Genomic DNA, 56,454 nt, shown 5'->3' with positions numbered 1-56,454 from the left:
GACGAAAGGCCTCAAACTGAAAACCCTGCTTCTCCCAGAACGCCTGCCCCGGCAGTCGGGCGGGGACATCCCCCGGATAGACCGTTAGCGGTTTGCCATCGCTAAGGCGATCCCCGCGCAATGCCGGGATTTTATCACCGTTGACGTCCACCAGGCCGCTCTCCGTAGCCTGCACCGCCGCCAGACCAAGGCAGTCGATATCGATCCCCTCAAAGGCAGCGTTTTGCCAGGCGTCGGTGACCAGCTGCTGGAGCAGAGAGACCATATTGGCATGCTGATCGACAGTGACGTGATCCGCTTTAGTGGCGGCAAACAGCAGCTTGTCGATAACCGGCGAGAAGAGGCGGCGAAACAGCGTCCGCTGCCCGTAGTGAAAGCTCTGCATTAGCTGGGTCAGCGCGAGGCGCATATCGTTAAACGCCTGCGGCCCGCTGTTGAGCGGTTGCAGACAGTCCACCAGCACGATCTGGCGATCGAAACGCAGGAAGTAGTTTTTATAGAAACCTTTAACCACGGTTTCGCAGTAGTAGTTGAAGCGCTCGCGCAGCATCCCCGCGTTGCTGCTCTTATCCGCCTGGGCTAGCTTTGCTTCACCGGTTTCATCAACGTCCGGCCAAGGGAAGAATTGTAGCGCAGGCGCGCCGGCCATCTCGCCGGGCAGGATGAAGCGCCCAGGCTGGATAAAGTGCAGCCCCTCGGTCTTGCACTGGTGAAGATACTCCGTCCAGGCGTCGGCAATCTCTGCCAGCCGGTTCTCATCGGCCGGAGCCAGCGGATCCAGTCCTTCGCAGAGCTGACGCCAGCGGGCAGACCACTCTTTTCGGTGACCCTGTAACATACCGGTCATCTGTCGGGACCAGGTGGTATAGTCCTGCGCCAGCATGGGCAGATCCAGCAGCCACTCGCCGGGATAGTCAACAATCTCTACGTAGAGGGTAGCGCTGTCGGTAAAATGGCGCAGCAGGGAGTCGTTCGAGCGGTAGCGCAGAGCCAGACGCATCTCGCTGACGCCGCGCGTCGGCGTTGGCCACGTCGGTGGCGTACCATAGAGCTGGGCAATGCCCTCATCCCAGGTAAAGCGCGGGGTACCGAAATCGCGCTGTGGCACCCGCTTCACCCCCAGCAGGCGCTCCTCGCGAACCGCACTAAAGAGCGGCAGGCGTGCGCCGTTATGAATATTAAGGAGCTGATGGACCATCGCGGTGATAAACGCCGTTTTGCCGCTGCGGCTCAGGCCGGTGACGGCCAGGCGCAGATGCCGGTCGACGCCACGGTTAACGAGGGCGTTAAGCTCAGATTTAAATCGCTTCATAGCCATCCTGTTTTGCCCTGAAGTGAAGGTATCAATAAGAGAAGGAGTATAAGGCGGCAGGCGCAGTGGGATCTATGCCCAACAAAAGCAAGCGGCGCAAAGGTTGCGCCGCCAGAGAACTATTTCATGTTGCGCGAGACGCGCGTCGCGAGGCGTTTAAGCATCGGCTCCAGCGCCAGCGCCAGCAGCATTTTCACCGGACGGCGCGCCACGGATTTGATTGCCCAGCCCGCTACGCCCGCCGGGCCGTAGCGCAGCGCGGTCAGCAGCACCAGCTTGCCTGCGATTTTCAGTGCCGGTTTGGCTTTTTTGCCGGTCTGTTGCCATTTGCTATTCATCATCTACCTCGTTAGGTCATTAAATCAGAGCTGACGGAAACGGCTGCGCAGCGAGAAGGTATCGGAGGTGACGTAGCGCTCCATCTCGCGTAAACGCTTCTCGCCTGATGCCAGCTCCTCATCTACTGCATTAAGGAGTTCGCTGCTGGTCGGCACAGCTTCGCCGTCAATTTCTCCCTCCGGCATCGGATCGAGCATGAAGGTGAGAATGATATAGGCGAGCACCACAAAGAAGAACAGACCAAAAAGCATCGCCAAAACCGTAATCAGACGCACCAGCTTCACCGGGACATCAAGATAGTGAGCAATCCCGGCGCAGACGCCTTTCACCATTCCCCGCTGGGGAATTCGCCACAGTTTTTTATTGAAAAATTCATTCATTAGCGATCCCTCCAGTTCGGGTGCTCTGCATCAAGAATAGCTTCCAGAGAGGCTATCCGCTCGCGCATCCGTTTTGCCTCGTCATTGAGCTGGGCCAGACGCTGCTGCTCGCTTTGCGAAAGCGCATCGCGACCGCTGCGGTTGTTGTAGTGCAGCCACAGCCAGACCGGCAGGACAAACAGTACAAACAGGGTCAGAGGAATAGCCAAAAATAGCGCGCTCATGTGTACTCCTTACAGATGAGGGGCGGCGTAAACCCACACCGCCCGTTAGTATTCATCGTTTGTTATTATTGGATATCTTGTTTCATTTTGGCTTTAAGCTGCGCCAGCTGCTCGCTGATTTCATCGTTCGCTTTCAGCTCGGCAAACTCCTGATCCAGCGATTTCTGCTTACCAAAACCGTGGCTCTCCGCTTCGGCTTCCATCTGATCGATACGACGCTCGAAAGATTCAAAACGCGCCATCGCTTCGTCCAGCTTGCCGCTGTCCAGCTGACGACGCACGTCGCGAGAAGAGCTGGCCGCCTGGTGACGCAGGGTCAACGCCTGCTGACGGGCACGGGTCTCGCTGAGTTTGTTCTCCAGCTCGCCAATCTCTTTTTTCATGCGTACCAGCGTCTCATCAACCAGGACGACTTCCTGCTCAAGCGTCGTGATGATGTCGGTCAGCTTCTGTTTTTCAATCAGCGCAGCACGGGCCAGATCGTCTTTCTCTTTACGCAGCGCCAGCTCGGCTTTCTCCTGCCACTCACTCTGCTGGGCAGTGGCTTGCTCAATACGACGTGACAGCTGTTTCTTTTCGGCCAGCGCACGTGCAGAGGTGGAGCGCACCTCAACCAGCGTATCTTCCATCTCCTGAATCATCAGGCGTACCAGTTTCTGCGGATCTTCCGCCTTCTCCAGCAGAGAGTTGATGTTGGCGTTCACGATGTCGGCAAAACGAGAAAAAATACCCATAATGTAATCCTCATATTTTATGTAATCGGGCTAAGCCCTGCTGCTAAGTTAATACAAGACCCGTGCCAACTTTTTATCTCATTGATTCATAGAGAGTTGATTAATTTTACCGCTGCGGCAATTTGGACTACAGTGGTGAATAACACTAACTAATAGCGAATTTCATCATGGCGGAATACAAGGATAATCTTCTCGGCGAGGCCAATAGCTTTCTCGAGGTGCTGGAGCAGGTTTCACGTCTTGCCCCGCTGGATAAGCCGGTGCTGATTATCGGCGAACGCGGAACGGGCAAGGAGCTGATCGCCAACCGCCTGCACTTTCTCTCCGGACGCTGGGACGGGCCGTTTATCTCGCTGAACTGTGCCGCACTTAATGAGAACCTGCTGGACACCGAGCTTTTCGGTCACGAAGCCGGGGCCTTTACCGGTGCACAAAAACGCCACCCTGGCCGCTTCGAGCGCGCTGACGGCGGGACGCTGTTTCTCGACGAGCTGGCCACCGCACCCATGCTGGTTCAGGAGAAGCTGCTGCGGGTGATTGAGTACGGCGAGCTGGAGCGCGTCGGCGGCAGCCAGCCGTTACAGGTTAACGTCCGACTGGTGTGCGCCACTAATGCCGATCTGCCTGGGATGGTGCGCGACGGCACGTTCCGCGCCGACCTTCTCGATCGACTGGCTTTTGATGTGGTACAGCTTCCGCCCCTGCGCGAGCGGCAGAGCGATATTATGCTGATGGCGGAACACTTCGCGATCCAGATGTGCCGCGAGCTGCGGCTGCCGCTGTTTCCGGGCTTTACCGAACGTGCCCGCGAGACGCTGCTCCACTACCGTTGGCCGGGTAATATTCGTGAGCTAAAAAACGTAGTGGAGCGCTCGGTCTACCGCCACGGCACCAGCGAGGTGGCGCTGGATGAGATTATTATCGATCCTTTCCAGCGTACTGCCTCTCCCGAGCCGGTGACAGAAACGTTGCCTGGCGCGCCAGGCCTGCCGCTGGATCTGCGCCAGTTCCAGACCCAGCAGGAGAAGTCTCTGCTGGAGGCCGCGCTACAGCAGGCAAAATTTAACCAGAAGCGTGCGGCGGAGCTGCTCGGCCTGACCTACCATCAGCTCAGGGCGCTGTTGAAAAAGCATGGGCTGTAGGAACAGTGTCAGTTGGCGCTGAGACTTAACGCCCCATATAAAAATCCTTCTTCTATACTCAGTTACGTTTAGTGGACTATGCCGCTTTTATTCTTTTGCGTGGAACATTTTCCTGCGCGTTTATCACCGGCCTACGTCCACCATTACGGCATATTCATCATTGTTCATTTTTTTGATAGGGGGATCTCCTGGTATGTTGCAAACTCAACCCTCACGCTTCGGCAGTATACTGCTGCTGCTGTCAGCCGTGATTGGCTTCGCGGTAGCTTTATACGCGTGGCTGACCCCACTGACCGGTGTCACCGGCACTATTGGTGCCCTGGGTGTGGCCATCGCCAGCGTGTTACTGGCGCTGCTGGCCCTTATACTGCGTGGCGCATCCCTCCGTGGTACACGCATTTTTCTGATTATTGTCACTCTTGTGCTGTTGTTCGGTATTGGTTTTGCAGCCGCGCTGCTGCACCAATACATCATTACCGCAGCAATGGTGGTCGGCCTGATTGGTCTGATTGCGCTGAGCAGCAATTCCGTTCGTCCCAATCATCGCGCCAGAGCCTGAGGAGCCGCCCGTGCATAACGAAAAACACTCGCCATTACTGAAAGTCAGCATGACGGCGCTGGCATTGCTGGTTACCCCCCTGACGCTGCAGGCGCAGGATAAAGCCGCAGAGGCATCGCAGGGAACCCAGGAAGAGCTCAACGTGGATGCAGCCGATCAACAGGCACCCGGAACCACGAAAACCACTGACGATGCCTCAACGGGCAAAAATGATGGACAGAAAGTAGAATCTGCCGCGCAGCCAGCGACACCACTGGTTCCTTCTTCGGCCACCTGGGACAGTTTTCATGGTCAGCTTAACGCCCAGAAATACAGTCCGCTGAAGCAAATCACGGCGGATAATGTCAATAAATTAACCAAAGTCTGGGAGTTTCATACCGGTGACGTTTCGGACGGTAAAGGTGATACCCCTGCCACCGTCTGGTCAGCGACCCCTGTTTTTGCCAACGAGACAATTTACATTGGTACGCCTTTCGATCGCCTGATTGCGCTCGATCCCGGCACGGGTAAAGAGAAGTGGCATTACGACACCAAATCATCGCGCAAAGCGCTGACCCAGCCGGTACTAAAAAACCGTGGCGTCTCCTACTGGCAGGCTAAAAATCCGGTCGCTGGTCAAGCGTGCCAGAAGATCGTTTATATGGGCACCGTGGATGGCAACCTCTATGCGCTGGATGCCGATTCAGGTAAACCGTGCAGCGACTTTGCTGATAATGGCGTACTGAATATCAATCAGTGGAACACGGTTAACGCTAAATACCCACTATCTATCCTGCAACCGCCCACCGTAGTCGGCAACCACCTGCTTGTTGGCTGGGCTGGCAAGGACTGGGCCTATGCCGAAGCGCCTCCGGGGGCGGTGTTCTCAATCAATGCGCAAACCGGCGAGCGTGAGTGGACCTTCGAAGCGATTCCGGCAGAGATCCGTAAAAGCACCGGGACAGCCAACGTCTGGACCCACATGTCTGCCGATGAGGCTAATGGTCTGGTCTATCTGCCAGTTTCATCACCCTCCCCTAACTACTGGGGCGGCAACCGAGTTAAGCCTATTCCGCTTGGCACCTCCACTACCGCACTGGATATCAACACCGGCAAAGTGGTCTGGTCTCGTCAGTGGGTGCATCACGACGTGTGGGATTACGATATCAACTCTGCACCGACCCTGATGGATATTACGGTCGACGGTAAGCAGATCCCGGCGTTAATTCAGGCTACCAAGCAGGGCTTTTTATTTGTGGTGAACCGCCTGACAGGCGAGGATGTCTGGCCTATCGAGGAGCGTCCTGTTCCGCAGGGCGATGGTTCAGTACAGGGCGAGGTGCTTTCGCCAACCCAGCCCTTCCCGACTAAGCCTGCACCGCTGCTCGACCAATCGAAGAAGCCAGAGATATGGAAACTGGCAGATATGGTGGGTGCCGGCCAGTGTTCCCGCCTGTGGGATAACCTGACCTATGAGGGTATGTATACGCCACCAACCACGAAGGGTGAAGGTACGCTGACCTACCCAGACAGTGCGGGTGGCGTCCAGTGGGGCGGCGTAGCGTTCGATCCACAAAAACAGATTGCCATCGTTAATACCTCACACATTGTGCAGTATGTGAAGCTCTACAGCCGCGAAGATTATGACAACGCGGATAAAGATTCCGGCAACGAGAGCGGCTTTGCTCCTCAGGAGGGTGCCCCTTACGGCATGCGTCTGTTAGTCGCTAATAACTGGCTGGGTATGCCGTGCTGGCAGCCGCCGTTTGGTGAAATCGTGGCGCTGGATATGCATACGGGTGATGTGAAGTGGCGTCGCCCGGTTGGCGCGTCGCAGCAGTATGGCTTCTTTATGCCAGAAAGCTGGGGCTCGCCTACCATCGGTGGCCCTGCCGTTACGGCAGGAGGCGTGGTCTTTATCGGTGCGTCAATGGATGCCAAAGTGCGCGCCTACTCTGTGGATAGTGGTGAAGAGCTGTGGTCCGATCAGGTGGAAGCCCCTGCGGTAGCGAATCCGTCGATCTACGAGTACAAAGGCCGTCAGTATGTCGCGTTCGTCGCCGGGGGGAACACTATCCTGAAGGATCAGGTGGGCGATCAGGTCGTGGTTTACGCGCTACCTGAATAGCAGTTCGACATTGTATCAATGCTAATAGCGTGGGGCCTCAGTGCCCCACTTTTTTATGCGGAGTGGAAACGCATTATTTCTTGTTGAGCATCGCTTTCAGGTCAGCAAACGGATTATAGGTTGCTGCTCCCACGTCCTTCTGTGCATCCTCTCCGGCCACGACGGTTGTGCCGTACTGATCGGCTTCGGTGTATTTTGAGTGCTCGTGATCGTGGCAGTAGAGGCAAAGCAGCTCCCAGTTGCTGCCGTCCGGCGGATTATTGGTGTGATCGTGATCGATATGGTGCACCGTTAACTCCCGCAGGTTCGAGTAGACAAACTCACGCGAGCAGCGCCCGCAGACCCACGGATAAATCTTCAGCGCCCTTTCCCGGTAGTCTGACTCCAGACGCGCATAGTTCTTAGGGATGATAGCCATAGCAGGCAATCCTTACGGTAACGAAAGTATCCCCCTATAGTATGCCAATGCTCGACGCTCGCCAATCACTGTTGAGGGGCCGGAGCGTGCTGACGGCAGACCTCCAGCACAAACTGGCGTAGCCAGCGGTGCGCCGGATCGGCCTCGGCGCGCGGGTGCCACATCTGGGAGAGCGTAATGCCACGCACCTTTACCGGCAGTTCAAACATGCAATACGCCGCGGCAGGCTGATGGATAAGAAACGAGGCGGGGATCAGCCCCACCAGATCGGACGCCTGCGCCACCGCCAGCGCAGCGGGAAAACCCGGTACAACGGCAGCAATATTCCGCTCAAGGCCCAGCTCAGCCAGCGCCTCATCCACCGGCCCGGCGGTGTGCCCCCGACGGGAGGCAACTACGTGGGCATGGGCGAGGTAGTCGCTGACGCCTACCCCGGACAGCGCTGATAGCGGATGCCCTGGTCTCACTACCCCAACAAAGCGATCGCGAAACAGCGCCTGAATGCGGATCTCCGGTCCCATCTCCCCCAGCACGCCAATCTCAAGATCGACCTGCCCTTCACGCAGCGCCTTCGCGCTCTTTTCCGCCCTGGCGACAAAACGTAGACGCACATGTGGGGCACACTTCGCGGCCGCTACAATCAGCGTCGGGCCAAAGGCTTCGATGAAACCATCGTTGGTACGCAGCACGAAAGTACGATCGAGCGTCGACAGATCTACCCCAGCTGGGGAGGGCCGCAGCAGCACCAGCGCCTCAAACAGCGTGCGCTGCGCACCTTCACGCATAGCCTCAGCCCGGGGCGTCAATACCATGCTGCGTCCAGCGCGCACCAGCAGCGGATCGCCGGTTACCGCACGCAGGCGGCTAAGCGTCCGGCTCATCGCCGATGCGCTCAGCCCCAGACGACGCGCAGCGCCCGCCACGCTAGCTTCAGCCAGTAGCGCATCGAGGGCAATAAGCAGGTTCAGATCGGGAGCATTCATCCTCACATCTTACCTTGCCCGTTTGGTTTGAGGGAAGGCGTCTGGTGCAGGTTATAACTGCAAATGCTGCGTCTTCCGCCCTGCCATGTTGCTCATTAGGCTTTATACATCGAATGCATGAACATAATAGAGGTGAATAAAGTGGAGCTTTTTTCTGCAAGGCCGGGGGATGAGGGTTTAGCGGGACGCGAACGCGCGCTGGCTATGGCTGCCGTCATGACCAGTACTACAATGGCCGTATTTGATGGCGTCATCGTCAACGTTGCGCTGCCCCCTATTGCCCACGCGCTGGCGGTGCCTGCCCAGTCCGCCGTGTGGGTCGCCAATGGCTATCTGCTGTCCGCTGCCATGACGCTGGCTATTTTTGCCGCGCTTGCCCGCCGCCTTGGCTTTCGCGCCCTGTTTGCCTTTGGTCTGGGCCTCTTTACGCTGGCCTCGCTGGGCTGCGTCCTCTCCTCTTCGCTTACCATGCTGACTGGCTGGCGCATCGTGCAGGGTGTAGGCGGAGCCGCTACCCTGAGCATTGCCCCGGCGATCCTGCGCTCTGTTTTCCCCAACCGCCTGTTGGGACGTATTCTGGGCCTTCATGCCCTGCTGATCGCCGCCAGCACGGCCATCGCGCCGGTGCTGGGCGGTACGCTGCTCTCTCTCCTGAGCTGGCAGTGGCTATTTGCTATCAATATCCCGCTGGGAATTATTGCGTTAACCCTGACGCTTCAGGCGATCCCTGATAACCGCGCGCCCGGCCGCGAATCCTTTGATACGGCTGGCGCGGTACTGTCAGCGCTGATGCTGGGTGGGCTGATTATGGCGGCAAACGTCTTCTCTCGTCCTGGTCAGGCAGAAACTCAACTATGGACGGCAGCAGGATATGGTAGCGTCGCAATAGCCGCAGGGCTGACATTTATTTGGCACCAGCGACGTACGTCACAGCCGCTCATGCCGCTGGAGCTCTTTGCCTCGCCGCGCTTTTCACTGGCGGCGCTCACCTCGCTGGCCTCATTCGTTAGCCAGGGAGTGACCTTTATTGCTCTGCCGTTCCTGTTTCAAAGCGTCTACGGGTATAGCGTCTTTGCCTCAGCGCTGCTCTTCACTCCCTGGCCGCTGGGTATTATGCTGGCCGCTCCCCACGCAGGACGGCTGGCCGATCGCTATCCCGCAGCGATAATCTCCACGGTTGGTTTAGCCCTTTTTACCCTGGGGTTAACGCTGCTGGCGCTGCTTCCTGAGCAGGCCCATGCCTGGGATATCGGCGTGCGCAGCCTGATTTGCGGCATAGGGTTTGGCTGTTTCCAAAGCCCTAACAACCGTGAAATGCTGGCAAACGCCTCGCGAGCACACAGCGGCTACGCCTCCGGGGTACTGGCCATTATGCGTACCTTCGGTCAGTGCCTGGGCGGTGCGTTAGTGGGGGTAATCATGTCGATTTCAGCGCCAGCCGGTGCTCAGGCGGCGGACGCGGTTCGCCTGAGCCTGTGGATTGCGGTGCTGGCGACCGTTCTGGCTCTCCTTTTTAGCCTAAGCCGCATACGAAACCGGCCTGATTGACGACTTTTGCGCCGCTTATCCGCAGACATTTTTACGTAGCCATACTAAGTGCGATACACTTTGTAAATCGGTCTTACAGCTAAAGAAATTATGCGCCTGATTATATCTTCCCTGCTCATGGCAGTCGGCCTGTTAAGCGGGCACGTCCAGGCTGCGCCTGCGGATCCCGCTGCGGCGGATATTCGTAATAGCGGCTTTGTCTACTGTGTGAATGGCCAGGTTAACACTTTCAATCCGCAAAAAGCGAGCAGCGGTCTGATTGTGGATACCCTGGCGGCCCAGCTTTACGATCGCCTGCTGGACGTGGATCCTTACACCTATCGTCTGGTACCTGAGCTGGCAGAGAGCTGGGAGGTGCTGGATAACGGCGCGACCTACCGTTTCCGCCTGCGCAGCAACGTCGCCTTCCAGAAAACGCCGTGGTTTACGCCAGGGCGGGCGCTCAACGCCGACGACGTGGTCTTTAGCTTCCAGCGCATTTTCGATCGCCACCACCCGTGGCATAACGTCAACGGCAGCAGCTTTCCCTATTTTGATAGCTTACAGTTTGCCGACTCGGTCGAAAGCGTGCGCAAGCTCGACAGCCGCACGGTGGAGTTTCGCCTGAAAAAACCGGACGCCTCATTCCTGTGGCATCTGGCAACGCACTACGCCTCGGTGATGTCTGCCGAATACGCAGACCAGCTAGCTAAGCGCGATCGTCAGGAGCTGTTGGATCGCCAGCCGGTAGGCACCGGGCCGTTCCAGCTCGCAGAGTACCGTACCGGCCAGTATATCCGCCTGCAACGCCATACTAAGTTCTGGCGCGGCCAGCCGCTGATGCCGCAGGTGGTGGTCGATCTGGGTTCCGGGGGAACCGGGCGGCTATCTAAGCTGCTGACCGGTGAATGCGATGTGCTCGCCTGGCCTGCCGCCAGCCAGCTGACGATTTTACGTGACGATCCGCGCCTGCGCCTGACCCTGCGCCCAGGGATGAATATCGCCTATCTGGCGTTCAATACCGACAAAGCGCCGCTGAATAACCCTGCCGTACGGCACGCGCTGGCGCTGGCCATCAACAACCAGCGCCTGATGCAGTCGATCTACTACGGCACGGCGGAGACCGCCGCTTCGATCCTGCCTCGCGCCTCCTGGGCCTATGACAGCGAAGCGAAAATCACCGAATACAATCCGGAAAAGGCCAGGCAGCAGCTGGCTGCGCTGGGCCTGGAGAACATGACCCTACAGCTATGGGTGCCGACCAGCTCGCAGGCGTGGAACCCCAGCCCGCTGAAGACTGCCGAGCTTATTCAGGCAGACATGGCTCAGGTAGGCGTAAAAGTGGTGATTGTGCCCGTCGAAGGGCGTTTTCAGGAGGCCAGACTGATGGACATGAACCACGACCTGACCCTCTCTGGCTGGTCAACGGACAGCAACGACCCCGACAGCTTCTTCCGCCCGCTGCTCAGTTGCGCCGCTATCGAGTCGCAAACTAACTTTGCCCACTGGTGCCACCGGGGGTTTGATACCATATTGCAGAAGGCCCTGACCTCTCAGCAGCTGGCATCACGCATTGAAGCCTACGATGAGGCGCAGACGATCCTTGCCCGTGAGCTGCCTGTGCTGCCGCTGGCCTCCTCCCTGCGTCTGCAAGCCTACCGCTATGACATTAAAGGCCTCGTACTCAGCCCGTTTGGCAACGCCTCGTTTGCCGGGGTCTTGCGCGAGCCTGAAAAAGAAGAGGTGAAGCAACCATGATTATCTTTACGCTGCGCCGCCTGCTTCTGCTGCTGGTCACGCTGTTCCTGCTGACCTTTGTCGGTTTCAGCCTGAGCTACTTTACCCCTCACGCGCCGCTGCAGGGAGCCTCGCTGTGGAACGCCTGGTTCTTCTGGTTTAAGGGGGTGCTGCACTGGGACTTTGGTGTTTCCAGCATCAACGGCCAGCTGATCTCCGAGCAGCTCAAGGAGGTCTTCCCCGCTACCATGGAGCTGTGTATTCTCGCCTTCGGTTTTGCGCTGGTGGTGGGCATTCCGGTGGGCATGATGGCCGGGATTATGCGCGGCAAATGGCAGGATAAGCTGATCAGCGCCCTGGCCCTGATTGGCTTCTCGATCCCCATCTTCTGGCTGGCGCTGCTGCTTACCCTCTTCTTCTCACTGACGCTGGGCTGGCTACCGGTTTCTGGCCGCTTCGATCTGCTCTATGAGGTGAAGACGGTCACCGGCTTTGCGCTGATTGATGCCTGGCTCTCGGAGTCAATATGGCGTGAGGAGATGATCGTCAGCGCCCTGCGCCATATGGTTCTGCCGGTACTGACCCTGGCAGTGGCACCGACCACCGAGGTGATCCGCCTGATGCGCATCAGCACCACTGAGGTGTTTGACCAAAACTACATCAAAGCCGCCGCCACGCGCGGACTGTCGCGCCTGACTATCCTGCGCCGCCACGTGCTGCACAACGCCCTGCCGCCGGTGATCCCGCGTCTTGGACTGCAATTCTCCACCATGCTGACGCTGGCGATGATCACCGAGATGGTGTTTAGCTGGCCAGGTCTGGGGCGCTGGATCATCAACGCCATCCGTCAGCAGGACTATGCGGCCATCTCCGCCGGGGTGATGGTAATCGGCGCGCTGGTCATTATTGTTAACGTTCTCTCCGACATTCTGGGCGCGCTGGCGAACCCTTTGAAACATAAGGAATGGTATGCCCTCCGATAACGTCTATAACGAGAAGCAGACCCCCGGTGCGCTGCGCACGGTGTGGCGCAAATTTTATGGCGATACTACCGCCATGGTGGGTCTCTACGGCTGCGCCGGGCTGGTGCTGCTCTCTATTTTTGGCCGCTGGTTTGCCCCCTACGGTATCGATCAGCAGTTTCTCGGCTACCAGCTGCTGCCGCCCTCGTGGTCGCGCTACGGGGATGTCTCCTTCTTCCTCGGTACGGACGACCTCGGCCGCGACGTGCTAAGCCGCCTGCTCAGCGGCGCGGCCCCAACGGTAGGCGGCGCGTTTGTCGTTACCCTGGCGGCAACGATCTGCGGCCTGGTGCTGGGCGTGGTGGCTGGGGCCACGCACGGCCTGCGTTCGGCGGTGCTGAACCATGTGCTTGATACGCTGCTCTCCATCCCCTCTCTGCTGCTGGCAATCATCGTCGTGGCCTTTGCCGGGCCGCACCTCTCCCATGCCATGTTTGCCGTCTGGCTGGCGCTGCTGCCAAGGATGGTACGATCGGTCTACAGCATGGTGCACGACGAGCTGGAGAAGGAGTATGTGGTCGCCGCCCGGCTGGACGGTGCGACGACGCTTAATATTTTGTGGTTCGCGGTGCTGCCGAACATGACCGCGGGCCTGGTGACGGAGATCACCCGGGCGTTGTCGATGGCAATCCTCGACATTGCCGCGCTGGGCTTTCTCGATCTTGGCGCGCAGCTGCCCTCTCCGGAATGGGGAGCGATGCTGGGCGACGCGCTGGAGCTTATCTACGTCGCGCCCTGGACGGTGATGCTGCCAGGGGCGGCGATCATGGTAAGCGTATTACTGGTTAACCTGTTGGGCGACGGGATCCGCCGTGCGGTCAATGCGGGGGTGGAATAGTGCCACTACTTGATATTCGTAACCTGACCATTGAGGTCAAGACCGGCGAAGGCTGGGTCAGGGCCGTCGATCGCGTCACGCTCACCCTTGCCGAAGGTGAAATCCGCGGCCTGGTGGGCGAATCTGGTTCGGGCAAGAGCCTGATAGCCAAAGCGATCTGTGGCGTGACTAAAGATAACTGGCGGGTCACCGCCGACCGAATGCGCTTCGACGACGTGGATCTGATGCGTCTCTCGGCGCGCGAGCGGCGGAAAATTCTCGGCCACAACGTGTCGATGATTTTTCAGGAGCCGCAGTCCTGTCTCGATCCTTCCGAGCGCGTCGGCAAACAGCTGATGCAGAACATTCCGGCCTGGACCTATAAAGGCCGCTGGTGGCAGCGCATGGGCTGGCGGAAACGGCGCGCCATCGAGCTGCTGCACCGGGTTGGTATTCGCGATCATAAAGATGCGATGCGTAGCTTCCCTTACGAGCTGACGGACGGCGAGTGCCAGAAGGTGATGATTGCCATTGCGCTGGCGAACCAGCCGCGCCTGCTGATCGCCGACGAGCCGACCAACGCCATGGAGCCGACCACCCAGGCACAGATTTTCCGTCTGCTGACCCGGCTCAACCAAAACAACAACACCACCATTATTCTGATCAGCCATGACCTGCAGATGCTGAGCCAGTGGGCGGATAGGATCAACGTGATGTACTGCGGCCAGACCGTGGAGACCGCGCCGAGCGAGGAGCTGATCGCCACGCCGCATCACCCCTATACCCAGGCGCTGATCCGCGCTATTCCTGACTTTGGCAGCGCCATGCCGCATAAAAGCCGTCTGAATACGCTGCCGGGGGCGATCCCACTCCTCGAACATCTGCCGATTGGCTGCCGGCTGGGGCCGCGCTGCCCCTACGCCCAGCGTAAATGCATTGAGCGTCCCCTGCTGGCCGGGCCTAAAAATCACCTCTTTGCCTGTCATTTCCCGTTAAATATGGAGAAAGAGTGAGATGGTCGACACCCTGCTGGAAGTACGTAACCTGAGTAAGACCTTCCGCTACCGTACCGGCTGGTTCCATCGCCAGACGGTAGAGGCGGTTAAGCCGCTCAGCTTTACCCTGCGGGAGAAACAGACTCTGGCCATTATTGGTGAGAACGGCTCCGGTAAATCGACGCTGGCAAAGATGCTGGCGGGCATGATCGAACCGACTACCGGCGAGCTGCTGATTGACGATAGCCCCCTGCGCTACGGCGACTACTCGTTTCGTAGCCAGCGCATCCGCATGATTTTTCAGGATCCCTCGACGTCGCTGAACCCCCGCCAGCGCATCTCGCAGATCCTCGACTTTCCGCTACGCCTGAATACTGACCTGGATCCTGAGGCGCGGCGGCAGCGGGTGATTGAGACCCTGCGCATGGTGGGTCTGCTGCCGGATCACGTCAGCTACTATCCGCACATGCTCGCCCCTGGCCAGAAACAGCGTCTGGGGCTGGCCCGGGCGCTGATCCTGCGCCCGAAGGTGATCGTGGCGGATGAAGCCCTGGCCTCGCTGGATATGTCGATGCGTTCGCAATTAATTAACCTGATGCTGGAATTGCAGGAGAAACAGGGTATCTCTTATATCTACGTTACCCAGCATATCGGTATGATGAAACACATCAGCGACCAGGTCATCGTGATGCACCAGGGCGAGGTGGTTGAGCGCGGCAGTACCGCTGAAGTGCTGGCCGCCCCGCTACATGAGCTGACCCGACGCCTTATTGCCAGCCATTTTGGCGAGGCGCTGACGGCGGATGCCTGGCGAAAAGACCGCTAGCGCCACTCTTTAGGGTGGTCGGATTAACACATATGGCGACACGTGCTATTATCGCCGCGTTTTAACGACGCTCGCGGCCATATCTGACGAGCGCCACAACAATGAATATAAGGATTAGAGCTATGGGTTTTCTTTCCGGTAAGCGCATTCTGGTAACTGGCGTTGCCAGCAAACTCTCCATCGCATACGGCATCGCACAGGCTATGCATCGCGAAGGCGCTGAGCTGGCATTCACCTACCAGAACGACAAGCTGAAAGGCCGTGTTGAAGAGTTTGCCGCGCAGCTGGGTTCCAGCATCGTTCTGGAATGTGACGTTGCTAAAGACGAAAGCATCGACGGTCTGTTCGCTGAGCTGGCGAAAAGCTGGCCGAAGTTTGACGGCTTCGTGCACTCCATCGGTTTCGCACCGGGCGACCAGCTGGACGGCGACTACGTTAACGCCGTCACCCGTGAAGGCTTCAAAATTGCCCACGACATCAGCTCCTACAGCTTCGTTGCGCTGGCGAAAGCGTGCCGCTCCATGCTGAACCCGGACTCTGCTCTGCTGACCCTCTCTTACCTGGGTGCCGAGCGCGCTATTCCGAACTACAACGTAATGGGTCTGGCGAAAGCCTCTCTGGAAGCCAACGTGCGCTACATGGCGAACGCAATGGGTCCGGAAGGCGTGCGCGTGAACGGCATCTCTGCCGGTCCGATCCGTACCCTGGCCGCATCCGGCATCAAAGACTTCCGTAAAATGCTGGCCCACTGCGAAGCGGTAACCCCGATCCGCCGTACCGTAACCATCGAAGACGTAGGTAACACCGCAGCCTTCCTCTGCTCTAACCTCTCCGGCGGTATCTCCGGTGAAGTGGTTCACGTAGACGGTGGTTTCAGCATCGCCGCGATGAACGAGCTGGAACTGAAATAAGCGTTCCCTTCCCCTCCCGTTCGGGAGGGGTCTCCCCCCGCTGTTTATGCTTTTCTGCTATTTATTATCACCTAACAATATTTTTCCCTCCGTTAGCGTTACGCCAGGATATTGATCGCCATTTTGAGATCAAGGAAAGCCCATGGAACAACGCCGTTTTTCCGGCAAAGGCCACTGGTATCATGAGACCCAGTCGAGTACCGGCCAGGCACAAGCGCTACCGTTAGTTCCCGAAGCCGCCACCGTCACCGATCGTTTTCTACTGGATCTTGTGCTGCCTGAGGATGTCATCGCCCCCTGTCAAAGCTGGCTGGATCCTGCCCGCGCGCTTTACGACCGGCTCTTTCCCCGCAGCGTTAGCGTTAGTCGCCTGCGCACTTTTAGCGCCTACGATCGCCTGAGCACGGCGCTAACGGTAGCCCAGGTCTACGGCGTTCAGCGCCTGTGCAATCACTATGCTGCCCGCCTTGCCCCGCTGCCCGGCCCGGACTCCTCCCGTGAAAGCAATCATCGCCTGGCGCAGATCACCCAGTATGCCAGACAGCTCGCCAGCTCCCCGGAGGTGATTGACGCCCGGGCGCGAGAGCAGCTTGAAGAGGTGGGACTGACCACCTGGGACATCGTGCTGATGGATCAGATTATCGGTTTTATCGGCTTCCAGGCGCGGGTTATCGCCACGTTGCAGGCCCTGCTCAGCCAGCCCGTCCGCTGGCTCCCCGGCATGGAGATGCAGCAGGATGCTGCTGCCGAGCCCTTCCGCAACCACCAAAGCCGATGGACGCCGCAGCTTGAGAGCGTGGAGCGACACCTCGCCAGCGCGGCCCAGCTGGCATCGTTGGCCCAGTGGCAGCCGCTACCTACCCTGCGGGTTCTGACGCCAATTCTGGCCCATGAGCATCACCTGCTTAACGCGCTGGGGGCGGTTTTACAAAGCGATATGTGCGACACGCTTGATGCCTCGCTGATCGACCTGGTGGCCCTGCTGACGGCGCGGATCAACGGTAGCCTGGACTGCTTTAACACCAGGGCTACGTCCGCCGTACCCGATGCGCCGATCGCCGCGTTGCGCAGCGGCGATCAGGCATTAAATACGTGGAGCCAGGGCGATCCCCAGGCGCGGGCGGTTATCCAGGCGGTGCAGCTTTTAACTCGTGCCGCAGACAGGTTTAGCGCCGCCCAGTTTACTCCCCTCGTTGAACAGGGGCTTTCCCCGCAGCAGGCCGTTAATCTGCTGGCGTGGAGCGGTCTGTGTGGCTGGTTGAATCGTCTTAAAATCGCGCTAGGGGACTCGCATTAGCGCGAAACAGCGCTTGCTGCGACACCCAGAATCGCGTAAAACTGTCAGCCGCTCTAATGGCCACGAAAATATAAAATTATGTTCCAGGACAACCCGCTGCTAGCGCAGCTTAAACAGCAACTGCATTCCCAAACGCCGCGTGCGGAAGGCGTCGTAAAAGGCACCGAAAAAGGCTTTGGCTTCCTCGAAGTTGACGGACAGAAAAGCTATTTCATTCCGCCGCCGCAGATGAAAAAGGTAATGCATGGCGACCGCGTGATCGCCGTGATCCACAGTGACAAAGATCGGGAATCCGCCGAGCCGGAAGAGCTTGTCGAACCGTTCCTGACGCGTTTTGTCGGTAAAGTACACAGAAAAGACGATCGCCTGTCTATTGTACCGGATCATCCGCTGCTGAAAGAGGCTATTCCCTGCCGGGCTATGCGCGGCGTGGAGCATGATTTTAAAGAGGGCGACTGGGCGGTAGCCGAAATGCGTCGCCATCCGCTGAAAGGCGATCGCGGCTTTTACGCCGAGCTGACGCAGTTTATCACCTTCGGTGATGACCACTTCGTGCCGTGGTGGGTGACCCTTGCCCGCCACAATCTGGAAAAAGAGGCGCCGAACGGCGTGGCAACTGAGATGCTGGACGAAGGACTTGAGCGTGTCGACCTGACCGCTCTGGACTTTGTCACTATCGACAGCGCCAGCACCGAAGATATGGATGACGCTCTGTTTGTCGAAGCCCTGGCTGACGATAAATTGCAGCTGACTATAGCCATTGCCGATCCCACCGCATGGATCGCCGAAGGCAGCAAGCTGGACGATATCGCCAAAGTACGCGCTTTCACCAACTATCTGCCGGGCTTTAACATCCCGATGCTGCCCCGCGAGCTGTCAGACGATCTCTGCTCCCTGCGGGCGCAGGAAGTGCGTCCCGTACTCGCCTGCCGCATGATCATTGCCGCCGACGGCACTATTGAAGAGGATATCACCTTCTTCGCCGCGACCATCGAATCGAAAGCCAAGCTGGTTTATGACGAAGTCTCCGACTGGCTGGAAGGCAAAGCAGGCTGGCAGCCGCCGTCAGAGGCGATTGCTAACCAGATCCGCCTCCTGCACCGTGTCTGCCTGAGCCGCAGCGAGTGGCGTACCCAGCACGCGCTGGTGTTTAAAGATCGCCCGGACTACCGCTTTGTGCTGGGTGATAAAGGCGAGGTGCTGAACATTGTCGCCGAGCCGCGCCGTATCGCTAACCGCATCGTGGAGGAGTCGATGATCTCCGCCAACATCTGTGCGGCACGCGTTCTGCGCGATAAGCTGGGCTTCGGGATCTACAACATCCATCTGGGGATCGATCCAGCAAATGGCGAAGCGCTGGCCGCGCTGCTGAAAACGCACGGCATGCATGTCGATGCTGAAGAGGTGCTGACCCTCGCAGGCTTCTGCAAGCTGCGCCGTGAACTCGATGCACAGCCTTCAGGTTTCCTCGACAGCCGCATCCGCCGCTTCCAGTCCTTTGCTGAAATCAGCACCGAGCCGGGTCCTCACTTCGGTCTTGGCCTCGATGCCTATGCGACCTGGACCTCCCCTATCCGTAAATATGGCGATATGATCAACCATCGTCTGCTGAAAGCGATTATTAAAAACGAAACCATTGCCCGTCCGCAGGATGAGGCTACGTTGCAAATGGCCGAGCGCCGTCGCCTCAACCGTATGGCCGAGCGTGACGTCGGCGACTGGCTGTATGCCCGTTTCCTGAAGGACAAAGCTGGAACCGATACCCGCTTTGCCGCTGAGATTATCGATATCAGCCGCGGCGGTATGCGCGTGCGCCTGGTGGACAACGGCGCGGTCGCGTTTATTCCAGCTCCGTTCCTGCACGCCGTGCGCGATGAGATGGTTTGCAGCCAGGAGAACGGTACAGTAACGATTAAAGGCGAAACCGCGTATAAAGTGAGTGATGTGATTGATGTCACTATCGCTGAAGTTCGCATGGAGACGCGCAGCGTTATTGCCCGCCCGCAGGCCTAATTATCTCCGTGCCGTGTTGGCCTCGTGATAGACGAGGCCAACACCGTTTTGCCCTTCCCTCATGTAATAAATTTTCACTAATTCTGATTTTTAGCTGAAGCAGAAATATTATAATATCGCCTGAAAAAACAGAGTGTTCTGGTATAACCCTTGCGGCTTTGTCGACCTTAAAATGTGTGACCGTAGCGTGTTCAGCAGGACAGGAGGAAGCATGAAAGAGGATTTGGATCAAAGTGTGCTGTTTCGCTATTTGGGTTCAAGTAGCCCATTCTGGCGACTCTCAGCCGACAGCAATACGCTACAGCTTGCCGCAAGTGAAAACGCCGAAACAAGCCAGACGATAACGCTTAACGATGAGCAGGCCGAGCAGATCAGGGCCATGACGGTGATCACCTCCAGCGTGACCACTACCCTACCCCTGTTTGGCAGCGACGTGCACCTGCACCTGGTTGGCCGAAAAATCAGTAATACAGAGTGGACGGGCACCGCCTCCTCCTGGAACGATACCTCCTCCGTAAACCGGGATAGCGTTCAGGGCTTCTCTTTTGCTGAACAGGTGCTCTCTGAAGCCCACTCGGTGATTGTTATTCTCGATCGCCATGGCAATATTCAGCGCTTTAACCGGCTATGCGAAGAGTATACCGGTATGCGCGAGAAAGAGGTTATTGGCCAGAACGTTTTCACACTATTCATGAGCCGCAAAGAGGCCGTCGCGTCACAACGCAATATTGATAATTTTTTTCTTAGCGGTAGCTCGTACGAAGCTGAACGCTGGATTAAAACACGCAAAGGACAGCGGCTGTTCCTCTTCCGCAACAAATTTGTCCACAGCGGCAGCGGTAAAAATGAAATATTTCTTATCTGCTCCGGGACCGATATTACTGAAGAGCGTCGCGCCCAGGAGCGTCTGCGCGTGCTGGCGAATACCGACACCGTAACCGGCCTGCCTAACCGCAATGCGATTAACGAGCTGGTGAGCGACGCCATTACGAAACGAGGTGACACCCAGGTGGGTATTGTCTATCTCGATCTCGATAATTTCAAAAAGGTAAACGACGCCTACGGGCATATGTTTGGCGATCAGCTTTTACAGGCGGTTGCGCTGGCCATTTTAAGCTGTCTGGACGAAGGCCAGGTGCTGGCAAGACTCGGGGGTGATGAATTTATCGTGCTGGCGACTAAAACCTCGCAGGGCGCGCTGGAGGCGATGGCATCGAGGATCTTAACCCGTCTGCGTCAGCCCTTCCGCATCGGGCTTATTGAAGTCCATTCGGGGTGCTCGCTGGGCATTTCGCTGGCTCCCCAGCACGGTAAGGATCGGGAGAGCGTGATCCGCAACGCCGATACCGCCATGTATACGGCGAAAGAGAGCGGCCGGGGTAAGTTTTGCGTGTTTACCCCAGAGATGAACCAGCGCGTTTTTGAGTATCTGTGGCTGGACACCAACCTGCGCAAGGCGCTGGACGATAACCAGCTGGTGATCTACTACCAGCCCAAAGTCACCTGGCGCGGGGAGATCCGCAGCCTGGAGGCGCTGGTGCGCTGGCAGTCCCCAGAGCGTGGCCTTCTCGCCCCTAACGAGTTTATCTCCTATGCCGAGGAGTCCGGTCTAATCGTCCCTCTGGGGCGCTGGATCATGCTCGACGTGTTGCAACAGGTCGCTAAGTGGCGTGACAAGGGGTTAAATATGCGCGTGGCGGTGAACCTCTCCGCACGTCAGCTGGCGGACCAGACCCTCTGCAGCGATCTCAGGCAGGCGCTTAACGATCTGCACTTTGAATACAGCCCCATTGACGTTGAGCTGACCGAACGCTGCCTGATTGAAAACGAGGAGCTGGCCCTGTCGGTGATTGAGCAGTTCAGCGCCCTGGGGGCGCAGGTGCATCTCGATGACTTTGGTACCGGCTACTCGTCGCTGTCGCAGCTGGCGCGCTTCCCCATTGACGCTATCAAGCTCGATCAGTCCTTTGTGCGCGACGTGCATAAGCAGTCCGTCTCGCAGTCGTTGGTACGGGCCATCGTCGCCGTGGCACAGGCGCTAAACCTGCAGGTGATAGCCGAAGGCGTCGAGAGCGCCAAAGAGGATGCCTTTTTGACGAAAAATGGCGTCAATGAACGACAGGGATTTCTCTTTGCCAAACCCATGCCTGCAGCTGCATTTGAGCGTTGGTATAAGCGTTATCTGACGCGAAAAATGCGTTAGCCATCAATTTATTTTGGTTACTTATGCTTTTTTGAGATTTATTTTTTTCTCCTTCTCTTTTTACACTATTTTTTGCATCATTAAATTTATTACCTTTTCAATCAGGAGTGACATGATGGCTGACATCGACGCAGAGCAACTGGCAGGACGCATTGATACCGTGCTCGATATTCTGGTTGCGGGTGATTATCACTCTGCCATTCATAATCTTGAAATTCTTAAGGCAGAGCTTCTGGCACTAAACGATGCAGAGCAGGCTCAAGGGCAAAATTCGCCTAAAACGCCGTGGGAAATTTAATCGCAATGAATTCCCGACAACAAACTATTTTACAGATGGTGATCGATAAAGGCCGGGTCAGCGTAAGCGATCTGGCTAAAACCACCGGCGTTTCGGAAGTCACTATCCGTCAGGATCTGAATACGCTGGAGAAGCAGAGCTATTTGCGGCGTACCCATGGTTACGCCGTGCCGCTGGAAAGCGACGATGTTGAAACCCGAATGCTCAATAATTTTGCCCTTAAGCGTGAGCTGGCGGAATTTGCTGCCTCTATGGTAGAGCCGGGTGAAACGATATTTATTGAAAACGGCAGTAGCAATGCGCTGCTGGCACGCACCCTCGCAGAGCAGAAAGATATCACCATTATTACGGTAAGCAGCTATATTGCTCATCTGCTGAAAGAGACGCCCTGTGAAGTGATCCTGCTTGGCGGTATCTACCAGAAAAAAAGTGAGAGCATGGTAGGGCCATTGACGCGCCAGTATATTGCTCAGGTGCACTTCAGTAAGGCTTTTATTGGCATAGATGGCTGGCAGCCTGAGACTGGTTTTACCGGGCGGGATATGATGCGCGCCGACGTTGTAAACGCCGTGCTCGAGAAGGGATGTGAAGCCATTGTGCTGACCGATAGCTCAAAGTTTGGTGCGGTTCACCCCTACCCACTTGGTCAAAATAACCCCTTTAACAGGGTGATCACCGATGACAGGCTTAACCCCGTCACGCAGCGCGAGCTGGAGCAGGCTGGCGTGCATGTCGATATAGTCAAATCTCCTCGCACGCGCTAACGCTTTTTAGCCCACTAAAGTGGGCTATCTCCCTCATCTATGAGACTTTTCCGACGATTCAATTAAGACTTTTTACCTGTCTGCCTGACGGGCAAGAAGTAAAATTATGTTCAGCGATATAACAGGATGTAACTATCACTCGCCTCGCTGAGGCGCGTTTCTCAGTAACAACTGTGTAACATAATTTACGGAAAAAGACTTTAGTGTGTCATAACCGCACTATACTTAAAGAGATTTCTTTCCGTGAATCGAAATTTCAGGAGAAAGTATTATGATGTTATCGAGCAAAAAAGCGGCAACTGTCGTACTGGCTGTAACACTGGCAATGTCTCTGAGCGCATGTTCAAACTGGTCTAAACGCGATCGCAACACCGCTATCGGTGCGGGCGCAGGTGCAATCGGTGGCTCAGTCTTAACCGATGGCAGCACCCTGGGTACTCTGGGCGGCGCAGCGGTAGGCGGGATTATCGGTCATCAGGTCGACTAATTATACGACGTAGCAGGTCTTTAAAAGAACGAATAAAGCGTTCTGGTAACGCCATAATACTTTCTTGCAGATCTGAATAACGCAGTACAGATATAAAGCCACGGCATACGTCGTGGCTTATTTAGCCTTAGCCGCCCGCCAGTTTCACTTTCATCCCTTTGGCTTCAAGCAGCGTTTTAAGCAGATCGCGCTTATCACCCTGAATTTCAATGACGCCCTCTTTCACCGATCCGCCGCATCCGCACTTCTTCTTCAGTTCGGCGGCCAGCTTGTTTAGCGCTTCATCATCACCTTCAACGCCGGTAATCAGGCAGACCCCCTTACCTTTGCGTCCGCTGGTTTGCCGCTGAATGCGCACGATGCCATCGCCTTTTGGTCGTTCAGGGGCCGCTTTTGGCTCATCAATACGCCCGGTTTCAGTGGAATAAACTAAACGGCTATTACTCTCTTTCATTACGCCCCCAAATTCAGCGACGCGTTAATGATGTTAAGGGTCTGGGCAGGATCGGTAGACTGGGTCACCGGCCGGCCAATAACCATATAGTCCACCCCAGCTACCAGCGCCTGCTGCGGCGTCATGATCCGGCGCTGATCGCCCACCTCGCTGCCTTCAGGACGGATCCCCGGCGTCACCAGCTTAAACTCGTGCCCCAGCACGCTCTTGAAGCGCACTGCCTCTTGTGCAGAGCAGACAACGCCATCCAGGCCACACTGCTTCGTCAGGCGCGCCAGGCGCTCGGCATGCTCGGCTGGCGTGCTGGTGATGCCCAGGTCAAGCAGATCGCTGGCTTCCATGCTGGTCAGTACCGTAACGGCAATAAGCAGCGGCGCGTCTTTGCCAAACGGCACCAGCGCCTCGCGGGCAGCGCTCATCATACGCGCGCCGCCGGAAGCGTGGACGTTGACCATCCAGACGCCGAGGTCGGCTGCGGCGGCTACCGCATGGGCTGCGGTATTAGGAATGTCATGAAACTTCAGATCGAGAAACACGTCGAAGCCGCGCTGGTGAAGCTCGCGCACAAACTGCGGCCCGAAACGGGTAAACATCTCTTTGCCTACTTTCAGACGGCAGTCGACGGGATTAATGCGATCGACAAACTCCAGGGCGAGATCGCGGCTGGCATAGTCCAGGGCAACCACAACGGGAGAGTGGCACAGAGATGGGGAAGAAGATGAAGCAGTAGACGTCATGACCAGACCTTCTTGTTGATGAGCACGCGCGGGCGCAAACGGAATAAACGGGCAGCATTCTAACTGCGAGCGCGGAAAATTGACAGGGCGCATTTTACACTGCCTGACATGGTTGGCTCGGTGTCTGCTTTTAAGAGAGTTTATTAAAGGATGTTGTAACTAAAGAGGATCTTTTTTTAAATTACTGGCCGTCGAGGCCGCGAATTGGCTTCACCGTTGACCAGGCACGACAGGAGGGACAGTGCCAGTACATAGTGTAGGCCGTGAAACCGCATTTTTGACAGCGGTAGCGCGGCTTGCTGCGGATCTGTTCTCCCACCATGTCACGCAGCGCCATCAGGCTCTCTTTTGCCCGCCCCTCTTCGGCATCGTGCAGGTGATAGTCCATCAGCTTATGGAAGACGCGCATAGTCGGATGGCGCTGCAGCTGACGGGTTACCGCCACCTGAGCCTGATCCTGGCCTTCACGCTGGTCGATAATTTCTGCCAGCATCAGATCGGCAGTCGCGCCGACGTTCTCTTCAACGCAGCGGGTAAGAAACTCGGCCCACTCCTCGGTTTTGCCCAGCTGCAGATAGCAGGTTTGCAGCATCTCCAGGGTTTCGCTGACCAGCTCTTTATCCTGATCGATTACCCGCAGCAGGCTCTCCACTGCTTTAGCATAGTCGCCTTTGGCCATCAGCACGCGCCCCATCATAATAGAGACGCGCGGGCTGGAGCGGTCGGCGGCTGCGCCCTTTTTCAGCAGCGCCATCGCACGATCCATATCGTCGTTGCCCATCTGCTGTAGCGCAAGCTCGCAGTAAAAATGGGCAATTTCGCCACGCTGTTTATCTTTACCCAGCTTGACCAGCCGCTCGGCCACGTCGATCGCCTTTTGCCACTCGCTGGTAGCCTGGTAGATCTGCAGAAGCTGCTGTAGCGCCCCGATGCGAAAATCGGTTTCGTCCACCAGCTGGTTGAACATATCTTCGGCGCGATCGTACATGCCAGCGGCCATGTAGTCGCGGCCCAGCTGCTGCACCGCCAGCAGGCGCTGATCGTAGGAGAGGGAAGCGCTCTCCATCAGGGTTTGATGGATGCGAATGGCGCGATCTACCTCGCCCCGGGAGCGGAACAGGTTGCCCAGGGTGAGATGCGCCTCAACGGTGCCGGTATCCTCTTTGAGCATATCGAGGAACAGATCAACCGCCTTGTCCTGTTGGTTACTGAGCAGGAAGTTGACGCCGGCGACGTAATCTCGCGACAGCCGGTTGGCCTCATCCTGCTTTGTTTGTTGCGCACTTCTGCGGCCCATATACCAGCCGTAGGCGGCTGCTACAGGTAACAGCAGAAACAACAGCTCCAGCATAGCCTGTTATTCCTTGACGGCCGGAGTCGTAGCGGTCGTTACCGGAACGCTATTCGTTACAGGGGCAGTCGTTACAGGGGCAGCCGTTGCAGGGGCGATTTGCTGTTCGAGACGTTTGATCTTACGCTCTGCCCGCGCCAGAGAGACCCGCACGCGCAGCCAGAAGAGACCGCAGATCAGCCAGCCGATAGCAAAGCCCGCGGCAAACAGGACCGCCAGCAGCGTAGAGATACGATATTCCCCCTGCGCCAGCAGGAAATTGAACGTCACCTGTTGATCGTTTTGCGCACCCAGCGTGACGGAAACGACAAAGATTGCTAACACCAGTAAGAAAATGAGTAGATATTTCACATTACTTCCCGTTATGTGGCTTAGGGCGAATAAATTCTGTTCAACCTGCTGCATCCAGCCTTATAAACTACCATTTTCGCGCAGCGGACGAAATGGAAAACCGTGATATCCAGATGATGTAAGGCCAAAAAGCGGAAATTCAATGCTCAGGCAGCCTTACTCATTTTTCTCTTCCCGTTGGGCTATCTCTATATCCTCTTTAACCGGCGGCGTCAGCGGGCCGCAGAGGCGTTGCGCAAGCCAGGTCGCCAGGGTAACAAGAATGCCAGAGATGAGCGTAGCCACCGCCAGATCCTGCGGCCAGTGCATGCCCAACAGCAGTCGACTCCCCATCACCAGCACGGCCCATACCATCAGCACGACGATGGTTACCGTCCGACGGCGAGGCCACAGCAGACCTACGCCCAACAGCGCCCAGCTGGCGGCGAACATAGTGTGGCCAGAGGGGAAGGCAAAGCCGGTCTCTTTCTGCCAGTGCTTGCGTAAAAAATCTGGCACGTTGTCCTGCTCGGTAAGCTGCTCCTGAACCAGCGCGCCGCGTTCCTTACGCTTTAAAGTGTAGAACTTATCTACCGGAATTTGGTGAGATTTTTCGAGCCAGACGACGAAGGGCCGTGGCTCCTGGGCCTGGGTTTTAACCCAGGATTTTACCCCCTGACCAAGGACGATTGCCCCGCCAAGGATCGCAAAAAGCATTAACGCTGCCTTCAGGCGAAAGCGTAGACACCACAAAAACCAGCCGCACAATATGACGTGAGTAATAATGCCCCACGGCTGAGTAACTGTTTCGGTGACCCAGTAGAGCACCTTAAGCCAGCCGCTGTGGCCGCCAGGCTGCCAGTGCCAGCCGAAGAGCCACACCAGCAGTGGCATAATGAGCAGAAGTCCTGTTCCGGCGGCAATTCGCCTTGCGATTGAGAGCATTTTCTTTCCCTTTAAGTTAAGACACACAATAATAACTGAAAAATAACATGTTCGGCGGATTTGACGGATTTGTGCGCTTAATCTTTGTAAGTCACGGTGGCGATTAGTGAAGTGGCGCGCCTTGTGGCAAAATAGACGCAGACAGAAAGCCTGAAGGCTATGGGCACAGAAAGTGCCAGCTTAATCTGGAGAATCACATGCAGCTTAAACGTGTGGCAGAAGCCAAACTGCCAACCCCCTGGGGCGACTTCCTGATGGTGGGATTTGAAGAACTGGCAACCGGACAGGATCACGTTGCCCTGGTTTATGGCGACATCTCTGGCCAGACGCCGGTGCTTGCCCGCGTCCATTCAGAGTGCCTGACCGGCGATGCCCTGTTCAGCCTGCGCTGCGACTGCGGTTTTCAGCTTGAGGCCGCCCTCTCCCACATCGCTGAAGAGGGTCGCGGTATCCTTCTGTATCATCGCCAGGAGGGACGCAATATTGGTCTGCTGAATAAAATTCGCGCCTACGCGCTGCAGGATCAGGGCTTTGATACCGTTGAAGCCAACCATCAGCTGGGCTTTGCCGCCGACGAGCGCGACTTCACCCTGTGTGCGGACATGTTCAAGCTACTGGGCGTGGATGAGGTACGGTTGTTAACCAATAACCCGCGTAAGGTAGAGATCCTTACCGAGGCTGGGATTAATATCGTTGAGCGCGTGGCGCTGATTGTCGGCCGTAACCCTAATAACGAGCACTACCTCGATACCAAAGCGGCCAAGATGGGTCATCTGCTGGGTTAATTGAGGCGGGTAAACGCCGGGCGGCGGCATTCGCCTTACCCGGCCTACACGATTATGTAAGCCGGGCATGACTGATTTACAGCATATTACGGATTACGTAGTGCAGGATGCCATCGTTCTGGTAGTAGGTTAGCTCGGTGCCGGTATCAATTCGACAGCGGCAATCTATCGTCTCCTGGCTACCGTCCGCACGGGTCAGACGCACCGGAATAGTCGCTCCCGGCTTAAGCTGCGTCAGATTTTCCACATCGATCTTCTCTTCCCCCGTCAACGCCAGCGTTTTACGCGTCACGCCCTGCGGAAACTCCAGCGGCAGGATCCCCATACCAATCAAATTCGAGCGGTGAATACGCTCAAACGACTCGGCAATCACGACGCGGATGCCCAGCAGGCGCGGTCCCTTGGCAGCCCAGTCACGACTGGAGCCTGACCCGTACTCTTTCCCGGCAATGACTGCCAGCGGCGTCCCCTCTTTCTGGTAACGCATAGCCGCGTCATAGATAGAGATCACTTCGCTACCCGGCAGATGTCGGGTCATCCCACCCTCAATGCCGGGCACCATCTCGTTACGGATACGGATGTTTGCGAACGTACCGCGCATCATCACTTCGTGGTTACCCCGGCGTGACCCGTAAGAGTTGAAGTCCCGGCGCTCAACGCCGTGCCCCTGCAGGTAGCGTCCCGCCGGGCTGTCGGGCTTGATGCTGCCCGCCGGTGAGATGTGGTCGGTGGTGACGGAGTCACCCAACATCGCCAGGATCCGCGCCCCGTGGATATCTTCTACCTGCTTCGGCGTGGCCAGCATCTCATCAAAGAACGGCGACAGGCGGATGTAGGTCGAGTCATCCTGCCAGCTATAGGTATCTGAGCGATCAACTTCAATCGACTTCCACTCATCCGAACCTTCAAACACCTCGGCATACTCTTTGCGGAACATGTCGGTAGATACATGCTCGACGGCCCGGGCAATCTCACTGCCCGAGGGCCAGATATCCTTCAGGTAGACCGGATCGCCCTTCCGGTCATTGCCGATGGGATCGGTAGCCAGGTTGATATTCATATTCCCCGCCAGCGCATAGGCCACCACCAGCGGCGGCGATGCCAGCCAGTTGGTCTTAACCAGCGGATGAATACGCCCCTCAAAGTTTCGGTTACCAGAGAGCACCGCCCCGACGGTCAAATCCCCTTTCTTAATGGCCTGCTCGATGGGATCGGGCAGCGGTCCGGAGTTACCGATACAGGTGGTACAGCCGTAACCCACCAGGTTGAAGCCCAGCTCATCCAGCCAGGGAGTGAGTCTGGCCTGAGCGAGATAGTCTGAGACCACTTTTGAGCCGGGTGCCAGCGAGGCTTTCACCCACGGCTGGCGCTTCAGCCCCAGCTGCACGGCTTTTTTCGCCAGCAGACCTGCCGCCATCAGCACGCTTGGGTTGGATGTATTGGTACAGGAGGTGATCGCCGCGATAACCACCGCCCCGTCCGGCAGCTGATATTGATGCCCGTTCAGCGAATACTCTACCGCCTGGCGATCTTTCTGGGAGTGATTCAGCTCAAGCTCTGAACTGGCGGCAAACGCCTTCGGTACTTCGCTAAGCAGAACGCGGTCCTGAGGGCGTTTCGGCCCGGCGACGCTGGCCTCGACATCAGCCATATTAAGTTCGAGAGTGCTGGTGAAGACCGGCTCGTCGCCCGGATTGCGCCACATTCCCTGCGCTTTGGTATACGCCTCTACCAGCGCCACCTGCTCTTCGCTACGGCCGCTCAGCCGCATATAGTTGAGGGTGACGTCATCAATAGGGAAGAAGCCGCAGGTTGCGCCATACTCCGGGGCCATATTAGCGATAGTCGCGCGATCCGCCAGCGGGAGGTGATCGAGACCGTCGCCGTAAAACTCAACGAATTTACCTACCACGCCATGCTTACGCAGCATTTGGGTTACGGTCAGCACCAGATCGGTGGCGGTGATCCCTTCATTAAGCTTGCCGGTCAGCTTGAAGCCGACCACGTCAGGGATCAGCATCGAAACCGGCTGGCCCAACATGGCGGCCTCCGCTTCTATACCGCCAACGCCCCAGCCCAACACGCCCAGGCCGTTAATCATAGTGGTATGCGAGTCGGTGCCCACCAGCGTATCCGGATAGGCGACCCACTCTTTATCCTGCAGTTCGCTCCAGACCGCCTTTCCCAGGTACTCAAGGTTTACCTGATGGCAGATGCCGGTTCCGGGTGGAACCACGCTGAAGCGGCTGAATGCCTGCTGCCCCCAGCGCAGAAACTGGTAGCGCTCGTGGTTACGCTCCATCTCCAGACGGACGTTCTCTTCAAAAGCGTCATCGTCACCGAAGTGATCGACGGTAACGGAGTGGTCGATCACCAGATCGACGGGAGAGAGAGGGTTAACTTTTGCGGTATCGCCGCCGAGACGTTTAACCGCTTCGCGCATGGCGGCCAGGTCGACCACGGCAGGCACGCCGGTGAAGTCCTGCATAAGCACCCTTGCCGGGCGATAGGCGATTTCACGATCGGCGTGGGCGGACTGGAGCCACCCGGCCAGCGCACGAATATCCTCTTCGGTGACGGAATCCTCATCCTGCCAGCGCAGAAGGTTTTCCAGCAGTACTTTAAGTGACTTGGGTAAGCGGGAAATATCCCCAAGCGCCTTTGCGGCCAGCGGCAGACTGTAATAGTGCCAGGTTTTGTTCTCTGCCTGCAACGTGTCCTTACTGGCTTCGCGTAGGGTAGACGACATAAGCTCCTCCTAATACAGAGTATCGATACCCTGACTGGTATCAGGGTCTGTATTAAAGATAACACAAACATGCCGTAACGTTTTGATAACAACCCAAATAGCTAAATAGCGCACATTTCAGGGCATTAGAGAGCAAAAAACCCCGCCGGGGCGAGGTTTCATCAGGACAGGATAACCGCTATTTTTTTTGCTTATCGTCAGCGAAAGAGTCAATAAACGCTTTCTGCGCGGCCGTGAGTTGCCAGCTGGCCGGGATCTGCACCGCTGTCTCACGTTCACCCTGACAGGTATGTTTAGGGGACCGGCAGCGGTCCTGAACCGGATTTAACCGCTCGGTAATTGCCATTGGCTTAACCCCAAAATTTCCAGATAACTAGTGCCACAACTGCCCAGAAGAAGGCTGAACCCAGAAACACCGCCAGCCATGCTTTACGCTTCAGCGCGGGATCCCTTTGCGGTTCTTCACTTCCTGCAGGCATTGCTAACCTCACACAATCGACATCGCTTATCATATTGACACCGAACAATAGGTTTAAGTAATCATTACATAGGACAAATCCTAAAGAAACTTTAGCCTAAAATCCAGCGAATTTACGAATCATTTCGAGCGAAATATTCGATGTTATGATCGCGAAGAGAGTATTGTAGAAGGTAATTTGCGCTGCGCCACATTAGAGACTACTTTTGTCGCCCTTCTGTTATTTTTCCGGCAGTTTGATGTCATGGAACATCGCTTCGATATCTTCATTCGAACGCAGCGCGACGGCGGTATCAACGACGTCACGGGTAAGATGCGGAGCGAAGCGCTGGATAAAGTCATACATGTAGCTGCGTAAAAACGTGCTGCGGCGGAAACCGATTTTAGTCGTGCTATGACTAAACACGCCCTGCGCATCCAGCTTGACCAGATCGGGATCGGAGACAGGATCCACCGCCATGCTGGCAATGACCCCAACGCCCAGCCCAAGGCGAACGTAGGTTTTGATCACGTCGGCATCGGTGGCGGTAAAAACAATACGCGGCGACAGCCCGGCACGGTTAAAGGCAGTATCCAGCTCGGAGCGGCCGGTAAAGCCAAAGGTATAGGTCACCAGCGGGTACTGGGCCAGCTCTTCAATACTTACCGACTGCTTGCCCGCCAGCGGATGATCCGGAGTAACCACGATAGAGCGGTTCCAGTGGTAGCATGGCAGCATCACCAGGTCGTCATAGAGATGCAGCGCTTCGGTAGCGATGGCAAAGTCCGCATTGCCCTTGGATACCGCTTCGGCAATCTGCGTCGGCGATCCCTGATGCATATGCAACGAAACGCGTGGATAGCGCTCGATAAAGCCTTTGATTACGTTGGGCAGCGCGTAGCGGGCCTGGGTATGGGTTGTAGCAACGTAGAGCGACCCCTTATCCGGCCAGGTGTGCTCCCCCGCGACCGATTTTATCGCTTCTACCTTGGATAGCACCTCGCGGGCAATGCGGATGATCTCCTGTCCGGCAGGCGTAACCTGAGTAAGATGCTTACCGCTGCGGGCAAAAATCTGGATCCCCAGTTCGTCCTCCAGCATACGAACCTGCTTACTGATTCCAGGCTGGGATGTGTAGAGCCCTTCGGCAGTAGATGAGACGTTAAGGTTATGGTTGACCACCTCAACAATATAGCGAAGCTGCTGTAGTTTCATGACGGACCATCCGATTTTGCGCACACGACATCGTCTAAGACGATTTAATAATAAGAGAGGAAGTAGCTATAACCACTATATCATTTATATCTACAGTGTATAGATATGTTCAAAAAATAATAATGACGGTTATAAGAAAGGGCCGGATAACCGGCCCTTGAGGAGAAAATTGCAGGCTTACTTTTTAGCTTCTACCCATTTACCATCAATAAAGAAGGCGGACCAGCCGGTGGCCTTACCCTCTTTCTCTGAGGCAACGTACTGCTGCTTGGTCTTGCGGCTAAAGCGAACCATAGTCTTGTTTCCGGCAGGATCCTGCTGCGGCGCATCGGCCAGGTAGCGCAGCTTCTCCGGCAGACGATCGCGGAAGCGGTACAGCTCTTCCACCAGCGGCGCACGGGTTTCTCGCGATTTCGGGAAGGTATTCGCCGCCAGGAAGACCCCGGCTGCACCGTCACGCAGCACGAAATAAGCATCTGACTTCTCGCACGGCAGCTCCGGCAGCGGAACCGGATCTTCCTTCGGCGGTGCAACTTCGCCGTTACGCAGGATCTTACGCGTATTTTTACAGTCGTCGTTGGTACAGGCCATGTATTTACCGAAGCGCCCCATCTTCAGGTGCATTTCAGAACCACACTTCTCGCACTCGACGATCGGACCGTCATAGCCTTTGATGCGGAACTCACCCTCTTCGATCTCGTAGCCGTCGCAGGTGGGGTTGTTACCGCACACGTGCAGCTTGCGCTTCGGATCGATCAGGTAGCTGTCCATCGCCGTGCCGCACTTCACGCAGCGGCGTTTCGCACGCAGGGCGTTAGTTTCGGCATCATCGCCCTCCAGCACGTTGAGAACCTCGTTCTCCGGCACCAGATTAATAGTGGTTTTGCAGCGCTCTTTTGGCGGCAGCGCATAGCCTGAACAGCCCAGGAAGACGCCGGTGCTCGCTGTGCGAATGCCCATTTTTCGACCACAGGTCGGGCAGTCGATGCTGGTCAGCACCATCTGGTTCGGGCGCATACCGCCCTCTTCCGGATCCTGCTCGGCTTTCTCCAGCTGCTTGGTAAAGTCGCTAAAGAAGTTGTCCAGCACGCCTTTCCATTCGGTTTCGTGATTCGCCACCTGGTCGAGACTGTCTTCCATCTGCGCGGTGAAGTCGTAGTTCATCAGCTCGCGGAAGTTCTCTTCCAGCCGATCGGTAACGATCTCCCCCATCTTCTCGGCGTAGAAACGACGGTTTTCCACCCGCACGTAGCCGCGATCCTGAATAGTCGAGATGATCGACGCATAGGTAGACGGGCGACCAATGCCGCGTTTTTCCAACTCTTTGACCAGCGAGGCCTCGCTGAAACGCGCCGGCGGCTTGGTAAAGTGCTGGGCCGGGGTCAACTCGATCAGCGACACCACATCGCCTTTGTTGACCGGCGGCAGGGTGCGATCTTCATCGTTTTTACGTAGCGCAGGCATCACTTTGGTCCAGCCGTCAAACCGCAGCGTGCGACCGCGCGCCTTCAGGCGGAACTCGCTCGCTTCCACGGTCAGCGTTGTCGAGTCGTACTGGGCCGGCGTCATCTGGCAGGCAACGAACTGACGCCAGATCAGCTGGTAGAGCTTCTGCGCATCGTTTTCCATATCCTTCAGCGACTCCGACACGACCGCCACGTCAGAAGGACGAATCGCTTCGTGCGCTTCCTGTGAGTTCTCTTTGCTGGAGTACTGGATCGGGCTCTCCGGCAGGTATTTCTTGCCGAAGTTTTCGGTAATATAGCTGCGGGCCATGTTCACCGCGTCCTGGCTCAGGTTGGTTGAGTCGGTACGCATATAGGTAATGTGGCCTGCCTCATAGAGACGCTGGGCCATCATCATGGTTTTCTTCACGCCGAAGCCGAGACGGGTGCTGGCCGCCTGCTGTAGCGTCGAGGTGATGAACGGCGCGCCCGGCTTGCTGCTGGTCGGCTTATCTTCCCGATCGGCTACGGTGTAGCGGGCCTTCTCCAGCAGGCTAACCGCCGACATAGTCTGCTCGCGGTTAACCGGGCGGAACGGTTTGTCCTGCTGATGCGTTACCTGCAGCGCCAGAGAGTCACCGGCCGGTGTCGCGACGTTGGCGTCCACTTCCCAGTACTCTTCCGGCACGAAAGCTTTGATTTCACGCTCGCGCTCCACCACCAGCCGTACGGCAACCGACTGCACGCGTCCGGCAGAGAGACCACGGGCGATCTTTTTCCACAGCAGCGGCGAGACCATGTAGCCAACGACGCGGTCCATAAAGCGACGCGCCTGCTGGGCATTAACCCGGTCGATATTGAGCTCGCCCGGCTTTTCGAAAGCCTGACGGATAGCATTCTTGGTAATTTCATTAAACACGACGCGGCTGTAGCGCGTCTCATCGCCCCCGATCACCTCCCGCAGGTGCCAGGCAATGGCTTCCCCTTCGCGGTCAAGGTCGGTTGCGAGATAGATATGATCGGCTTTTTCGGCCAGCGATTTCAGCTCAGAGACCACTTTCTCTTTGCCGGGGAGCACTTCATAGCGCGCATCCCAGCCGTGCCATGGGTCGACGCCCATACGATTGACTAGCGCGCCACGTTCATCCTTTTTGGGCTTCTTAGCCGTTTTGGTGGAGGCAGAGTCAGCGCTCTTTTTGGCGGCTGAGCCACTGGTCGGCAAATCGCGGATATGACCGACGCTGGACTTAACCACGTAGTCACTACCCAGATACTTATTGATCGTTTTGGCTTTTGCCGGGGACTCAACGATAACGAGAGCTTTACCCATATTCACCTTTACCTAATTTGATTCTTCCAGGAATACGCCGCACGTTGACTCACCATCCCCTGGCGACGTGCCTCAGATATAGCGGCGACGTCACTGGATATCAACCCCTTTTCATAACCAGACGCTGAAATTAAGACTTCCAGGTGACTGAGTTAACAGGTTTTTCCGCGCCTGAGGGGATGAGAACGACGAACTTAAGGTCGAATGTCAAGCAAATCTGTTGCCAGATTGACGAAAGCGCACACTCTACCTGATAAAATTTGTTACGCAACTTTATTAGCATGCAAAAACGGATCGCGCCAACGGTGGAATGGGGTAAAAGCCCTCTTGATAGCAGGGAAAATTTGCCCCATTTGTCCCCCTGGACGTAGAATATCGACAACGTTTATGGAGGTAACTATGCAAGAGTCAGTTCTACCGATCGATCGTCAGTCACTGCTGGCGAAAGCGAATGAGATCATCCGCGAGCATGAGGATTATGTGCAGGGTATCGAAGCCACCAACGTCACCGAACGTAACGGCATTCTGATTTTCAGCGGCGACTATTTTCTTGATGAGCAGGGCCTGCCCACAGCGAAGAGTACGGCGGTGTTTAACATGTTCAAACATCTTGCCCACGTACTGTCAGAGAAATATACACTGGCGGAATAAACAGAGCGAGGCAATGCGCCTCGCTCCTCTATTATCGCCGTTTACAGCAGCGGCTTTTCACCCCGCTGCCACCAGCGTAGCAGCAGCCGATCGGCGCTCTCCGCCGCGCTGCTGGTGAAGCGATCCATTAATTTCTTGCGGCGGGTGTAGCGAATACCGATCACCTCGAACTCCTTGATCAGGCCAAGCAGCAGCTCGTCGCTGGTCCCTACCTCATCAACCAGCCCCTTCTCCTGCGCCTGAACGCCGTACCAGTGTTCACCGGTGGCCACGGACTCAATATCTAATGAAGGACGCATCTGCTTAACAAAGGATTTGAAGAGATCGTGAGTTTCGTTCAGGCTTTCGCGAAACTTCTGCCGCCCCTCTTCGGTGTTCTCTCCAAGCAGAGTTAACGTGCGTTTATATTGACCAGCAGTATGCAATTCAATATCGATATCTTTGCTTTTCAGAAAGCGGTTCAGGTTGGGGATTTGCGCCACAACGCCGATGGATCCCACAATCGCAAAGGGTGCGGCCACAATCTTGTCCGCCACGCAGGCCATCATATAGCCACCGCTGGCAGCCACTTTATCGACGGCGACGGTGAGCGGAATGTTCTTATCGCGCAGGCGTTGCAGCTGGGACGATGCCAGGCCGTAGCCGTGAACGACGCCGCCAGGGCTTTCGAGGCGCAGCACCACGCGATCTTCAGGTTTAGCGACGGTAAGTACGGCGGTGATCTCCTCCCGCAGGCTACTGACTTCATGCGCATCCATACTGCCTTTAAAGTCCAGCACGTACGCACGCGCTTTGTTGGAGACCGCCGGGACGCCAAGCTTCGCGCTGGCCTTCGCCTCTTTGGCCTCCTGCTTCACGCGCTTTTTCTGCGCCTTGTGCCACAGCTTCTGCCGGTGCGTATCGAGCAGAGAGACGGAAAGCTCCTCCTGCATCTCTTTATACTGCTCGCTCAGGTTTGTGACGCGCAGCTCTCCGCGCTGGCGTTTGCGCTGCGTCAGGTTAACAATAAGCATCGCCACGACGGCAATGGCAATCACCACCGTCACAATCTTGGCTAAAAACAACCCGTATTCAGATAGTAATTCCACGCGTACCACCTCGGTTAAACCACTCAACGTAAAGGCCAGTGTACATGACCCTGCCCGCATCGTCTTCTGCCGTCATGCGAAGTAACATGCCATCCTGCTGATTTTTTTACTCTGTAAGAACTTGAAAAGGTTCAAAGCGTGAATGCGGGAGCTTGATGATTGAATTAAGCAGCAGATTAAGGCATAAAGCCCTCAAGACCCGATCCTGTGAAACGACGCCTGGATGAACGAGAGCGCAAAGGAGAAACCGTGCACTACCAGCCAAAACGAGATTTATTAGAGAACCGCATTATTCTGGTGACCGGTGCCAGCGACGGTATTGGCCTGGAGGCCGCCCTGACCTACGCCCGCTACGGCGCAAAAGTGATCCTGCTCGGCAGAAATGAAGAGAAGCTGCGCGCCGCGGCTCAGCGCATTGAACAGCTGGGCGGCAAGACTGCCCGCTGGTATACGCTGGACTTAGCCACCTGTACGCCGGAACAGTGCCAGCAGCTGGCCGCACAGATTGACGCTGCGGTTCCTCGCCTGGACGGGGTATTGCATAATGCGGGGATGCTGGGGGATATCTGCCCGATGGATGAGCAGAAGCCTGACGTCTGGGAGCAGGTGATGCAGATCAACGTCAACGCCACCTTCTACTTAACCCAGGCGCTTCTTCCTTTATTACTCAAGTCGGAATCCGGATCGCTGGTGTTCACCTCCTCAAGCGTAGGCCGTCAGGGACGCGCTGGCTGGGGGGCCTATGCGGTCTCCAAATTTGCCACCGAAGGCATGATGCAGGTGCTGGCCGAGGAGTACCAGAGCAAACACCTCCGGGTTAACTGCATTAATCCTGGCGGTACGCGGACAAAAATGCGCGCCAGTGCATTTCCGTCGGAAGACCCACAAAAATTAAAGACCCCGGCTGATATCATGCCGCTCTACCTATGGCTGATGGGTGATGACAGCCGTCGCAAAACCGGCATGAGCTTTGATGCTCAGCCTGGACGCAAACCGGGAATAGCACAATGAGTGAAGAGCGTTACCAGCAACGACAGCAGAAAGTGAAGGATCGCGTGGATGCGCGCGTTGCCGCCGCCCAGGACGAACGCGGGATTCTTATCGTCTTTACCGGCAACGGCAAAGGCAAAACGACCGCCGCCTTTGGCACCGTGACCCGTGCGGTGGGCCACGGCAAAAAAGTGGGCGTGATCCAGTTTATTAAAGGAACCTGGCCCAACGGCGAGCGCAACCTGCTGGAGCCGCACGGCGTGGAGTTTCAGGTGATGGCGACGGGCTTTACCTGGGACACACAGAACCGCGAGTCCGATACCGCTGCCTGTCTCACGGTATGGGAACATGCCCAGCGGATGCTGGCCGATGAGACTTTAGATATGGTGGTCCTGGATGAGCTGACCTATATGGTGGCCTATGACTATCTGCCTTTAGAGACGGTGCTCAACGCTCTGCGCGAGCGTCCGGCCCAGCAGACAGTAATCATTACCGGCCGCGGCTGCCATCGCGATATTCTGGAGCTGGCCGATACGGTGAGCGAGCTGCGCCCGGTCAAGCACGCCTTCGAGGCTGGCGTGAAGGCGCAAATCGGAATTGATTATTAGCCGTTCGTAGGCCGGGCAAGGCAGCGCCGCCGCCCGGCATGACAGATCGAAAAAGGGGCCGAGGCCCCTTTCTTTATGCTTTGCTGTTGCGGGTGCTGGAGCGGCGGTTGCCGCTTGCAGGACGTCCGCTAGCCGGACGCGCGCTGCCGGTCTGGCTGTGGCGTTTAACCGCCCGGCGGATCTGATTCGCCTTCATGCGGCGTCGATCTTTCTCAACCGCCACCTTGGATTCGGTTTCTGGCGTTAACTCTACCAGCTCGCGCAGATAGTTAGTCTGGGCCAGATCCAGTTCAGTATAGCCACCACGCGGCAGTCCTTTCGGCAGCAGAATGTCACCGTAGCGCACGCGAATAAGACGGCTCACCTGCACGCCAACGGCTTCCCACAGGCGACGCACTTCGCGGTTACGCCCTTCGGTCAGCGTGACGTTGTACCACTGGTTGATACCCTCGCCGCCGCTGAACTTAATGGTTTTAAACGCTGCCGGACCATCCTCCAGCTGCACGCCACGAGAGAGATCGCGGATCTTGTTCTCTTCAACCTGGCCAAACACGCGCACGGCGTATTCACGCTCCACTTCACGACTCGGGTGCATCAGGCGGTTGGCCAGCTCACCGTCGGTGGTGAACAGCAGCAGGCCGCAGGTGTTCACGTCCAGACGGCCAACGGCAATCCAGCGCGCCCCGCGCAGCTTCGGCAGGCGATCGAACACTGTCGGACGTCCTTCCGGATCGTTACGGGTACAGAGTTCACCTTCTGGTTTGTAATAGGCCAGCACGCGGCAGATCTGCTCGACGGACTCTTTAACAGAGATAAGATGGCCGTCGATACGAATTTTCAGGCCCGGGATCACCTCAACGCGGTCGCCCAGGGTAGCGATTTTACCGTCGACGCTGACGCGCCCGGCTGAAATGATCGCTTCGATTTCACGGCGGGAGCCGTGGCCAGCGCGGGCCAGCACTTTTTGTAATTTCTCGCTCATGGCGCTTCCTTCAGGTGTCGCCTTCACAGGCGTCTGGATAGGTGCAAAGGACACTCTATTTCTTGGGCGCACATACTACACGAATTTTAAATGAAATACTGTAGCGCCCCAGGTTAATTTTTAAACACCAGGATGCTGTGGTGATGTTACCAAGCTTACAGGAAGGGGGTCACATCGCCTACGCCTTCGCGGATCACTTCCGGCGAGTCATCGGTCAGATCGACCACCGTAGTAGGCTGCTGTCCGAGATAGCCGCCGTGAATAATGAGGTCCACGTGCTTCTCCAGACGATCTTTGATCTCTTCCGGATCGGACTCGGTGAAGTCGCTGCCGGGGAGCATTAGAGAAGTAGAGAGCATTGGCTCGCCCAGGGTCTCCAGCAAAGCCAGAGCGATGGGGTTGGACGGCACGCGCAGGCCGATGGTTTTACGCTTCTCCTGTAACAGGCGGCGCGGCACCTCTTTTGTCCCCTTAAGGATGAAGGTGTAGTTGCCCGGCGTATTGTTCTTTATCAAGCGGAAGGCCACGTTGTCGACAAAGGCGTAGGTCGACAGCTCGGAGAGATCCCGGCACACCAGGGTAAAGTTGTGCCCGTCAGGCAGCTGACGAATGCGGGAGATACGCTCCATCGCCCCTTTATCTTCGATTTTACACCCCAGCGCGTAGCCGGAGTCGGTGGGATAGACGATCACCCCACCCTTACGCACAATCTCCACCGCCTGGTTAATCAGGCGCGGCTGGGGATTGTCCGGATGCACATAAAAAAACTGACTCATACTTCCCTCTCATTATGTTGAGGCTGTTCCCACAGCTGCCATACCGCTTCCACGCCTGCGGGTAGCCACAGTTTGCGGCCCAGTTCAATCCACGGGCAGGGCTGATGAAAGTCCGACCCCTGCGACGCCATGAGACCAAACTGCTGTGCATACGCAGCAAGCTGGGTGCGCTCGTTGGGAGCCTGCTGGCATTGCGCGACTTCCATCGCATCACCGCCCTGTTCGGCAAAGTGGGCCAGCAGCCTTTTCAGCCATTTAGCGCTGAGGTCGTAGCGCCCAGGATGGGCCACTACCGCCTTGCCGCCAGAATGATGAATCACATCAATAGCTTGTTTTATTGTACACCACTGGGGCGGAACGTATCCGGTTTTACCGCGTGCGAGGTACTTTTTAAACACCCCCGCTACGTCGCTGGCTTTGCCGCTCTCAACAAGGAAGCGGGCAAAGTGGCCACGGGTCACCGCTCCGCCGTTGGCGAGGCGCAGCGCCCCTTCCCACGCGCCAGGAACGTGGGCCTTCTCAAGGCGCTCGCCAATCTGCATGGCGCGCTGCTGACGTCGGGCCTTCTGCTCCTCAAGGAGCGTCACCATCGCCGGATGCTCAATATCGATATTAAGACCGACGATGTGGATCTCGTGATTCTCCCACAGGGTAGAGATCTCCACGCCGTTAATCAGCGTCAGGTCCAGTCCTGCACGCTGGATCTCAGCCCGGGCAGCGGGAATGGCTGAGGTGGTGTCATGATCGGTGATCGCCAGCGTGCCTATCCGCATCTCAACCGCGCGATGAACCAATTCTTCCGGGGAGAGTAAGCCGTCTGAGGCCTGAGTGTGAGAGTGAAGATCGTAAATAATAGCGTAATTCGTGTCGCTCAAAGCGGCTCCCGTAGGGTGTATCTCATTTAGCGCCCTATCATAACGGTTACGCCGCAAATTCTGAAATCAGGGGTTGACTTTATTCCCATGAACCAGTTAACTAGTACGCAAGTTCACACAACGAGGTATCTGAAAATGTTCAAACATTATACGCTTATCCGCTGGTGGCACTCCTCCTGAAAACGGGCGGTGAGAGAGCGTTTGCCTTTAGCAGACAGATACCCCGGCCCGCCAACTGAGCGGGCTTTTTTTTGAACAGAATAACGATCGGATGAGAATGACTATGCCAATGCCAAAACCTGCACTTCAGCTTCTCACAGACCACGCCGCGTACCGGGAGAACCCGACCGCCCTGTTTCATCAACTGTGCGCGGATCGTCCGGCAACGCTGCTGCTGGAATCTGCCGATATCGACAGCAAAGATGACCTCAAGAGCCTGCTGCTGGTCGACAGCGCGCTGCGCATTACCGCCCTAGGTGACACTGTCACTATTCAGGCATTGACGGCCAACGGCGCGTCGCTGCTGCCGCTGCTGGATGCCACCCTGCCCGCTGGCGTAGAGAACATCGCCCGTCCGGATGGCCGCGTCCTGCACTTTCCGCCGGTGAGCAACCTGCTGGACGAGGACGCCCGCCTCTGCTCTCTGTCAGTCTTTGATGCTTTTCGCCTGCTGCAGGAGCTGGTTACCGTTCCGGCCGAGGAGCGCGAGGCCATGTTCTTTGGCGGCCTCTTCGCCTATGACCTGGTAGCCGGTTTTGAGGATCTGCCTGCGCTGGCGCAGGAGAATGGCTGCCCGGACTTCTGCTTCTACCTGGCTGAAACCCTGCTGGTTATCGATCATCAGCAGCAGCAGACCCGTATTCAGGCGAGCCTTTTTACTCCTTCCGACGCTGAGCAACAGCGTCTGACCCAGCGCATCGCCGAGCTTCGCCAGCAGTTAAATCTGCCTCCCGCGCCGCTGCCGGTGGAAACGGTGGCGTCTATGCGCTGCGAATGCAACCAGAGCGACGAGGAGTTTGGTGCGGTCGTACGCGAGATGCAAAAAGCCATTCGCGCCGGAGAGATCTTCCAGGTGGTGCCATCCCGCCGCTTCTCGCTGCCCTGCCCGTCGCCGCTGGCAGCCTACGACGTGCTGAAGAAGAGCAACCCTAGCCCCTATATGTTCTTTATGCAGGATAATGACTTCACCCTGTTCGGCGCATCGCCGGAGAGCTCGCTGAAGTATGATGCGCAATCGCGCCAGATTGAGATCTACCCAATCGCCGGAACGCGTCCGCGCGGTCGCCGGGCCGACGGCTCGCTGGATCGCGATCTCGACAGCCGCATTGAGCTGGAGATGCGTACCGACCATAAAGAGCTCTCCGAACACCTGATGCTGGTTGATCTGGCCCGCAACGATCTGGCCCGCATCTGTACCCCGGGCAGCCGCTACGTCGCCGACCTGACCAAGGTCGATCGCTACTCGTTTGTGATGCACCTGGTCTCCCGCGTGGTGGGTGAGCTGCGCAACGATCTCGACGTGCTCCACGCCTACCGGGCGTGCATGAACATGGGCACCCTGAGCGGCGCGCCAAAAGTTCGCGCCATGCAGCTGATCGCTCAGGCGGAAGGCACCCGTCGTGGCAGCTACGGCGGCGCGGTGGGCTACTTCACCGCCCACGGCGATCTCGATACCTGCATCGTGATCCGTTCCGCCTACGTTGAAAACGGTGTCGCCACCGTCCAGGCAGGTGCTGGCGTAGTGCTGGACTCTGTTCCGCAGTCTGAAGCCGATGAAACCCGCAATAAAGCCCGCGCGGTCCTGCGCGCCATTGCCACCGCACACCACGCACAGGAGACGTTCTGATGGCTGACATTCTGCTGCTCGATAATATTGATTCTTTTACCTATAACCTTGCCGATCAGCTGCGTGCCAGCGGCCACAACGTGGTGATCTACCGTAACCATGTGCCAGCCCAGACGCTAATTGACCGTCTGGCGACCATGGAAAATCCGGTCCTGATGCTCTCTCCGGGCCCCGGCGCGCCCTCTGAGGCGGGCTGTATGCCCGAGCTGTTAACCCGTATGCGCGGCAAGCTGCCGATCATTGGTATCTGCCTTGGCCATCAGGCGATTGTTGAAGCCTACGGCGGCTACGTTGGCCAGGCGGGCGAGATCCTGCACGGTAAAGCGTCGAACATCGAACACGACGGCCAGGCGATGTTTGCCGGGCTGAGCAACCCCCTGCCTGTGGCACGCTATCATTCACTGGTGGGCAGCAACGTACCTGCCGGGCTGACCATCAACGCCCACTTCAACGGCATGGTGATGGCGGTGCGTCATGACGCCGATCGCGTCTGCGGCTTCCAGTTCCATCCTGAGTCTATCCTCACCACCCAGGGTGCGCGCCTGCTGGAGCAGACCCTGGCCTGGGCGCAGCAGAAGCTGGCGCAGAGCAACACCCTGCAACCGATCCTGGAGAAACTCTACCAGGCGCAGACCCTGAGCCAGCAGGAGAGCCACCAGCTCTTCTCGGCGGTGGTGCGCGGCGAGCTGAAACCGGAGCAGCTGGCGGCGGCGCTGGTGAGCATGAAGATCCGCGGCGAGCATCCGAACGAGATCGCCGGGGCGGCTACTGCCCTGCTGGAGAACGCAGCGCCCTTCCCGCGCCCGGACTATGCCTTTGCCGATATCGTTGGCACCGGCGGCGACGGCAGCAACAGTATCAATATCTCCACCGCCAGCGCCTTTGTGGCCGCCGCCTGCGGCCTGAAGGTGGCGAAGCACGGCAACCGCAGCGTTTCAAGCCGCTCCGGCTCGTCGGATCTGCTGGCGGCGTTCGGCATCAATCTCGATATGAACGCGGATAGGTCCCGTACCGCGCTGGACGAGCTGGGCGTCTGCTTCCTCTTTGCGCCGAAGTACCATACCGGGTTCCGCCACGCGATGCCGGTACGCCAGCAGCTCAAGACCCGCACCCTGTTTAACGTGCTGGGGCCGCTGATCAACCCGGCCCACCCGCCGCTGGCGCTGATTGGCGTCTATAGCCCGGAGCTGGTGCTGCCGATTGCCGAAACGCTGCGCGTGCTGGGCTACCGGCGGGCGGCGGTGGTACACAGCGGCGGTATGGATGAAGTCTCCCTGCACGCGCCGACGCTGGTTGCCGAGCTGAACAACGGAGATATCAGCAGCTATCAGCTGGAGGCTGCCGACTTTGGCCTGACGCCCTATCGTCAGGAGGCGCTGGCGGGCGGCACCCCGGAAGAAAACCGTGACATTCTGACGCGCTTATTACAAGGTAAAGGTGAAGCCGCCCACGAGGCCGCCGTCGCGGCAAACGTGGCGATGCTGATGCGTCTGCATGGAGAAGAGGATTTGCGGGCCAATGCGCAAAAGGTTCTGGACGTACTGCGCAGCGGTGCCGCCTATGACAAAGTCACCGCACTTGCGGCAAGAGGATAAGTGATGGAAACCGTTTTAGCGAAAATCGTCGCGGATAAGGCGATTTGGGTCGCCGACCGTAAACAGCAGCAGCCGCTGGCCAGTTTTCAGAGCGACATTGTGCCTGCCACGCGCAGCTTTTACGACGCTCTGCAGGGCGCGCGTACGGCGTTTATTCTCGAATGTAAAAAAGCCTCGCCGTCTAAAGGGGTGATCCGGGACGACTTCGATCCGGTGCGGATCGCTAACATCTATAAACACCATGCGTCAGCCATCTCCGTGCTGACGGATGAGAAGTATTTTCAGGGCAGCTTCGATTTTCTGCCGCTGGTGAGCGCTGCCGCGCCGCAACCTATCCTGTGCAAGGATTTTATTATCGAGGCCTACCAGATCTACCTGGCCCGCTTCTACCAGGCGGATGCCTGCCTGCTGATGCTGTCGGTGCTCGATGACAATCAATATCGCCAGCTCGCTGCGGTGGCCCACAGTCTGAAGATGGGCGTGCTGACCGAAGTCAGTAATGAAGAGGAGCTGGAGCGCGCCATTGCCCTCGAGGCAAAGGTTGTCGGTATTAATAACCGCGACCTGCGCGATCTCTCTATCGATCTGAACCGCACTCGTCAGCTGGCCCCTCGCCTCGGCGCGGGCGTCACGGTGATCAGCGAGTCGGGGATCAACACCTATGCCCAGGTGCGCGACCTGAGCCATTTCGCCAACGGCTTTTTAATCGGATCGGCGCTGATGGAGCAGGACGATCTTGCCGCCGCCATCAAGCGCGTGTTGCTGGGTGAGAACAAAGTGTGCGGGCTGACGCGCCCTCAGGATGCGCAGGCCGCCTTTGAGGCCGGAGCCATCTACGGCGGGCTGATCTTCGTTCCGGAATCCCCGCGCTGCGTAAGTGATGTCCAGGCCGAGACGGTGATTGCCGCAGCGCCTCTGCGCTACGTGGGTGTTTTCCGCAATGAACCCGTCGAGGCGGTGGTAGAGAAGGCAGCCCGGCTCCAGCTTGCTGCCGTACAGCTGCACGGGGCTGAAGATCAGACCTATATCGATGCCCTGCGCGCCGCGCTGCCTGCCGAGGTGGCGATCTGGAAAGCGCTGAGCGTCGGCGATACGCTCCCTCCCCGCAATCTGAACCATGTTGACCGTTACCTGTTTGATAACGGCCAGGGCGGCAGCGGCCAGCATTTTGACTGGTCCCTGCTGGCGGGCCAGAAGCTGGATAACGTTATGCTGGCCGGTGGCCTCGGCGCAGATAACTGCGTGACGGCGGCACAGGCGGGCTGTGCCGGACTCGATTTTAATTCAGGTGTGGAATCTGAACCGGGTATTAAAGATGCCAGCAAGCTGGCCTCGGTTTTCCGTACCCTGCGTGCCTATTAAGGAATCTGTAATGACTACTTTGCTTAATCCCTACTTCGGTGAATTTGGCGGCATGTACGTTCCGCAAATTTTGATGCCTGCCCTGCGCCAGCTGGAAGAGGCCTTTGTCAGCGCCCAGAAAGATCCGGCGTTTCAGGCTCAGTTTAGCGATCTGCTGAAAAACTATGCCGGACGTCCAACCGCGCTTACCAAATGCCAGAACCTGACCGCTGGCACCAAAACCACGCTCTACCTTAAGCGTGAAGATCTGCTCCACGGCGGCGCGCACAAAACTAACCAGGTGCTGGGTCAGGCGCTGCTTGCCAAGCGCATGGGTAAAACCGAGATCATTGCCGAGACCGGCGCGGGCCAGCACGGCGTCGCCTCAGCGCTTGCCAGCGCCCTGCTCGGCCTCAAGTGCCGGATCTACATGGGGGCGAAAGACGTTGAGCGCCAGTCGCCAAACGTCTTCCGTATGCGCCTGATGGGGGCAGAGGTGATCCCGGTCTACAGCGGCTCCGCCACGCTGAAGGACGCCTGTAACGAAGCGCTGCGCGACTGGTCCGGCAGCTACGACAAGGCACACTATATGCTCGGCACGGCGGCGGGTCCGCACCCGTTCCCGACCATCGTGCGTGAGTTCCAGCGCATGATTGGCGAAGAGACCAAAGCGCAGATCCTCGAAAAAGAGGGTCGCCTGCCGGATGCGGTGATCGCCTGCGTCGGCGGCGGCTCTAACGCCATCGGCATGTTTGCTGACTTCATCGAAGAGAGCAGCGTGGGGCTGATCGGCGTTGAGCCAGCGGGTCACGGCATTGAGACCGGCGAGCATGGTGCACCGCTGAAGCATGGCCGGGTGGGTATCTACTTCGGCATGAAGTCGCCGATGATGCAGACCGAGGATGGACAGATTGAGGAGTCCTACTCTATTTCCGCCGGACTTGATTTCCCGTCCGTAGGGCCGCAGCACGCGCATCTGAACAGCATTGGCCGCGCGGACTACGTATCGATTACCGATGATGAAGCGCTGGCGGCGTTTAAGCTGCTGTGCCGCAGCGAAGGCATCATTCCGGCGCTGGAGTCCTCACATGCGCTGGCCCATGCGCTGAAGATGATGCGCGAAAATCCGGAAAAAGAGCAGCTGCTGGTGGTTAACCTCTCTGGCCGCGGCGATAAAGACATCTTTACGGTTCACGATATTTTAAAAGCACGAGGGGAGATGTGATGGAACGTTATGAGCAGCTGTTTAAGCGCCTGCATGAACGCAAGGAGGGGGCGTTTGTTCCCTTTGTCACGCTGGGCGATCCCTCTCCCGAGCAGTCGCTGAAGATTATCGATGCGCTGATTGAGGGCGGTGCCGACGCGCTGGAGTTGGGGATCCCCTTCTCCGACCCGCTGGCCGACGGCCCCACAATCCAGAATGCCACCCTGCGCGCCTTTGCCGCTGGCACGACTCCGGCCCAGTGCTTTGAGATGCTCGCCGCTGTGCGCCAGAAGCACCCGACCCTCCCTATCGGCCTGCTGATGTACGCCAACCTGGTCTTCAGTCAGGGCATTGATGAGTTCTATGCTAAATGTGAAAAAGCGGGCGTTGATTCGGTGCTGGTGGCGGACGTGCCGGTAGAGGAGTCTGCTCCGTTCCGTCAGGCGGCGATGCGCCATAACGTTGCGCCGATCTTTATCTGCCCGCCGAACGCCGATGACGATCTGCTGCGCCAGATCGCCTCTTACGGCCGCGGCTACACCTACCTGCTCTCTCGTGCCGGGGTAACCGGGGCGGAGAACAGCGTCGCCCTGCCATTGCAGCATCTGGTTGAGAAGCTGGCTGAGTACAATGCTGCACCGCCGCTGCAGGGCTTTGGTATCTCTACGCCCGAGCAGGTAAAAACGTCGCTGGAGGCTGGCGCAGCCGGGGCAATTTCCGGCTCCGCCATCGTGAAGATTATCGAGAATAACCTTGATAAGCCCGTTAAGATGCTGGACGAGCTGAAAGGGTTTGTGCAGAGTCTGAAAGCGGCAACACAGGCGAGTTAAGTTCAGCCCCGTCGGCGGAAAAATGACCGTCGGCGGGTGACTGAGAGACATGCTGCTGCACCGGTTTGCCTAATGATTTAGGCAACTTGTGTCCTAACTTAATAAATGGCAGTTCGATATAGCGATAGGTAAACGCCGAGGTCACAATCATCAGTAAGATTGTTATCGTGGCGACGGTCATGTAAATCTCTGACTCAGTAGATGAGAAGAACTTGAAAAATATTTTATTCATAACAAACCAAAACATGCCATGAATGAGGTAGATGCTATAACTCACTTCTCCTAAGCGAACAATCCCCTTGAATCTCAGAAGACCAAAAATGTCGGCACCACAGCAGATACAGAAGAAAAGCATGCCAAAAAGCGGTACGGAAGAGAGAGCAAAAGGTTCAGTAATGCTAAAAATGCACACTATCAAGGAGATAACCGCGCAGATATCCAGCCAAATTTTTTTAATCGTAACGTAATTTACCAGTTCACGGCATAAGAAACCGATAGCAAAAAACGCTACCAAGCCGATCCAGGGGAGGTCTACATCCCGGCTTAAATAACAACAAATAAATAAAAAGGCCAAAATAAACGTAATGTTATCGACCTTACGTTTGATAAGTACAACCAGCGGTAATGAAAAATAGAATACCCACTCCCAGTAGAGAGTCCAGGTTACACCGGCATTGAGAAGTTTCGAATTTTGACCCCCAAGGATATCGGGTTTAATCCCAGTAATACCCATATCAAACCAGTGCAGGAGGCTACTCAAGCTACCCTGAGTTACCAGGTTATCGCGCTGTAGAAAGATTGTGATCAGAATAACGATGATAGAAGAGAAAAAAAACATCGGACCGATACGGAAGACGCGCTTTGTATAAAAAATAACCCATCCTGTACCGCTCGTTTTTACGTTAGCAAAAAGGAAACCTGAAATGATAAAGAATAACACGACCCCATAACCACCAGCTAACTTATTCACTGGCCAAGGATTTAATGCGTTGAGGCTCCAGTCGCCGGCAGTAAACCAGGTATAGGACAAAACAAAATGATGAAATACAACAAAGATTGATAAAAAAAATCGCAAACCATCAACCTGATTAGATCGATCTCTATTTTCTTTATCTATAAATGAGAACAGCGATAGATTGAGTATAAATGGGGCACAAATACAGATAGCCATCATCCATATAAGTAATTGATTCTGCGGTAACATTCGACAACTCGACACGCTTAAGAATAAAGCAGAAATGTAACAGCCTGTTGCTTTTTTGTAAATATGAAAGCATAAATGTAACCCATGATAAAATGCTGGCCTTGTCAGCCAGCTTTTTAAAAAAAGACATGAACCTGCGGATCAGAAACGGTAGCCCGCAGAGAACATAAAGACCCACGGGTCGAGGCGGGTATCGACGGTCTGCTGTACGCCACCTGCTTTGAATTTCACATCGGTGTCGATATCCATATACCAGACCGAGGCGTTAATCAGCCAGTCACGGTTGATCAGATAATCCAGCCCCACTACGCCCGCCGCGCCCCAGGAGTCGCTCAGGCTGAGGTCGGAGAGGCCCGCCGCTTTGCCGGTATCGTTAAACTTCTCATCAAAGAAAGTGGTGTAGTTCACGCCTGCGCCAATGTAGGGACGTACCTTGCTGCTGTTGTCGCCAAAGTACCACTCGGCCACCAGAGTTGGCGGCAGATGCTGCACGGTCGCAATATCGCCGGTCGGGCCGGTACCCACGTGATGGCGGAACGGCGTAGCGGCCAGCAGCTCAATACCGACGTTCTCCGTTGCCATATACGTGAAGGTCAGGCCCAGCTGGGTATTGTTGCTAACGTTAAACCCACCCAGGCTGCCCAGCACGTTATCGGAGCCTTCGGTCGGTCTCACCGTCGCCGAACCGGCACGTACAAAAAACTCGCCCGCGTCATGAGCATATGTCCCAGCTGAAAATGCACTTAACACCAATGCTGCCACCGCTAATTTTTTCATTTTTCCCGCTCCATTTATAGGGTTATTTTTTCTGGCGCGGTGAATATACCTATATTGAAGTACAAAGTGATCTAACGCAGATCACATTTAACCCTGTAAAGTAACATTCATTGATCTGGATTAATTTTCCTTAATAATCAGCAAAATCCACGTTTCTGATGCAGATCAATTTTCGCAAAATCTTTCCAAAAGTCATTTAGGTTACAAATTACTCAATTTGAATGGGCAGTGGACGCCGCTTTACAAAGCTATGCTTTTCCATACATGGCAGAGTGCTGCCACTCCGCCGCTAACCAGGTTACAATTGCCAGCAAATCAACACCGGTTTACTCAAGGAGAGTGCATGTCTATCACGGCGAAGTCCGTTTACCGTGACACGGGAAATTTTGTTCGCAATCAGTTCGTCACCATTTTACTGATCGCCTTATTGTGTGCGTTTATCACGGTAATGCTTGGCCATGTTTTTTCACCCAGCGACGAGCAGCTCGCGATTCTACGGGAGGGGGATAACCTGTCCGGCAGTGCGGGGCTATTTGAACTGGTGCAGAATATGACGCCGGAACAGCAGCAGGTGCTGCTGCGCGCCTCTGCGGCCTCCACCTTTTCCGGGCTGTTTGGCAATGCTATCCTGGCGGGCGGCATACTGCTGATGATCCAGCTGATTTCAGCAGGCCACCGGGTAAGCGCCCTGCGGGCGATTGGAGCCAGCGCCCCGATGCTGCCGAAGCTGTTTATCCTGATCTTCCTGACTACCTTTATGGTGCAGATCGGCATCATGTTTATTGTGGTTCCGGGGGTTATCCTCGCGATCCTGCTGGCTTTTGCTCCAGTAATGATGGTGCAGGATAAAATGGGCGTCTTTCAGTCGATCCGTAACAGCATGCGCATGGGCTGGGGCAATATGCGCCTGGTTGCCCCCGCGGTAATGGGCTGGCTGCTGGCGAAAACGCTGCTGCTGATGTTTGCCCCTAACTTTGCGGTTCTGACGCCGACGGTGGGCGCTATTGTTGCTAATACGCTCAGTAATTTGATCTCGGCGGCGCTGCTGGTTTATCTCTATCGTCTCTATATGCTGATCCGCTCTTAACATCCCGCAGCCTGCTATACAGCCAGGCTGCGCCTATAACGGAATCGAAGAATGAAGCAGTTTCTTGATTTTTTACCGCTAATCGTCTTTTTTGCCTTCTATAAGCTCTATGACATCTATGCTGGTACGGCTGCGCTGATCGTGGCGACGGCGGTAGTGCTGGTCTACAGCTGGGTGCGCTACCGTAAAGTTGAAAAGATGGCGCTGGTAACCTTTGTGCTGGTTGCAGTGTTTGGCGGGTTGACGCTCTTTTTCCATAACGATGAGTTTATTAAGTGGAAAGTGACCGTAATCTACGCCCTGTTCGCCGGTGCGCTGCTGTTTAGCCAGTGGGTAATGAAAAAGCCGCTGATCCAGAGCATGCTGGGTAAAGAGATTGCCCTGCCGGAAACGGTCTGGTCAAAGCTCAATATCGCCTGGGCGCTCTTTTTCATCCTTTGCGGGCTGGCCAATATCTATATCGCGTTCTGGCTGCCGCAAAATATCTGGGTTAACTTCAAGGTGTTTGGCTTAACCGGCCTGACGTTGATTTTTACTCTGCTCAGCGGGATCTATATCTACCGCCACCTGCCGCAGGAAGATAAATCCTGATGACCAACGTAAACGAAGCAGCACAGGGCGAGATGGTGTTACGTACCCTGGCGATGCCCGCGGATACCAATGCCAACGGCGATATTTTTGGTGGCTGGCTGATGTCGCAGATGGACATGGGCGGCGCGATCATGGCGAAAGAGATTGCCCATGGCCGCGTGGTCACCGTGCGGGTCGACGGCATGACCTTTTTACGTCCGGTTGCCGTAGGTGACGTGGTGTGCTGCTACGCGCGCTGCATCAAACGCGGCAATACGTCGGTAACCATCAACGTTGAAGTGTGGGTGAAGAAGGTCTCATCGGAGCCTATCGGCCAGCGTTACAAGGCCACCGAGGCGCTGTTTATCTATGTCGCGGTAGACAGCGAAGGCAAACCCCGCGCCCTTCCCCCGCAGGCATAAAAAAAGCCTCCGCATGGAGGCTTTTTTCTTCTCTTTTCTGCCGCAGCTTAGTCCACCGACGCCCCGCCGTTAAGACGGAAGACGATATTCACAACCAGACCTGAACCTGGTTTGCCCGCTTCGTAGCGCCATTTCCGCATCGCCGATTTCACCTCGCGCTCAAACATATTCGACGGCTGGGCAGAGAGGATCTGCACGTTCTCCACGCGACCATCGGCAGTGACATCAAACTTCACGCGCACGCGGCCTTCAATACGCAGCGCCTGGGCGCGAGCCGGATACTGCGGCTGGTTACGCGCCAGCGCGCGTGGGCCTGTCGGCGCGGAAGTCACCGGCTTGCTGGTAGCGGGTGCGGAACTGGTCAGCGGACGCGACGGCGCAGTATTGGTCAGCGGTGCGGTCGGACGCGTCTCGACCGGGCGGACCTCACGCTTCGGCTGCTCAACCTTCTTCTCCACCTTTTTCTCTGGCTTCGGTTTAGGCTTCGGCTTGGGCTTTGGTTTTGGCTTCTCAATCACCACCGGCGCCTCTTTTGGCGGCTCGGGGATCGGCTCCGGCTCCGGCTCGGGTTCAGGCTCTACCACCGGCTCGGGCGGCGGCTGTACAACCTGAGGCGGCTCCAGCTCCGCAGGCGTGACCATAGTGACGGCAATGGGCTGCGCGGGAGCGGGCAGTTCAATAACCTGATGTACTGACGTGTAGAGCAGGCCCGCCACAACAGCACCATGAATACCAACGGACAGCAGTGTCGGCCAGGGAAAGCGGCGAGGTAGATCAAGGGTCATTGCAGTCATAATCATTTCAGTTGAAAAGCCAGACCCTGATTTTAAATGCAAATAGCAATCATATTCAATAAGCCATGGCATCTATCACTCATTTTAGCCGTTGCGGTCAATTTTTCTGATCCAGCTTTGGCTTTTCAGGGCGCATAAAATCATGAGGGTAGCGTGCAGCCTGCAAGGTGTGTTAGCGTCCCGGAGTCATTTTATCATTTAAGGAACTCTACTCGTGCTTTATGTGATTTACGCTGAAGATATTGCCAACTCACTTGAAAAACGCCTCTCGGTGCGTCCAGCGCACCTGGCGCGTTTGCAGCTGCTCAGCGACGAAGGTCGCCTGCTGACGGCGGGTCCAATGCCTGCGGTAGACAGTAACGATCCGGGCGCGGCGGGTTTTAGCGGTTCAACGGTCATTGCTGAGTTTGAGTCGTTGGACGAGGCGAAAGCCTGGGCAGAAGCCGATCCTTACGTGGCGGCGGGTGTTTACCAAAACGTGTCGGTTAAACCGTATAAGAAAGTGTTTTAAATTTTAAAGCTGAGGGCACCAGAACGTGCCCTCAGACGATCTCAGTACTCGCTAATGGCAAACAGCAACGAATTACGCTGGCGGTTTAGCAAGCCCTTTCTGATTGAGTGGATGCGCATATTACGACGCGACTGGCCTTCCAGCCAGCGGGCTTTGCGGCGATTCGCCTGACGAAGCATCCGCCAGCGCCCCACTTCCGTTCTACTACGCTTCATGACAGCAACTCTGCTAATAACGAAGGCCCCATTATAGACCCTTGCCGACGCCGTACCAGCGCTTTCTCCGCCGTTTTTATTTGCCAGATGGATGCTTATGCGTACACTCAGTGTATGGCGCACTTAAAAGGATTTTTTTAACTATGACAACCTTCTACACCGTCGTGAGTTGGCTGGTCATTTTGGGATACTGGCTGCTGATTGCCGGGGTAACATTACGTATCCTGATGAAGCGCCGCGCCGTTCCCTCGGCCATGGCCTGGCTGTTAATCATCTATATTCTGCCGCTGGTGGGGATCATCGCCTACCTCTCGTTTGGCGAGCTTCATCTCGGCAAGCGGCGGGCCGAGCGCGCCCGCGCGATGTGGCCCTCCACCGCCAAGTGGCTCCACGATCTTAAAGCCTGCAAGCATATCTTTGCCGAAGAGAATAGCCCGGTAGCCGCCTCGCTGTTTCAACTCTGCGAGCGCCGCCAGGGTATTGCCGGCGTGAAGGGTAACCAGCTTCAGCTCCTGACCTCCTCGGACGATGTGATGCAGGCGCTGATCCGCGATATCCAGCTCGCCCGCCACAATATCGAGATGGTGTTCTATATCTGGCACCCCGGCGGAATGGCGGATCAGGTGGCCGAGTCGCTGATGGCGGCGGCCCGGCGCGGCGTTCACTGCCGTTTGATGCTCGACTCGGCAGGCAGCGTTAACTACTTCCGCAGCCCGTGGGTGGCGATGATGCGCAACGCGGGCATAGAGGTCGTGGAGGCGCTGAAGGTCAACCTGATGCGTGTCTTCCTGCGCCGGATGGACCTGCGCCAGCACCGTAAAATGGTGATGATTGACAACTATATCGCCTACACCGGTAGCATGAACCTGGTGGATCCACGCTTTTTCAAACAGGATGCGGGAGTCGGCCAGTGGGTGGACCTGATGGCGCGCATGGAGGGGCCGATCGCCACCTCGATGGGCGTAGTCTACTCCTGCGACTGGGAGATCGAGACCGGTAAACGCATTCTCCCCCCGCCGCCGGACGGCAATATCATGCCGTTTGAGCAGGCCAGCGGCCACACGATCCACACGATCGCCTCCGGTCCCGGCTTTCCGGAAGATCTGATCCACCAGGCGCTGCTGACCGCTGTCTACGCCTCGCGGGAATATCTGATCATGACGACGCCCTACTTTGTGCCGAGTGACGATCTGCTGCACGCCATCTGTACTGCCGCCCAGCGCGGCGTGGACGTGAGCATTATTCTGCCGCGCAAGAACGACTCACTGCTGGTAGGCTGGGCCAGTCGGGCCTTCTTCAGCGAGCTGCTGGCGGCCGGGGTGAAAATTTATCAGTTCGAGGGCGGCCTGCTGCATACCAAAAGCGTGCTGGTGGACGGCGAGCTGAGCCTCGTGGGTACAGTGAACCTCGACATGCGCAGCCTGTGGCTCAACTTTGAGATTACGTTGGTCATCGATGACGCCGGTTTCGGCGGCGATCTGGCAGCGGTGCAGGATGACTATATCTCCCGCTCCCGGCTGCTGGACGTGAAGCGCTGGTTGAAACGTCCGCTATGGCAGCGGATCGTCGAGCGACTGTTTTACTTCTTTAGTCCGTTGCTGTAAAACGTGCCCATCAGCGGTTAAACCAGGGTGTTACTATGGAAATGGATCTGAACAATCGCCTGACTGAAGATGAAACGCTTGAGCAGGCCTACGATATTTTTCTTGAGCTGGCGATGGATAATCTCGATCCGGCAGACGTGATTCTTTTTAATTTGCAGTTTGAAGAGCGCGGCGGCGCGGAGCTGTTCGACCCGGCCGAGGACTGGCAGGAACATGTCGATTACGATCTGAACCCTGACTTCTTTTCAGAAGTGGTTATCGGCCTGGCAGATACCGACGGCGGTGAAATCAACGATATCTTTGCCCGCGTGCTGCTTTGCCGCGAAAAAGATCACAAGATTTGCCACATCCTGTGGCGTGAGTAAAAAAAGGGCTGGCATAGTGCCAGCCCTTTTTATTTATAACGGGTCAACCTTAAGACAGGAAACGGCGTGGCGGAAGCTGCCCTCCAGCACCGGACGCGTCTGCGCGCACTCTGGCCCGGCAATCGGGCAGCGGGTGCGGAACACGCAGCCTGACGGCGGGTTAATCGGCGACGGCAACTCTCCCTCCAGCAGCTGGATCTGCTTGTTCTTCTCCAGATCGGGATCGGGAACCGGCACGGCCGACATCAGCGCTTTGGTGTAGGGGTGCAGCGGATTGTTGTAAACCTCGTCATAGGTTCCCAGCTCCACCGCGTGGCCCAGATACATCACCAGCACGCGGTCGGAGATGTGTTTCACCACCGCCAGGTCATGGGCGATAAAGATCAGCGACAGGCCCATCTCCCGCTGCAATTTTTGCAGCAGGTTAACCACCTGCGCCTGAATTGATACATCCAGCGCGGAGACCGGCTCGTCGCAGATGATCAGCTTCGGCTCAAGGATCAGCGCCCGGGCAATGCCGATACGCTGGCACTGGCCGCCGGAGAACTCGTGCGGGTAGCGGTTGATCAGGTTAGGCAGCAGGCCAACCTTCATCATCATCGCCTTAACGCGATCGCGAACCTCCTGGCGCGGCATGTTCGGATGGTAGGTGCGCAGCGGCTCGGCAATGATATCGCCGATATTCATTCGCGGGTTCAGCGACGCCAGCGGATCCTGAAAAATCATCTGGATATCGTTGCGCACATCGCGCCATTCGTCGGGCTTCATTCCCAGCAGATCTTTGCCCAGCCAGGCGACTTTACCGTCGGTGGCCTTCACCAGGCCGATAATGGCCCGGGCAAAGGTCGATTTACCGCAGCCGGACTCACCTACTACGCCGAGGGTCTCCCCTTCGTAAAGGCGCAGCGTGACGCCGTCTACCGCCTTCAGGGTTTTGGCGGGCTGCCAGAACCACTGCTTGCCGTCTTTGATATCGAAATGCACTTTCAGGTCAGCAATTTCGAGCAGAACTTTTCTCTCTTCGGTCTGGGTAGTCATACCAGCTCCTCCACCGGCTTAAAGCAGGCGCGCAGGCGGCCTGGGGCAAACTCCTCCAGCGGCGGAGCCGTGTTACAAATTTCCATCGCGTGCGGGCAGCGCGGCTGGAACGGGCAGCCTTTCGGCAGGCGCAGCAGGTTTGGCGGGTTCCCTGGGATCGTCAGCAGAGACTCCCCTTCCGCGTCGA

The 56,454-nt window shown here is 56.8% G+C and carries 57 protein-coding genes and 1 other annotated feature (2 of these 58 cut by a window edge); of the genes, 31 read left to right on the top strand and 26 right to left on the bottom strand.

The window, feature by feature from the left end:
• The 5 genes from RTM13_RS01650 to pspA all read right to left on the bottom strand — a co-directional run.
• On the bottom strand, positions 1-1,312 hold the 5' portion of the coding sequence (locus RTM13_RS01650) for a YcjX family protein (protein ID WP_312209571.1). Its footprint begins 86 nt before the window's first position; the window shows 1,312 of its 1,398 coding nt (coding positions 1-1,312); it begins with the start codon at positions 1,310-1,312; the stop codon falls past the left edge of the window.
• A 119-nt stretch (positions 1,313-1,431) separates the two neighbouring features.
• Positions 1,432-1,650 (bottom strand): phage shock protein PspD, encoded by a 219-nt coding sequence (pspD, locus tag RTM13_RS01645; RefSeq protein ID WP_103820060.1) that lies wholly within the window; start codon positions 1,648-1,650, stop codon positions 1,432-1,434.
• 24 nt (positions 1,651-1,674) lie between these two features.
• Positions 1,675-2,031, bottom strand: coding sequence for an envelope stress response membrane protein PspC (gene pspC, locus RTM13_RS01640; RefSeq protein ID WP_312209569.1), 357 nt, complete (start codon positions 2,029-2,031; stop codon positions 1,675-1,677).
• The gene (gene pspB, locus RTM13_RS01635) at positions 2,031-2,255 is read right to left on the bottom strand and encodes an envelope stress response membrane protein PspB (protein ID WP_042394252.1); all 225 of its coding nucleotides are present in this window, start codon (positions 2,253-2,255) and stop codon (positions 2,031-2,033) included. The genes pspC and pspB overlap by 1 nt, the downstream gene beginning before the upstream one ends.
• A 65-nt stretch (positions 2,256-2,320) precedes the next feature.
• On the bottom strand, positions 2,321-2,989 hold the full coding sequence (gene pspA / locus RTM13_RS01630; protein WP_312209567.1) for a phage shock protein PspA: 669 nt from the start codon (positions 2,987-2,989) through the stop codon (positions 2,321-2,323).
• 167 nt (positions 2,990-3,156) lie between these two features.
• Here pspA and pspF point away from each other — a divergent pair, with 167 nt between their 5' ends.
• The 3 genes from pspF to RTM13_RS01615 all read left to right on the top strand — a co-directional run bounded on the left by pspF (position 3,157) and on the right by RTM13_RS01615 (position 6,797).
• On the top strand, positions 3,157-4,131 hold the full coding sequence (gene pspF, locus RTM13_RS01625; protein WP_312209566.1) for a phage shock protein operon transcriptional activator: 975 nt from the start codon (positions 3,157-3,159) through the stop codon (positions 4,129-4,131).
• 193 nt (positions 4,132-4,324) lie between these two features.
• The gene (locus tag RTM13_RS01620; protein ID WP_312209565.1) at positions 4,325-4,690 is read left to right on the top strand and encodes a hypothetical protein; all 366 of its coding nucleotides are present in this window, start codon (positions 4,325-4,327) and stop codon (positions 4,688-4,690) included.
• A 10-nt stretch (positions 4,691-4,700) separates the two neighbouring features.
• On the top strand, positions 4,701-6,797 hold the full coding sequence (locus RTM13_RS01615) for a pyrroloquinoline quinone-dependent dehydrogenase (protein WP_312209564.1): 2,097 nt from the start codon (positions 4,701-4,703) through the stop codon (positions 6,795-6,797).
• A 73-nt stretch (positions 6,798-6,870) separates the two neighbouring features.
• On the opposite strand, the gene yajD is transcribed toward RTM13_RS01615, so the two are convergent.
• Both yajD and RTM13_RS01605 read right to left on the bottom strand, forming a co-directional pair.
• Entirely contained in the window at positions 6,871-7,215 is a 345-nt protein-coding gene (gene yajD / locus RTM13_RS01610; protein WP_103820051.1) for an HNH nuclease YajD, read from the bottom strand.
• 65 nt (positions 7,216-7,280) lie between these two features.
• Positions 7,281-8,198: a LysR family transcriptional regulator gene (locus tag RTM13_RS01605; RefSeq protein ID WP_312209562.1), complete on the bottom strand. Its 918-nt coding sequence runs from the start codon at positions 8,196-8,198 to the stop codon at positions 7,281-7,283.
• A gap of 141 nt (positions 8,199-8,339) precedes the next feature.
• Between RTM13_RS01605 and RTM13_RS01600 the strand changes: the two genes are divergently transcribed.
• From RTM13_RS01600 to osmB, 13 genes are all read left to right on the top strand, one after another.
• Positions 8,340-9,746, top strand: coding sequence for an MFS transporter (locus tag RTM13_RS01600; RefSeq protein ID WP_312209561.1), 1,407 nt, complete (start codon positions 8,340-8,342; stop codon positions 9,744-9,746).
• A 90-nt stretch (positions 9,747-9,836) separates the two neighbouring features.
• Positions 9,837-11,483: an ABC transporter substrate-binding protein SapA gene (gene sapA / locus RTM13_RS01595; protein WP_312209559.1), complete on the top strand. Its 1,647-nt coding sequence runs from the start codon at positions 9,837-9,839 to the stop codon at positions 11,481-11,483.
• Positions 11,480-12,445 carry a putrescine export ABC transporter permease SapB gene (gene sapB, locus RTM13_RS01590; protein ID WP_312209557.1) on the top strand — a complete coding sequence of 322 codons (966 nt, stop codon included), beginning with the start codon at positions 11,480-11,482 and terminating at the stop codon, positions 12,443-12,445. The genes sapA and sapB overlap by 4 nt, the downstream gene beginning before the upstream one ends.
• Entirely contained in the window at positions 12,432-13,322 is an 891-nt protein-coding gene (gene sapC / locus RTM13_RS01585) for a putrescine export ABC transporter permease SapC (protein WP_312209556.1), read from the top strand. Before sapB ends, sapC begins: the two co-directional genes overlap by 14 nt.
• Positions 13,322-14,314, top strand: a complete 993-nt coding sequence (gene sapD / locus RTM13_RS01580) for a putrescine export ABC transporter ATP-binding protein SapD (RefSeq protein ID WP_312209554.1) — start codon at positions 13,322-13,324, stop codon at positions 14,312-14,314. The genes sapC and sapD overlap by 1 nt, the downstream gene beginning before the upstream one ends.
• A gap of 1 nt (position 14,315) precedes the next feature.
• Entirely contained in the window at positions 14,316-15,122 is an 807-nt protein-coding gene (gene sapF / locus RTM13_RS01575) for a putrescine export ABC transporter ATP-binding protein SapF (RefSeq protein WP_103820044.1), read from the top strand.
• Positions 15,123-15,244: 122 nt separating this feature from the next.
• Positions 15,245-16,033: an enoyl-ACP reductase FabI gene (gene fabI, locus RTM13_RS01570; RefSeq protein ID WP_103820043.1), complete on the top strand. Its 789-nt coding sequence runs from the start codon at positions 15,245-15,247 to the stop codon at positions 16,031-16,033.
• A 142-nt stretch (positions 16,034-16,175) separates the two neighbouring features.
• Positions 16,176-17,330 carry a CMD domain-containing protein gene (locus RTM13_RS01565; RefSeq protein ID WP_312209552.1) on the top strand — a complete coding sequence of 385 codons (1,155 nt, stop codon included), beginning with the start codon at positions 16,176-16,178 and terminating at the stop codon, positions 17,328-17,330.
• Between the two features lie 78 nt (positions 17,331-17,408).
• Entirely contained in the window at positions 17,409-19,343 is a 1,935-nt protein-coding gene (locus RTM13_RS01560) for an exoribonuclease II (protein ID WP_312209550.1), read from the top strand.
• Between the two features lie 211 nt (positions 19,344-19,554).
• Complete coding sequence (gene pdeR, locus RTM13_RS01555; protein ID WP_312209548.1) at positions 19,555-21,546, top strand: cyclic di-GMP phosphodiesterase; 1,992 nt, start codon at positions 19,555-19,557, stop codon at positions 21,544-21,546.
• Positions 21,547-21,661: 115 nt separating this feature from the next.
• Positions 21,662-21,844, top strand: coding sequence for a hypothetical protein (locus RTM13_RS01550; RefSeq protein ID WP_312209546.1), 183 nt, complete (start codon positions 21,662-21,664; stop codon positions 21,842-21,844).
• Positions 21,845-21,849: 5 nt separating this feature from the next.
• The gene (locus RTM13_RS01545; RefSeq protein WP_312209545.1) at positions 21,850-22,608 is read left to right on the top strand and encodes a DNA-binding transcriptional regulator YciT; all 759 of its coding nucleotides are present in this window, start codon (positions 21,850-21,852) and stop codon (positions 22,606-22,608) included.
• Positions 22,609-22,879: 271 nt separating this feature from the next.
• Positions 22,880-23,095: an osmotically-inducible lipoprotein OsmB gene (gene osmB / locus RTM13_RS01540; RefSeq protein ID WP_042394288.1), complete on the top strand. Its 216-nt coding sequence runs from the start codon at positions 22,880-22,882 to the stop codon at positions 23,093-23,095.
• Between the two features lie 127 nt (positions 23,096-23,222).
• On the opposite strand, the gene yciH is transcribed toward osmB, so the two are convergent.
• The 5 genes from yciH to pgpB form a co-directional block, all read right to left on the bottom strand.
• Positions 23,223-23,549 carry a stress response translation initiation inhibitor YciH gene (gene yciH / locus RTM13_RS01535; protein WP_312209544.1) on the bottom strand — a complete coding sequence of 109 codons (327 nt, stop codon included), beginning with the start codon at positions 23,547-23,549 and terminating at the stop codon, positions 23,223-23,225.
• Complete coding sequence (pyrF, locus tag RTM13_RS01530) at positions 23,549-24,286, bottom strand: orotidine-5'-phosphate decarboxylase (RefSeq protein ID WP_312209542.1); 738 nt, start codon at positions 24,284-24,286, stop codon at positions 23,549-23,551. The genes yciH and pyrF overlap by 1 nt, the downstream gene beginning before the upstream one ends.
• A 181-nt stretch (positions 24,287-24,467) precedes the next feature.
• On the bottom strand, positions 24,468-25,637 hold the full coding sequence (lapB, locus tag RTM13_RS01525) for a lipopolysaccharide assembly protein LapB (protein ID WP_312209540.1): 1,170 nt from the start codon (positions 25,635-25,637) through the stop codon (positions 24,468-24,470).
• A 6-nt stretch (positions 25,638-25,643) separates the two neighbouring features.
• A complete protein-coding gene (locus RTM13_RS01520; RefSeq protein WP_312209538.1) occupies positions 25,644-25,988 on the bottom strand; it encodes a LapA family protein in 345 nt (114 codons plus the stop codon).
• Positions 25,989-26,144: 156 nt separating this feature from the next.
• Positions 26,145-26,912: a phosphatidylglycerophosphatase B gene (gene pgpB / locus RTM13_RS01515; RefSeq protein WP_312209537.1), complete on the bottom strand. Its 768-nt coding sequence runs from the start codon at positions 26,910-26,912 to the stop codon at positions 26,145-26,147.
• A gap of 197 nt (positions 26,913-27,109) precedes the next feature.
• Here pgpB and ribA point away from each other — a divergent pair, with 197 nt between their 5' ends.
• Positions 27,110-27,697 carry a GTP cyclohydrolase II gene (gene ribA, locus RTM13_RS01510; protein ID WP_312209535.1) on the top strand — a complete coding sequence of 196 codons (588 nt, stop codon included), beginning with the start codon at positions 27,110-27,112 and terminating at the stop codon, positions 27,695-27,697.
• Between the two features lie 76 nt (positions 27,698-27,773).
• On the opposite strand, the gene acnA is transcribed toward ribA, so the two are convergent.
• The 4 genes from acnA to topA form a co-directional block, all read right to left on the bottom strand.
• Positions 27,774-30,446 carry an aconitate hydratase AcnA gene (acnA, locus tag RTM13_RS01505; protein ID WP_312209533.1) on the bottom strand — a complete coding sequence of 891 codons (2,673 nt, stop codon included), beginning with the start codon at positions 30,444-30,446 and terminating at the stop codon, positions 27,774-27,776.
• Positions 30,447-30,796: 350 nt separating this feature from the next.
• Complete coding sequence (locus tag RTM13_RS01500) at positions 30,797-30,937, bottom strand: YmiA family putative membrane protein (protein ID WP_312210112.1); 141 nt, start codon at positions 30,935-30,937, stop codon at positions 30,797-30,799.
• A gap of 207 nt (positions 30,938-31,144) precedes the next feature.
• Positions 31,145-32,119 (bottom strand): HTH-type transcriptional regulator CysB, encoded by a 975-nt coding sequence (gene cysB, locus RTM13_RS01495; RefSeq protein ID WP_312209531.1) that lies wholly within the window; start codon positions 32,117-32,119, stop codon positions 31,145-31,147.
• A 177-nt stretch (positions 32,120-32,296) separates the two neighbouring features.
• Positions 32,297-34,894: a type I DNA topoisomerase gene (topA, locus tag RTM13_RS01490; protein ID WP_312209529.1), complete on the bottom strand. Its 2,598-nt coding sequence runs from the start codon at positions 34,892-34,894 to the stop codon at positions 32,297-32,299.
• A gap of 399 nt (positions 34,895-35,293) precedes the next feature.
• Here topA and RTM13_RS01485 point away from each other — a divergent pair, with 399 nt between their 5' ends.
• Complete coding sequence (locus RTM13_RS01485) at positions 35,294-35,545, top strand: YciN family protein (RefSeq protein WP_042394314.1); 252 nt, start codon at positions 35,294-35,296, stop codon at positions 35,543-35,545.
• A 41-nt stretch (positions 35,546-35,586) separates the two neighbouring features.
• Here RTM13_RS01485 and sohB read toward each other — a convergent pair whose 3' ends face one another.
• Positions 35,587-36,633 (bottom strand): protease SohB, encoded by a 1,047-nt coding sequence (gene sohB, locus RTM13_RS01480; RefSeq protein WP_312209527.1) that lies wholly within the window; start codon positions 36,631-36,633, stop codon positions 35,587-35,589.
• Between the two features lie 249 nt (positions 36,634-36,882).
• Here sohB and RTM13_RS01475 point away from each other — a divergent pair, with 249 nt between their 5' ends.
• Complete coding sequence (locus RTM13_RS01475; RefSeq protein ID WP_312210110.1) at positions 36,883-37,644, top strand: YciK family oxidoreductase; 762 nt, start codon at positions 36,883-36,885, stop codon at positions 37,642-37,644.
• Positions 37,641-38,231: a cob(I)yrinic acid a,c-diamide adenosyltransferase gene (cobO, locus tag RTM13_RS01470; RefSeq protein WP_312209525.1), complete on the top strand. Its 591-nt coding sequence runs from the start codon at positions 37,641-37,643 to the stop codon at positions 38,229-38,231. Before RTM13_RS01475 ends, cobO begins: the two co-directional genes overlap by 4 nt.
• Positions 38,232-38,304: 73 nt before the next feature.
• Here the strand turns inward: cobO and rluB are convergent, their stop codons facing one another.
• The 3 genes from rluB to rnm form a co-directional block, all read right to left on the bottom strand.
• Positions 38,305-39,213 (bottom strand): 23S rRNA pseudouridine(2605) synthase RluB, encoded by a 909-nt coding sequence (rluB, locus tag RTM13_RS01465; protein WP_312209524.1) that lies wholly within the window; start codon positions 39,211-39,213, stop codon positions 38,305-38,307.
• Positions 39,214-39,368: 155 nt separating this feature from the next.
• A complete protein-coding gene (locus tag RTM13_RS01460) occupies positions 39,369-39,989 on the bottom strand; it encodes an L-threonylcarbamoyladenylate synthase (RefSeq protein WP_312209522.1) in 621 nt (206 codons plus the stop codon).
• Entirely contained in the window at positions 39,986-40,864 is an 879-nt protein-coding gene (gene rnm / locus RTM13_RS01455) for an RNase RNM (RefSeq protein ID WP_312209520.1), read from the bottom strand. The genes RTM13_RS01460 and rnm overlap by 4 nt, the downstream gene beginning before the upstream one ends.
• 156 nt (positions 40,865-41,020) lie before the next feature.
• Positions 41,021-41,117, top strand: a sequence feature (Trp leader region).
• Positions 41,118-41,147: 30 nt separating this feature from the next.
• Between rnm and RTM13_RS01450 the strand changes: the two genes are divergently transcribed.
• The 5 genes from RTM13_RS01450 to trpA are packed head-to-tail and all read left to right on the top strand — an operon-like array spanning position 41,148 to position 47,680.
• A complete protein-coding gene (locus RTM13_RS01450) occupies positions 41,148-42,710 on the top strand; it encodes an anthranilate synthase component 1 (protein ID WP_312209518.1) in 1,563 nt (520 codons plus the stop codon).
• The gene (trpD, locus tag RTM13_RS01445) at positions 42,710-44,305 is read left to right on the top strand and encodes a bifunctional anthranilate synthase glutamate amidotransferase component TrpG/anthranilate phosphoribosyltransferase TrpD (RefSeq protein WP_312209517.1); all 1,596 of its coding nucleotides are present in this window, start codon (positions 42,710-42,712) and stop codon (positions 44,303-44,305) included. Before RTM13_RS01450 ends, trpD begins: the two co-directional genes overlap by 1 nt.
• Before the next feature lie 3 nt (positions 44,306-44,308).
• Positions 44,309-45,667 carry a bifunctional indole-3-glycerol-phosphate synthase TrpC/phosphoribosylanthranilate isomerase TrpF gene (gene trpCF / locus RTM13_RS01440; RefSeq protein WP_312209515.1) on the top strand — a complete coding sequence of 453 codons (1,359 nt, stop codon included), beginning with the start codon at positions 44,309-44,311 and terminating at the stop codon, positions 45,665-45,667.
• A gap of 10 nt (positions 45,668-45,677) precedes the next feature.
• The gene (gene trpB / locus RTM13_RS01435) at positions 45,678-46,871 is read left to right on the top strand and encodes a tryptophan synthase subunit beta (RefSeq protein WP_312209513.1); all 1,194 of its coding nucleotides are present in this window, start codon (positions 45,678-45,680) and stop codon (positions 46,869-46,871) included.
• Positions 46,871-47,680: a tryptophan synthase subunit alpha gene (trpA, locus tag RTM13_RS01430; protein ID WP_312209511.1), complete on the top strand. Its 810-nt coding sequence runs from the start codon at positions 46,871-46,873 to the stop codon at positions 47,678-47,680. The genes trpB and trpA overlap by 1 nt, the downstream gene beginning before the upstream one ends.
• Here the strand turns inward: trpA and RTM13_RS01425 are convergent.
• Positions 47,616-48,884 carry an acyltransferase gene (locus RTM13_RS01425; protein ID WP_312209509.1) on the bottom strand — a complete coding sequence of 423 codons (1,269 nt, stop codon included), beginning with the start codon at positions 48,882-48,884 and terminating at the stop codon, positions 47,616-47,618. The genes trpA and RTM13_RS01425 overlap by 65 nt on opposite strands.
• 141 nt (positions 48,885-49,025) lie before the next feature.
• Positions 49,026-49,661 carry an outer membrane protein OmpW gene (gene ompW / locus RTM13_RS01420; protein WP_312209508.1) on the bottom strand — a complete coding sequence of 212 codons (636 nt, stop codon included), beginning with the start codon at positions 49,659-49,661 and terminating at the stop codon, positions 49,026-49,028.
• 343 nt (positions 49,662-50,004) lie between these two features.
• On the opposite strand from ompW, the gene RTM13_RS01415 reads away from it, so the two are divergent.
• Genes RTM13_RS01415 through yciA form a run of 3 tightly spaced genes read left to right on the top strand, consistent with a single transcriptional unit; the run spans position 50,005 to position 51,740 of the window.
• Entirely contained in the window at positions 50,005-50,748 is a 744-nt protein-coding gene (locus RTM13_RS01415) for a YciC family protein (RefSeq protein ID WP_312209507.1), read from the top strand.
• 51 nt (positions 50,749-50,799) lie between these two features.
• Entirely contained in the window at positions 50,800-51,339 is a 540-nt protein-coding gene (locus RTM13_RS01410; protein WP_312209505.1) for a septation protein A, read from the top strand.
• Positions 51,339-51,740, top strand: coding sequence for an acyl-CoA thioester hydrolase YciA (yciA, locus tag RTM13_RS01405; RefSeq protein ID WP_312209503.1), 402 nt, complete (start codon positions 51,339-51,341; stop codon positions 51,738-51,740). The genes RTM13_RS01410 and yciA overlap by 1 nt, the downstream gene beginning before the upstream one ends.
• 47 nt (positions 51,741-51,787) lie before the next feature.
• Here the strand turns inward: yciA and tonB are convergent, their stop codons facing one another.
• Positions 51,788-52,525, bottom strand: a complete 738-nt coding sequence (gene tonB, locus RTM13_RS01400) for a TonB system transport protein TonB (RefSeq protein WP_312210109.1) — start codon at positions 52,523-52,525, stop codon at positions 51,788-51,790.
• Positions 52,526-52,748: 223 nt separating this feature from the next.
• On the opposite strand from tonB, the gene RTM13_RS01395 reads away from it, so the two are divergent.
• Positions 52,749-53,045, top strand: a complete 297-nt coding sequence (locus tag RTM13_RS01395; RefSeq protein WP_312209502.1) for a YciI family protein — start codon at positions 52,749-52,751, stop codon at positions 53,043-53,045.
• 41 nt (positions 53,046-53,086) lie between these two features.
• On the opposite strand, the gene RTM13_RS01390 is transcribed toward RTM13_RS01395, so the two are convergent.
• On the bottom strand, positions 53,087-53,260 hold the full coding sequence (locus RTM13_RS01390) for a YciY family protein (RefSeq protein WP_312209501.1): 174 nt from the start codon (positions 53,258-53,260) through the stop codon (positions 53,087-53,089).
• A gap of 143 nt (positions 53,261-53,403) precedes the next feature.
• On the opposite strand from RTM13_RS01390, the gene cls reads away from it, so the two are divergent.
• Positions 53,404-54,864 (top strand): cardiolipin synthase, encoded by a 1,461-nt coding sequence (cls, locus tag RTM13_RS01385; RefSeq protein WP_312209499.1) that lies wholly within the window; start codon positions 53,404-53,406, stop codon positions 54,862-54,864.
• A 35-nt stretch (positions 54,865-54,899) separates the two neighbouring features.
• Positions 54,900-55,229, top strand: a complete 330-nt coding sequence (locus RTM13_RS01380; RefSeq protein ID WP_042394392.1) for an HI1450 family dsDNA-mimic protein — start codon at positions 54,900-54,902, stop codon at positions 55,227-55,229.
• Positions 55,230-55,262: 33 nt separating this feature from the next.
• Here RTM13_RS01380 and oppF read toward each other — a convergent pair whose 3' ends face one another.
• On the bottom strand, positions 55,263-56,267 hold the full coding sequence (oppF, locus tag RTM13_RS01375; RefSeq protein ID WP_312209497.1) for a murein tripeptide/oligopeptide ABC transporter ATP binding protein OppF: 1,005 nt from the start codon (positions 56,265-56,267) through the stop codon (positions 55,263-55,265).
• On the bottom strand, positions 56,264-56,454 hold the 3' end of the coding sequence (locus RTM13_RS01370) for an ABC transporter ATP-binding protein (protein ID WP_312209495.1). Its footprint extends 823 nt past the window's final position; only the last 191 of its 1,014 coding nucleotides appear in the window; its start codon lies beyond the right edge, outside the window — the gene reads right to left on this strand; the stop codon is at positions 56,264-56,266. The genes oppF and RTM13_RS01370 overlap by 4 nt, the downstream gene beginning before the upstream one ends.

The organism is Pseudescherichia sp., from assembly GCF_031979925.1.
Taxonomy (GTDB): domain Bacteria; phylum Pseudomonadota; class Gammaproteobacteria; order Enterobacterales; family Enterobacteriaceae; genus Pseudescherichia.
The sequence above is the reverse complement of the archived record's forward strand: the minus strand, read 5'-3'. Positions and strand labels throughout refer to the sequence as shown.

Bases quoted from the DNA above. Each gene is read 5' to 3' on its own strand.
- RTM13_RS01390 (WP_312209501.1), bottom strand. From the start codon at position 53,260: ATGAAGCGTAGTAGAACGGAAGTGGGGCGCTGGCGGATGCTTCGTCAG.
- RTM13_RS01550 (WP_312209546.1), top strand. From the start codon at position 21,662: ATGGCTGACATCGACGCAGAGCAACTGGCAGGACGCATTGATACCGTG.
- yciA (WP_312209503.1), top strand. From the start codon at position 51,339: ATGACCAACGTAAACGAAGCAGCACAGGGCGAGATGGTGTTACGTACC.
- sapB (WP_312209557.1), top strand. From the start codon at position 11,480: ATGATTATCTTTACGCTGCGCCGCCTGCTTCTGCTGCTGGTCACGCTG.
- RTM13_RS01410 (WP_312209505.1), top strand. From the start codon at position 50,800: ATGAAGCAGTTTCTTGATTTTTTACCGCTAATCGTCTTTTTTGCCTTC.
- pspD (WP_103820060.1), bottom strand. From the start codon at position 1,650: ATGAATAGCAAATGGCAACAGACCGGCAAAAAAGCCAAACCGGCACTG.
- fabI (WP_103820043.1), top strand. From the start codon at position 15,245: ATGGGTTTTCTTTCCGGTAAGCGCATTCTGGTAACTGGCGTTGCCAGC.
- RTM13_RS01415 (WP_312209507.1), top strand. From the start codon at position 50,005: ATGTCTATCACGGCGAAGTCCGTTTACCGTGACACGGGAAATTTTGTT.
- cls (WP_312209499.1), top strand. From the start codon at position 53,404: ATGACAACCTTCTACACCGTCGTGAGTTGGCTGGTCATTTTGGGATAC.
- acnA (WP_312209533.1), bottom strand. From the start codon at position 30,446: ATGTCGTCTACCCTACGCGAAGCCAGTAAGGACACGTTGCAGGCAGAG.
- lapB (WP_312209540.1), bottom strand. From the start codon at position 25,637: ATGCTGGAGCTGTTGTTTCTGCTGTTACCTGTAGCAGCCGCCTACGGC.
- RTM13_RS01450 (WP_312209518.1), top strand. From the start codon at position 41,148: ATGCCAATGCCAAAACCTGCACTTCAGCTTCTCACAGACCACGCCGCG.
- RTM13_RS01560 (WP_312209550.1), top strand. From the start codon at position 17,409: ATGTTCCAGGACAACCCGCTGCTAGCGCAGCTTAAACAGCAACTGCAT.
- pspF (WP_312209566.1), top strand. From the start codon at position 3,157: ATGGCGGAATACAAGGATAATCTTCTCGGCGAGGCCAATAGCTTTCTC.
- sapC (WP_312209556.1), top strand. From the start codon at position 12,432: ATGCCCTCCGATAACGTCTATAACGAGAAGCAGACCCCCGGTGCGCTG.
- RTM13_RS01460 (WP_312209522.1), bottom strand. From the start codon at position 39,989: ATGAGTCAGTTTTTTTATGTGCATCCGGACAATCCCCAGCCGCGCCTG.
- rluB (WP_312209524.1), bottom strand. From the start codon at position 39,213: ATGAGCGAGAAATTACAAAAAGTGCTGGCCCGCGCTGGCCACGGCTCC.
- RTM13_RS01605 (WP_312209562.1), bottom strand. From the start codon at position 8,198: ATGAATGCTCCCGATCTGAACCTGCTTATTGCCCTCGATGCGCTACTG.
- RTM13_RS01380 (WP_042394392.1), top strand. From the start codon at position 54,900: ATGGAAATGGATCTGAACAATCGCCTGACTGAAGATGAAACGCTTGAG.
- yajD (WP_103820051.1), bottom strand. From the start codon at position 7,215: ATGGCTATCATCCCTAAGAACTATGCGCGTCTGGAGTCAGACTACCGG.
- yciH (WP_312209544.1), bottom strand. From the start codon at position 23,549: ATGAAAGAGAGTAATAGCCGTTTAGTTTATTCCACTGAAACCGGGCGT.
- pyrF (WP_312209542.1), bottom strand. From the start codon at position 24,286: ATGACGTCTACTGCTTCATCTTCTTCCCCATCTCTGTGCCACTCTCCC.
- RTM13_RS01485 (WP_042394314.1), top strand. From the start codon at position 35,294: ATGCAAGAGTCAGTTCTACCGATCGATCGTCAGTCACTGCTGGCGAAA.
- topA (WP_312209529.1), bottom strand. From the start codon at position 34,894: ATGGGTAAAGCTCTCGTTATCGTTGAGTCCCCGGCAAAAGCCAAAACG.
- tonB (WP_312210109.1), bottom strand. From the start codon at position 52,525: ATGACCCTTGATCTACCTCGCCGCTTTCCCTGGCCGACACTGCTGTCC.
- cobO (WP_312209525.1), top strand. From the start codon at position 37,641: ATGAGTGAAGAGCGTTACCAGCAACGACAGCAGAAAGTGAAGGATCGC.
- sapA (WP_312209559.1), top strand. From the start codon at position 9,837: ATGCGCCTGATTATATCTTCCCTGCTCATGGCAGTCGGCCTGTTAAGC.
- RTM13_RS01425 (WP_312209509.1), bottom strand. From the start codon at position 48,884: ATGTTACCGCAGAATCAATTACTTATATGGATGATGGCTATCTGTATT.
- pspA (WP_312209567.1), bottom strand. From the start codon at position 2,989: ATGGGTATTTTTTCTCGTTTTGCCGACATCGTGAACGCCAACATCAAC.
- osmB (WP_042394288.1), top strand. From the start codon at position 22,880: ATGATGTTATCGAGCAAAAAAGCGGCAACTGTCGTACTGGCTGTAACA.
- oppF (WP_312209497.1), bottom strand. From the start codon at position 56,267: ATGACTACCCAGACCGAAGAGAGAAAAGTTCTGCTCGAAATTGCTGAC.
- trpD (WP_312209517.1), top strand. From the start codon at position 42,710: ATGGCTGACATTCTGCTGCTCGATAATATTGATTCTTTTACCTATAAC.
- ompW (WP_312209508.1), bottom strand. From the start codon at position 49,661: ATGAAAAAATTAGCGGTGGCAGCATTGGTGTTAAGTGCATTTTCAGCT.
- RTM13_RS01620 (WP_312209565.1), top strand. From the start codon at position 4,325: ATGTTGCAAACTCAACCCTCACGCTTCGGCAGTATACTGCTGCTGCTG.
- sapF (WP_103820044.1), top strand. From the start codon at position 14,316: ATGGTCGACACCCTGCTGGAAGTACGTAACCTGAGTAAGACCTTCCGC.
- cysB (WP_312209531.1), bottom strand. From the start codon at position 32,119: ATGAAACTACAGCAGCTTCGCTATATTGTTGAGGTGGTCAACCATAAC.
- pspC (WP_312209569.1), bottom strand. From the start codon at position 2,031: ATGAATGAATTTTTCAATAAAAAACTGTGGCGAATTCCCCAGCGGGGA.
- RTM13_RS01565 (WP_312209552.1), top strand. From the start codon at position 16,176: ATGGAACAACGCCGTTTTTCCGGCAAAGGCCACTGGTATCATGAGACC.
- ribA (WP_312209535.1), top strand. From the start codon at position 27,110: ATGCAGCTTAAACGTGTGGCAGAAGCCAAACTGCCAACCCCCTGGGGC.
- pspB (WP_042394252.1), bottom strand. From the start codon at position 2,255: ATGAGCGCGCTATTTTTGGCTATTCCTCTGACCCTGTTTGTACTGTTT.
- trpCF (WP_312209515.1), top strand. From the start codon at position 44,309: ATGGAAACCGTTTTAGCGAAAATCGTCGCGGATAAGGCGATTTGGGTC.
- RTM13_RS01545 (WP_312209545.1), top strand. From the start codon at position 21,850: ATGAATTCCCGACAACAAACTATTTTACAGATGGTGATCGATAAAGGC.
- pdeR (WP_312209548.1), top strand. From the start codon at position 19,555: ATGAAAGAGGATTTGGATCAAAGTGTGCTGTTTCGCTATTTGGGTTCA.
- trpB (WP_312209513.1), top strand. From the start codon at position 45,678: ATGACTACTTTGCTTAATCCCTACTTCGGTGAATTTGGCGGCATGTAC.
- trpA (WP_312209511.1), top strand. From the start codon at position 46,871: ATGGAACGTTATGAGCAGCTGTTTAAGCGCCTGCATGAACGCAAGGAG.
- pgpB (WP_312209537.1), bottom strand. From the start codon at position 26,912: ATGCTCTCAATCGCAAGGCGAATTGCCGCCGGAACAGGACTTCTGCTC.